This window comes from Helicobacter macacae MIT 99-5501 (genome assembly GCF_000507845.1).
Classification (GTDB): domain Bacteria; phylum Campylobacterota; class Campylobacteria; order Campylobacterales; family Helicobacteraceae; genus Helicobacter_B; species Helicobacter_B macacae.
Map to the genome: position 1 here is coordinate 949,984 of NZ_KI669454.1, position 57,671 is coordinate 1,007,654.

Below are 57,671 nucleotides of genomic sequence, written 5' to 3' on the forward strand. Positions count from 1 at the left end.
AAGCCCTTTTGTGATTTTGCCTGCAAACCTTACATCCGCATTTATATCGCCATATAGGTTTTTATACTTGCCCCCCCCCCCCTAATATTTCTGGCACACCTGAATAGCTTATGCCAACACTTGGGGAGAATTTCTCATATCGTCTTTTGGTAATGATATTTATCACGCCTCCACGCGTGCCATTGCCATACATAACCGCCCCGCCACCGGGCAAGACTTCTATGCGCTCAATATCGCTCGGGGCGATAGTGTTTATAGGTGTAACGCCGTGGCTAGAATCTAGCATATTTAGATTTATGCCATTTAGCAGGACTTGGACATTGACATTGGCAGATGAGCCTTGTCCGCGCAAGTCTAGATTGCTCCCTAGTCCGATAGAATTGCGCGTGATAAATGGGATATAGCTAAAAATCTCTTCGGTGCTCTTAAATCCCTTTTGCTCAATCGTGTCTTTGTCAATGATATAGACATTGCGATTTAGCTCATCTAGCCTTGATTCAAATCCTTTGGCAGTAGCTGAAACTTTGCCCAAATCCTGCGCTTGCAAAGAGGAATAGTCTAAGGAGGCATAGTCTTTTGGATTTTGGGCGGCATTGTAGGCGTTGTCTTTTGCGGTGTTGTGGGGTGTGGATTCTTGTGGTGTTTGAGAACTTGGGCTTTGGCTAGAATCTACGCTAGAATCTGCAATCTGTGCTAGTGCTGCAGTGCTAAAAGCGCAGGTAAAAGCTAGAGCGAGCGTGGCTTTGTGCGGGATTTTGTGCGAGTTTTCGCGCTGAAGTGTTTTTAGTGGTGTTGATTGGAATGTTTGCTTTTGAAGTGGTGTCGCTTGAAATGTGCTAGAAATGGTGTTTGCAGTGTTTGCTTTCATCGTGTGTCCTTTTGGGTTTTGATAGTCTTATAATCCTAAAGATTTTGAGAATCGCTTTAGAAATTATAAAATGCGCGAATTGTAAAAAAAATTTGCTTAAACAAAAATTAACAACAACTCGCATAATTATCAATATTTTTTCAATAATGAGAAAAAATCACAAAAAATCACGCAAAATAGGGCAATGTAAATTCCTAAAAAATTTTGAGAATTTTTTTGAGAATTTTTGGGTGGAGTTTTTAATCGCGGATTTTGCAAATTGTTTGATAAGTAGCTTTTATTTGACAAGCGAAATGATTTTAGGTTTTTTAGAGAAAAGTTATGAGATTTTGTGGCAACAAAAAAAGATAACAAAAAAAAGAGAAAAAAGAGAAAAAGCACTGCTAGCGCACACAGATTGTAAAATATTAGAATCTCTTTCATTAGATTTTTTCTAAATGATAGATTCACATAGTAGATTCAATAGTAGTTTTACTCAAAAATTTTAAGCAAACTTCATCTAAAAAGCACAAAATCCACTAAAAAAAAATCGCATAAAAATCTTAGTCTAGATTTTGTGCGATTAGCTCAAGTGGGTGAGCAAAGCTCGCTTTGACATTGCTTTGAGACATAGCATTTGTGATTTGCATTCGGCACGCAGAGCACTCCGCGCTAATGATTTTCGCACCGCTTTGGGCTATCATCTCTGCTTTTGGCTTGCCAGCTTGTAGTGTGAGGGCATACCTATCTAGCTGCATACTTACCCCGCCAAACCCGCAGCACCTATCAGGCTCGCTCATCTCGCGTATCTCGTAGTTTGCACTAAGTAGCGCGCGTGGCTCTTTATGCACTTTTAGCACTTTTTTGGCGTGGCAAGGGTCGTGATAAGTGAGAGATTTTAGAGAGGAAGCAGGATTTTTGTGCAAAATAGATTCTAGGTTTGTATGCGTTTGTAGCCATTTGCTTGCCATAGACATTTTGGGTGTGAGGTTTGCAAGTCTTTTTTGCCACCTTTCGCGCTCATTTACATTTGGTTCTGCATTTAGCGCGTGAGCCCAATCCACCATAAGCATAGCTGCACAAGTCGCCTCTGGGATAAGGATAGCATCTACTTCATCGATAAACTTCTCAAAAAGCTCAATATTGCGCTTGATGAGATGAAGCACAGTGCCAATATCGCCTGTGAAATATGCAGGTGCACCACAGCACTCTTGGGCAGGCACAAGGACTTTTATCCCCAAATGCCCCAAAATCTTAAGCAGGCTTTCTCCCACCTCTATGTAGTTGTAGTTGGCAAGACAGCCGATAAAAATAGCGACTTTATTGTGTGCTAGATTTTGGGCGGGCTTTTGCTCGTGGCTTTGGGTTAGATTTTGTGTATGATTTTGCGCTAGGTTATCCCCTGCCTTGTGTGCGGGGTTTTGCGCTAGATTTTGCTCTTTTTGCAGATTTTCATTTTTATGATTTGGCAAAATCTCGCCACGATATTTTTGCAAAAAACTTTTTTTGACAAAGGGAAACACCACGCGTTTGCTAAAAAAGATTTTGTTTCCGCCATCGACTTTTTTGAATGCGCACGGAGCGACAAAGTAGGCAAAGCTAAACACAAAATCCATAAGTTTTCTATGCTTTAGCAAGAAAAAATATAGCCTTTTATACCACGCGATTCCATATTTTTGCGCTATGTCTATGCGGATTTTCTCTATGGCGGAGTCTATGGGGAGATGAGATGGGCACAAGTCCACGCAAGTAGTGCATAAAAAGCAAGATTCTAGCATATTTTTAAAATCTTTTTGCAATGGCAGTTCGCCCCTCTTGTATGCACCGATGAGGTCTAAATATCCGCGCGGGGAGGTAACCTCCTCACGCTTTAGCCGATAAATCGTGCAGTAAGGGATACATTTGCCACATTTGACACAGGCGTTTGAAGTTTGAGTAAAGTCTATCATATCGTCTTGCTAAACACTCGCTTTTCTTGGGGTAGGGAGCGCAAGTAGCTATCAAACACCATTGCGATATTGCGGATAAGTAGCCCACCTGTGGGTGTGGGATATAGCCCCTTATCATTTATCTCTAGCACACCTATATCTGCGTATTCTTTTAGTCTTTCTAGTTCGCTAGCAAAATGCACTCTAAAGTTGATATTGTGAGATTTCTCGATACTATCAAAATCTAGCTTTAGGTTGTTCATAAGCCCCATAATGACTTCTTTGCGTAGTATGTCTTCACTTGATAGCTTTATACCTCGCTCAATGGGGATTCTCCCCTCATCTAGCGCATTCTCATAGCTTGCCAAATCTTTGACATTTTGGGCATAGTAGTCTTTCCCCTCGCCTATGGAAGTTAGCCCTATGCCTATTGTTTGGGAAAATCCGCGTGTGGTGTAGCCCTGAAAATTGCGCCGCAATTCGCCATTTTGCTTTGCTATGTATAGCTCATCGCTTTTTTTTGCGAAGTGGTCCATACCTATCATTTCATAGCCATTTTTGCCCAAAAAATCAATGGTGTTTTTTAGAATCTCTAGCTTTTCTTGTGGGCTTGGCAAGTCATTTTCATCGATTTTGCGCATAGTCTTTTTTAGCCACGGGATATGCGCGTAGTTAAATATCGCTAATCTATCAGGGCTAAGAGATACTACCTTTTGAAGTGTGGATAGAAAGCTATCTAGCGTTTGCTTTGGCAAACCATAGATTAAGTCAAAATTCACAGAATTTATCCCGCTCTTTCTAGCAATGTTTATCGCTTCATTTACTAGCTCTACACTTTGAAATCTATGCACTGCTTTTTGCACTGCTTCATCAAAGTCTTGCACCCCAAAACTTAAGCGATTAAACCCACCCTTTTTTAGTGCATTCATTTGTGAGATTTCAAAGTGTCTAGGGTCGATTTCGCAGCTTATCTCTGCATTTGGTGCGAAGTTTGGGAATGTATCTTTTATGAGAGTGATGACTTTGATTAGCTGTGTAGAATCAAAAAATGTCGGCGTTCCACCACCAAAATGTAGCTGGACTACTTCGCGTGAAGTATCCATAAGTGTGGATAAAATCGCTAGCTCTTTTTGCAAGTATGAAATATACCTGTCTTTTTTGTCTTGCTTGCTTGTATAGATGACATTGCACCCACAAAAATAGCACGCACTTTGACAAAATGGCAGATGCACATATAGTGAGAGTGGAAGCCTATCCTCTTGTGTGTCATAGCTGTCATTTCGCTTAAATGATTCCCTCAAATCCTCATAGCCAAAATCCGCTCCAAACTCCACTGCAGTAGGATAGCTTGTGTATCGCGGGGCGGATTTGGAGTATTTGGCAAATTTGGCAAAATCTATGTTTTGTGTCATTACGCTAGATTCTCCTACTTGGATTTCCTGCTAGATTTTTAGTTGTGGCGCAAAGTGGTTTAGAGATTTTTTCGCAAGAAATGCGTTTCAATGTTGAAAAACAAATTTGGGTGTGATTTTTTGATTTCGCTGATGATAGATTTTGTGTTGATATGTGGTGGCAATGAGCCATCATCTAGTCTTTTTGATTCGATTCTATCAATCGCTACCGCCATAACATCATCAAAATCAATAGGTGCGCTTTGTATGACATCTCTCCCAAGCTCTAGTAGGAGTTTTTCTTCATTGATTCCCTCAATAGCAGATAGGACTTTTTTTAGCACAGAGTGCGGAAGTAAGAGGTATTGCTCGCCCTCCTCATCTTGTATCCACCACGCTTCTTTACTATTAAACGCGGTTGGTTGGCTAGCAAAAGAGGTTGGTTGATTTTCGTCTTTTTGCTCGCTATTTTGTCTCTTTTTTTGGACATTTAGCAGGATTTGCGTGCTAGAAATCTTTGAAGCCTTGATGAAATTTTCGCTATCAAAAAAATCTGCCAATGTTATTTTTTTGCTAGTAGCCATAGCATTATTCCTTTTTGAATGTGTAGGCGATTGTTTGCTTCCTGCCATACGCGCGATTGTGCTCCCTCTATGACTTCATCGCTTACTTCATAGCCTCGATACGCAGGCAGGCAGTGCAAAAATATTGCGTTACTATGTGCTTTTTGCATTAACGCTTGGTTAATGCAAAAGCCCTCAAAAGCGTTGATTCTGCTTTGCTTCTCCTCCTCTTGCCCCATAGAAATCCAAGTATCAGTCGTAAGCACACCTGCATCTTTTGCCACAGATTCTAGTGCGTCTTGCACGGCGACTTTATCGGCATTTGAGGGAATAATCTCTACGCGGATTTTGGCATTTGACTTGTTTGCTAGATTTTGGGCTAGGGCGATGATTTTTTCATCTGGGGCGTATTTTTGCGGACATAGCAATCGTAGCTCAAATCCCAAAATGCAAGCTAGCTTTAGCCAAGAGTGAGCCATATTGTTGCCATCGCCTATGTAGCAAACTATCGGGGGGCAAATCCTCTTTGGCAGTGGATTTTGTGATTTTATGAAATCTAGTGCTTCTTGTTGTAGATTTTGCTTGCAAAACTCCTCAAAATGTGGAGCAAAATCCTCCAAATAGATTCCGCACTCTATCATTGTAAGCATATCTGCCATTACTTGCAGTGGGTGAGATAAGTCTGTGAGCGCGTTTATCACAGGCACGCTTGAGTGGAGGGCAAACTCCTCTAGCCCCTCTTGAGAAAATGTGCGAATAGCGATAATATCCACCATAGAGCTTATCACTCTTGCACTATCTTTTATCGGCTCTCCTCGCCCCATTTGCGTGTCTTTGCCCATTAGGATTATGGCTTTGCCACCTAGCTCATACACTCCCGCTTCAAAGCTAACTCTAGTGCGCGTGGAGGGCTTCTCTAAGATAAGTGCTAAAGTAGGTGGATTTTGGGGGGAGTTTTTTATGCCAAGTGCTTGTGGCGTGATAGGCTTTGATAGGGATTTTGCATTTTGGCAGAGAGACTTTAGGGCTAGGCTTAGAGAGAGCATATCATATAGTTGTGATTTGCTAAAATCTTTCAAACTTAAAAAATGGTTTGAAAAATGATTTGGAACATCTCTCATCTGTGTGCCTTTGCTAGTAGTGTTTGTTATGTTTGTGTCATTTTGGATTTTAGATTATCAAAATCCACTCCAAAATAAAAAGTGTAATATACTTCAAAGTGCCTAAAAATATTCTAAAATCTGCAAAAGTTTTGCTTCTTTTTGCGTTTTTAGTCTTTTGCTACGCGGAGTTTGCGAGCGTTGATTTTGGTGTTTGTGCCTTTTTATCGCCATTTTGCCACTTGGCTATTTTGCCACTTCAAAGCATAAAATAATCCCACAAAAATGCGATATATCTACCACGCAAGTAAATGCCACGCAAACAAATGTGTGCGTAAGCAAAAGTCCACAAGCAAATGGACTCGCAAAATAGCTAGAGCCAAAATCAAGCTAAAATATTAAGAATCTTTACAAGGAGAATGCACAATGCAGCCAACAAACACAAATCAGCAAAAACAGCCACACTCTACAAACCCCACCAAAGACAAAAATATTATTTCGCATTGCTTTAGCAGCTTTTTTACACTTATAGGCAGGGGGTTATTAGCCCTCGCGCCTATTATTATTTTGCTATGGCTTTTAAAATTTGCTTATGATTTTATTGCGCATATTATCGGGGCGATTTTTGACACTACCGAGCATAATATGTTTGCAACTATTGCGATTCTTGTGATTTTGCTAGGGATTTTGCTATATAGTGGGCATTTGCTAGAGAAGAAAAAAGACTTTATTTTGCTAAAGATTTCGGAGTTTTTCATCGGCAAAATCCCATTTATAGCTTCTATATACAATGTCATTAAAGATATGGTAAAAATGTTTTCTGGAGGCAATGACAAGCAATATCTAGGCGTGGGCTATATAAAGCTAGGAGAGCAAGAAGTCATAGGATTTATCACCAAAGAAGAGTCAAATGAGAGAGGGGAATTTTTGTGGGTGTTTGTCCCAACCACACCAAATCCTACTTCTGGTTTTCTTTTTTGTGCCCCAAAGGACAAGGTCCGCAGAAGTGATTTATCTGTGGCAGAGGGATTCAAAAAGGTTGTCTCACTAGGGATAAAATAAAAAATAAGCTAGCCACTCCCAAGCTATTCTTATGTAAAATCAAACAGAAATGATAAAGCATAGAATCAAAAAGAGTTTAAGCAGTTTAAGTAAAAAGTCTAAGCAAAAAAGAAGTGGCAAAAGAGATATTTTATGCGATTTTTGCGTGATTCTAGCCATCACATACTAGAATCGACTAGAATCACGGTGCTTTTATGCAGCTATTTAGAAGGAGCTATTTTGCCATACACCCTATGATGAAGTTTGCGCTTAGCACCAAGTCTTCTTCTTTGGTTGTGGGGAGTGATACGCCATTTGGTGCTACTTTTGATGATGGAGTTTCTGCACTCATAGCCATAACGCCATTTCGCGCTTGTGGCTTAGTATTGCCAACTTCTTGGAAACTTATATCCTCAATATTGCAATTTTGCTTCAATGCTTTAGAGTATTGTTTGGCAACACCTTGCGCTTTTTTTAGTAGCTCTGTGCGCATCTCTTGTGTGCTTTTATCGATTTGCTCTGGCGTGATTATGGCTTGTATTGGCAATATAGGAAGCGTAAGCAGTGCATTTCTACCTACTTCTACGCCGACAGCTTTGAGTAGTTTCTCATAAGCAGATTTTTGCTCGCTACCAAAGCTGCACACGATTTCTTGATACGCGCTAAATCCTACTTTGCGTCTATTGCGCTCATAATACACTTCTGGAGAGTATCCATAGCTACCACCTGAGCAAATCTCTTTGTTTGCTTTTATCAGCCTAGAGACAGCATTAAAAGTTTGCACGAGGCTTTCGCTTTGCTCATCATTTAGCTTAGATAGCGCACGCAATGCGTTGCTTCCTTGAATGCGAATCTTTGCTTTGAAAGTATCTGGTTCTGCTTTAGAGCGCACTTCTACTTCTTGATTGATAGAGAGTTTGCGCTCGGTTGCGATTTTGTTGTCATTGAGGGCAAATCCTAGCCATATACCGCATACAAATACGATAGCTACGACAGATACTGCCACAATGAATTTCTTTGAGTCTAACATATTATGCTCCTTATGCTCGCTCATTATCACTAGCTCGTTTTTAGATTAGCTAATGATTTTGTGCCTGCATTGTAGTGAAATAAACCTTAATATTTACTTAACATTTACTAATTATTTACTTAATATTAACTAAGTATTTAATCAATATTTACTATTGTATTTTTTGCACGAAATATCGTATTTTAGGGAATATATCTGCTTTTGCCAAAACAAATTTTTTGAATTTTTAAGAATTTTTGTGGCATTTTATAAAAACTTTTTGCAAAAAAATTTGATGAAATATTCTAAGAGTATAAAATTTTATCATTGCGTGATGATTTTTATAATTTGAGTTTTTGTAAGCAAGTTTTTGCCTAGATTTTGCAAAATCTCATTTTTTTGTATACATACAATAAATATTCCTTAATATTTTTTTACAAAAAAAAACTACACAAAAACCACTCCTTAGAAAAACTTTAAAAAATTATAAAATTTTCATAAAAGTTAGCTGAAAATTTCCTAAAAGTTTGCTATAATCTGCCGATAAAATTTAAGCCAAAAAAGCTTTTAAAAGCCAAATAAAAAGCATAGCAAAAAGGCTAGATAAAAGCTGATAGGGCAACCAAATAAGCTAACAACAAAACAAACTAACAAAAGGAAGGTTTAAAATGCGCATTTTAGTAGTAGAAGATGATGCGGCTCTTAGCAAGTCGCTTAGCGAATCGCTCAACGCCAATGGTTATCAAACAGACATTGCAGAGAGTTTGAAAGATAGTTTGTATTATGTCAGCATTCGCAATTATGACTTGGTGCTTGCTAACTACAAGCTAAAAGACGGCAATGCCATAGAGCTACTTACCGAAGTGAAGTCGCGCTCGCCACGCGTGTCTGTGATTGTTATGGCTAGCAAGGCAAGACCCGAGCAAGAAGTATCTGTGTTTGGCAATGGGGGAGATGATTTTTTGGCAAAGCCATTTGATTTTTCTGTGCTTTTGGCTAGAATCCAAGCTAGACTTAGATTTTTTGGGACAAGTGTCATAGAGATAGAAGACTTAGTGATAAATCCTGATGAAGAGCGCGTTACTTACAAAGGCGAGGAAATCGAAGTAAAAGGCAAGCCATTTGAAGTGCTAACCCACCTTGCAAGACAGCGCGACCAAATCGTATCAAAAGAGCAACTACTTGATGCGATTTGGGAAGAGCCAGAGCTTGTTACGCCAAATGTCATTGAAGTGGCTATCAACCAAATCCGCCAAAAAATGGATAAGGTGCTAAATATCTCTACGATAGAAACAGTGCGCAGGAGAGGTTATCGCTTTTGCTATCCTAAGCGTCCTATCGGCGAGTAGTCTAGCCTAAGGGTTTGCAAGCCACAAAAGGCTTAGAATCCAAAAATCACTACAAATGGTGTTTTGTTTGATTTTGTCTTAGATTTGATTTTTGCAAAATCCAAAAAAGTGCATAAGTGTTTTTGTGGGTTTTGGCACTAAATCACGCTAGTAAAGTCCAAAATGTCAAGCTTTTATGCTGAATGTCAATAAAAGACAAGCGTTTGAGTTTAGTCTATTTGATAGCTTGGCAGATAGATTCTAGGCTAAAAATCATCTTAAAAATCATCAAGGCAAAGCATAATGCTTGCCTTATGCACACATAAAAAGAGCTACAAACAAAATCTTTAAGGAAATAGCTATGAAATCATTAAAATTGTTCTCCCTAGCAATCGCGCTAAGTGCCTTGTATATGAGTGCTTGCAAGGAAGAAAATATGAGAATTTACAACACTTGGAATCTAATAACCCTAAGTGTGGATGGCAACCCCATCGACCCTACAAATAGCGAAAAGCAAGTCTTTATCACAGTGGATGACCAAAAATTCAATGGCTATGCGGGGTGTAATCTGTTTTTTGGGAATCTAAAAATCCAAAAAAACAAAATCCAAAGCTCCTCCACAGGTGCTACAAAAATGCTTTGCGACCCCTCTGCTATGGAGATTGAGCGTGCTATATTGCAGCTATTTTCTGATAGCTCGGTAGACTTTGTCATAAAGGACAAAAATCTAGTCTTAGAAAAAGAGGGCATACAAGCGATTTTTGAAGCAAAAGGACAATAACAAACGCTATTTTCTAAAAACAACAAAAAAACTAAAACACACAAACCAACGCTTACAAGGATACAAAATGGCGAAATCACTAAATGGCTCACAAATGCTTATAGAAGCCCTACGATTAGAGGGTGTGGAAGTCATATTTGGCTATCCCGGTGGGGCTGTGCTAAATATCTATGATGAAATCTACAAGCAAGAGCATTTCCGCCATATTTTGACTAGGCACGAGCAAGCTGCCATACACGCAGCAGACGGATACGCACGCGCTAGTGGCAAAGTAGGCGTGGCTATCATCACTTCAGGACCGGGCTTTACAAACGCCGTTACAGGTATCGCTACGGCTTATATGGACTCTATCCCTCTAGTAGTCATAAGCGGGCAAGTCCCCACAAGCCAAATCGGCACAGATGCGTTCCAAGAAATCGATGCAGTGGGAATCTCTCGCCCTTGCACCAAGCACAACTACCTAGTCCAAGACATAAAAGACTTGCCTAGAATCATAAAAGAAGCGTTTTATATCGCAAGAAGTGGGCGATTTGGACCTGTGCTGATTGACATTCCAAAGGACATTTCAGCCAAATTTGGAGAGTTTGTCTATCCTAAAGAAGTCGCCCTGCGAACTTATAAGCCCACGCTAAAGCCAAATTCTCGCCAAGTAAAAAAACTAATAGAAGCCCTAAGCTATGCAAAAAGACCGCTTGCATACATAGGTGGAGGCGCGGTGCTAGGGCAAGCACACGAGGAGATAAGGCAGATAGTCTCACGGCTAGGGATTCCCTGTGTAGAGACGCTTATGGCTCGCGGTTGCTTAGAATCTAGCAATCCATTTTTGCTAGGAATGGTGGGAATGCACGGGAGCTATGCGGCAAATATGGCAATGTGTGAGTGCGATTTGCTTATCTCACTAGGAGCGAGGTTTGATGATAGGGTTACAGGCAAGGTTAGTGAGTTTGCTAGAAGTGCCAAAATCGCTCATATTGACATAGACCCAAGTTCTATTGGCAAAATCATTGACATAGATTTTCCAATAGTTGGAGACATAAAGCTAGCTTGTAAAGAGATTTTGACTTTGCTAGATTCCACAGATTTGCCACAAAAAAGCACAGAGGATAAAAATACGCTAAGTGCTACAAACTACGATGAGTGGCGAAAGCATTTAGGCAAGTATATGAGTGCAAATCCTATGTTTTTTAATGATTCTGCCATCACGATAAAGCCTCAATGGATTATCCAAGAGCTAGGCAAGAATTTTTATGGTAAAGCGATAGTTTCTACCGATGTGGGACAGCACCAAATGTGGGTGGCGCAGTTTTATCCATTTAGTATGCCAAGAGAGCTGCTTACAAGTGGTGGGCTAGGGACTATGGGTTTTGGCTTGCCTGCGGCTATGGGAGCATATTTCGCACAACCAAAAAAGCATATTTTCAACATTAGTGGCGATGGCAGTATTTTGATGAATATCCAAGAGTTGATGACTTGCGTAGAAAATCAAATCCCTGTGATAAATATCGTGCTAAACAACAACTACTTGGGTATGGTGCGACAATGGCAGACATTTTTTTATGAGGATAGATTTTCTCACACCGATTTGAGCTTGCAGCCAAATTTTGTCGCCCTAGCAGAGTCATTTGGCGCGGTAGGATTTCGCATAGAATCCAAAGAGGATTTTGCCCCCACGCTAAAAAAAGCCATAGAATCCAAAAAAGTCTGCATTATTGATGTGGTGATAGATAGGTTTGAAAATGTCTTGCCTATGGTGCCGACAAATGCCCCACTTGATAGAATGATACTACCTCAAAAGGCATTAGATTCTGCCTCTGTCATAGAAGTGCAAGTAAAAAAAGAAGCAAAAGCCACAAAAATCACACCCCGCGCTTTGTCAAAAAAGAAGTAGATTTTGTAAAAATTTTTTTTAAGAATATGGCTAGGTTTTTGTGTCAAAAATTTGCATTTTTTATATTCGCATTTTACATTCGCTCAAGCACTTCGCTCACTTCGCTTACAGCAAAGCATTTGATAGCGGTTTGAAAGCTCGGTATTTTTGGGACTATCGCTTTTTTTAGCCCATAGCTTTGCATTTCTTTTAGTCGCACTTCAAGGTTGCCTACCTCACGCACATCGCCTGTTAGGCTTACCTCGCCGATGAAAGCACTCTCTATCCCCAAAGGACGATTGCGAAAGCTAGAGATAATCGCAGCCACCACACACAAATCCGCGCTAGTCTCGCTAATCTTTATCCCGCCCACGACATTGACAAACACATCATATCGATTTAGTGGAATCTCTAGCTTGCGCTCTAGCAGGGCTAGGAGCATATTTAGCCGATTGCTATCAAAGCCTGTGGATTGTCGCCGTGGATTGCCATAGCTCTCACTTACCAATGCTTGAATCTCAATCACTAACGCCCTAGAGCCCTCCAAAATCACGCTAACCGCGCTCCCTGCCACACTTTTTTTGCGTGTAAAAAATGCCCTAGAAGCGTCTTTGGCACTTTTTAAGCCATCTGCACTCATCTCAAAGATGCCGATTTCACTAGTCGTGCCAAAGCGATTTTTGAACCCTCTAAGCAGCCTTAGCTCCTTGCTAGAATCCCCCTCAAAATACAACACGCAATCCACCATATGCTCTAGCACGCGAGGCCCCGCTATGCTACCCTCTTTTGTGATATGCCCGATGATAAAAATGCTGATATTGTTTTCTTTGGCAAGTCGCATAAGCTCAAATGTAATCTCACGCACTTGACTTATAGAACCCGGAGCAGAAGCTACATTTGGCGAGTAAATCGTCTGAATAGAATCAATGATGCACAAATCAAATCCAGCGGAATCTTTTGTATGCTTTTGACTTTTTTCACCTTTATGATTTTCATCATTTGGATTTTTTGATTCCACTTGTTTTGCACCATTTTGGAGGGCAAATTTGATAGAATCTAGGTTTATTTCATTTAGCAAAAATAGCTGATTGTGAATCGCGCCAAGTCGTTGCGCTCGAAGTCGTATCTGTCCAGCACTCTCCTCACCACTCACATACAGCACATTGTGTGAGTTTTTGGCGAGATTGCCTGCGACTTTTAGCAAAAGTGTTGATTTTCCAACTCCCGGACTACCACCCACAAGATATAGCCCACCGCGCACGATTCCCCCACCTAGCACGATGTCTAGCTCCTCCTCAAATGAGCTAAAAAAGTGATTTTGCTCGCTACTTATTTGCGTGATAGGAAGTGGAGTTTTTGCGCTATTTAGCCCGCTAGTAGAGATTGCGCTATTTTGTGTTTTGATAAACTCTTTTTGGACTTGGTTTAGCTCTATCAAACTATCCCAGCTACCGCATTCTCCGCATTTTCCAAGCCATTTTGTTGTCTGCCAACCACAATGCTGACATTCAAAAAGGCTAGATTTTTTTGCCATTTTTTTACCTTTTTTAGTTTTTGGATTTTATTTTGGAGGTTAGTTTTTAGAAGTATTGATAGAATTTTAGCAAGAAAAAATGAAGCGAAATCAAAAAAGTGCGGACTTAAAGACTAAAAAAGGTTTTGACAAAAAACCTAAAAAACTCTCAAGCCCTACGCTTTTTATAAAATCTTTTGGAAGTTCTTATAAAGTCCTAGTGATGAGATTCACAAGACTTGTGCGCGAGATAAACTCACGCACAAAACCCGTCATAAGCAAAAGTGCTGCAAAATCTTAAAGTGCAAAATCTTGGATTTTATCAAATTCCAAATATTTATACACTTTAGCGGTATTATCGCCTAGTTTTTGTGGGACGATTTGTAGGTATTCTTGCACGCTTGGTAGTCGCCCTAGCTTAGCACACACAGCACCTAGCTCGGCACTTCCTAGATATACTTGTGCGCCTTTACCCATTCGATTGTCAAAGTTTCTAGTTGAAGTTGAGAATACTACGGCATTGTCTTTTACTCGAGCTTGGTTGCCCATACATAGACTGCAGCCCGGCACTTCTATCCTTGCACCACTTGCGCCAAATAGGCTGAAATATCCCTCATCGCTTAGCTGCTTAGAATCCATTTTTGTAGGTGGCACAAGCCAAGTGCGTGTAACGCTTTGCCCCTCGTTTTTCATTATCTCGCCAAATGCGCGGAAATGCCCGATATTTGTCATACAGCTACCGATAAAGACTTCATCAATATTTTTTGGACGCTTCTCATCAGCTAGTATCTCACTCAAAGTCGCCACATCATCAGGGTCATTTGGGCAGGCTAGAATCGGCTCTTTTATATCTGCTAAGTCAATCTCAATAACCGCAGCATATTCCGCGTCTTTATCCGCTCGCATAAGGACGGGATTGTTTATCCATTCACGCATTTTTTGCGCCCGCCTTTCTAGCGTTTTTGCATTGCCATAGCCGTCTTTTATCATCGCATTGATAAGCGCGATATTTGATTGCAGGTATTCAATTATTGGTTCTTTGTTTAGCGCGATAGTGCAAGCTGCCGCACTTCGCTCCGCACTCGCATCACTAAGCTCAAATGCTTGCTCAACTTTTATATCTTCTAGCCCCTCAATTTCTAGGACCTTGCCACTAAAGATATTCTTTTTGTTTTGTTTTGGCACGGTTAGTAGCCCTTGCTTTATTGCATAGTAGGGAATCGCATTGACCAAATCACGCAAAGTAATACCTGCATTTAGCTTACCCTTAAATCGCACTAGCACAGATTCTGGCATATTTAGTGGCATATTGCCCGTAACGGCAGCAAACGCCACAAGTCCGCTTCCTGCTGGGAAACTAATACCAATAGGAAATCTCGTATGAGAATCTCCACCTGTGCCTACTGTATCAGGCAAGCAAAAGCGGTTTAGCCAAGAGTGTATCACGCCATCTCTAGGTCGCAGTGCCACACCACCGCGTGAAGTCATAAAATCTGGCAAAGTCGCTTGCAAACTGACATCTGCTGGCTTTGGATATGCAGCTGTGTGGCAAAAGCTCTGCATAACAAAATCTGAACTATAACTAAGGCTAGCTAGCTCTTTGACTTCATCGCGTGTCATCGCTCCTGTGGTGTCTTGGCTACCCACAGTTGTGGCGATAGGCTCGCAGTATTCACCCGCTCTCACACCCTCTTTGCCACAGGCTTTGCCTACCATTTTTTGTGCTAGAGTATAGCCTTTTGAGCTTTGCTGTGGCTGGGAGGCTTTGGCAAAGATTTCACTCTCTCCTAGTCCTAGAAATTTACGCGCTTTGTTGGTAAGCCCACGCCCGATGATAAGTGGAATCCTACCACCTGCACGAATCTCATCAAAAATCGTATTTGGGCTTAGGCTAAATTTGCTTACTACTTCGCCGTTTTTTAGGATTTCGCCACTATGGGGTTTTAGCGTGATGATGTCTCCCTCTTTTAGCGCATCGACATTTGCCACCACAGGCAGACAGCCACTATCCTCACAAGTGGCGAAAAATATCGGAGCGATAATCCCACCGATGACAAAGCCACCGCTTTTTTTGTTTGGCACGAAAGGAATCTCATTGCCAAAATGCCATACAATCGAGTTGCAAGCGGATTTGCGACTGCTTCCTGTGCCTACTACATCTCCTACATACACGACACTAGCATTGTTTTCTTTGGCGACTTTTTTTATTGATTCTAGTCTTGCTTCGTAGTTTTCTACGCGCGATTTTAGCATAGCTTTGGCGTGCAGTGGAATATCACTTCGCGTGAAAGCATCGCTAGCAGGGCTTAAGTCATCAGTATTTGTTTCGCCATCGATTTTTAGCACGGCTAGTTTGATTTCCTTTGGCAATTCGGGCTTATGCAAAAACCACTCGGCGTTTGCCCAAGATTCTAGCACTTCTTTGGCAAGTGGCAAAGAAGTGCTTTTCTCTGCGATAGTATCAAACGCATCATAAACTAAAAGCGTGTGCTTAAGAGAATTTGCCGCAGTTTTTGCGATATTTTCATCGCTAGATTCTAAGGCTTTTAGCAAAAACGGGACATTATACCCACCCAGCATTGTGCCTAGTAGTTTTGTGGCTAGCTCTGCATTTATGCTATCGCATTTTTTGCCCTCAATTATCTCTCCTAAAAACTGCGCTTTGATTTTTGCACCCTCATCGACACCGGGGCTTACGCGGTTGGTAAGCAAGTCTAGGGCAAAATCTTTATCTGCCTTGCTAGATGCAGAATCTAGCAAAATCTTAATCACTTCGCTGACTTCATTTGGCTTCAAAGGAAGTGGAGGGATTCCCTCTTTTGCTCGCTCTTGTGTGGCTTGGTTGTAAGTTGTGATAAATTGCATTGTTGCTCCTTTTTCATTATTCTAGTGTGTGTTAGATTATGCGAAATCTAACTTTTAGAATCCATAAGTATAGCAAATCTTATCCTAAGGCGAGTTAAAAAAATCTTTAACTTTTTGGCAAATGTGTAGAATCTATACAAACTAAATTGTGTAGCGATAAGGACAAAAATTTAATAATGTATATAAAATCTGCATAACATTTTTTAATGCACGATTTTTGTAGAAAAGTTTTATTTTTGCGCTTTTTTTTAAAAACAAAAAAGCATACAAATCAAGCAATAAAAATTAGGCAAAGAAAATTTAGACAGAAATTAAGCAGGAAAAATACAATCAAGCAGTCCCTCTATGTAAGCATTTTTATCAAATGCTAGTAAGTCCTCTTTTTTCTCCCCCACACCGATAAACTCTATGGGTAGTCCTAAAATATGCGCAATGCTAAAAATCACGCCACCCTTTGCGCTACCATCTAGCTTGGTAACGATAGCAAAATCTAGCTTAAGGGATTCTCCAAAGATTTTTGCTTGGTTTAGTGCAGAGCTACCTTGCGTGCCATCAAGGATTAGCACGCATTGACATTGTCCCCTTTTCACTCCGTCATTTTCTAGGGCTTTTTTTGATACGCGCAGGATTTTTTCTAGCTCGGCTTTTAGGTTTGCTTGGTTTGGTAGTCGCCCCGCTGTATCAATGATGATATGCTCTATGCCTTTTGCTAGCCCTGATTGAATCGTGCTAAAAGCAAGCGCACTTGGGTCGCTGCCCTCTTTTGTGGCTACTACACCTACTCCTAGTCGCTCTCCCCATAGCTTTAGCTGCTCGTTTGCTGCAGCGCGAAATGTATCTCCTGCACCCAAAAGAGTGGATTTTCCTTGCGCAAGTGAGTGGGCAGCTAGCTTTGCTATGGTGGTGGTTTTGCCCGCACCATTTACGCCGATGATGAGGCTTACTAGAGGGTTTTGGGGAGTAGATTGTTTTATCCTTGTGGCAAAATCATCGTTGCTTTCCTCGTTTTCTGTGCTTTCTTTTTGCTCATTTTTCTTTGCATTTTGGCTTTTTAGAATCACTTCAAATTCTCTTTTTAGCTCCTCTCTAGTGATTTTGCTAGGGAGGTGTGATAGGATTTGTTCAATGATTTCATAGTCTATGTCGCATTCAATTAGCACTTCTTCTAGGGTATTTTTTTGTATAGAGTTGCTAGAATCTTTTGCGACAAGCGAAGCGATATTTTGCGCGGTTTTATGTAGAAATGTAAGCATTGCAATCCTCTTTGGATTTTGATAGGTGGGTAATCATCTGTTTTGTGATAAAAGCTAGCGGGCAAGCGAGGCAATATCGCTTGAAAAAATCTCTTCTGGGATAATCCCCTCATAGTCTTGGTAAAATATCTGTGCTTTATCAAAAAGCACAAAGTAGGGCAGGGCAGGGATTTTTGGGGTTGTTGGCTGAAGTTTTTGAGATTCGCTTAAATTACTTGATTCTTTAGAATCGTTAGAATCATTAGCTTTTGCAGGTTGTGCGTTTTTTTGTGTCGCTTTGGATTCTATGGGATTTATAAAACTATTCATTGATTTTAGCTCATTTTGGACGCGCACAAATTTGTTTTCTATAAGCAGTGTTAAAAGTTCGCTATTTTGGCTAGATTTTGGGTTTAGCAGAGCAAAATCAATCGTATATCTTTTTTGCAATGCTACTAAGTCTTTTTCATCGATTTTGCGTGATAGCACAGCGACAATCATCGCTTTGGATTCTGCATCTAAGTGGTTTAGATGCTCATAATACCTTGCGCAATCCTCACAATCTGCATCTACAAAAACAAGCATAATAATGCGGTTTTGTGTCTTGCCATTTTTTTGGAGGATTAGCTTTTCTTTTAGGGATTTGGGATTTGCAATGGTTTTACTCGTGGGTAAGTTGTCCTTATTTGCAGAAGTGTCATCTGTGGTGCTACTAGGCAAAAGTGGCGTTTCTATGGTAATCTCATAGCTAGAATCTAGCGAAGTGTAGCTAAAACTTTTTTGGCTTATTTCTTTGTCTTTACAGCCTACAAAGAAAGCGCAAAATCCAACATTTAGTATCAAAAAAGTGTTTTTTATGTTTTTATACATTGTTTTTATTTCTCCTAACTTTTGTTTTTTGCTCTCTCTATTTTTTTTGATTTTTTATTTATGTCGTTTTTTGTCGCTTTTTCATTTTCCCGATTATATTGCAAAATCCTTTTACCACAAATTCTTTAAGAATCAAAAATCACTTAAAAATCTTGCCTTGACTTAAAAAACCTAGTGGGCAAATTCTACTGCCCTCACTTCGCGTATCACGCTTACTTTGACTTCGCCGGGATAGTTTAGATTTTTCTCTATTTCTTTGGCTATATCTTTTGCAAGCACTATGCTTTGAGAATCGTTTATCACATCTGCGCGCACTATCACTCGTAGTTCTCTACCCGCATTTATCGCATAAGCCTGCTTTACGCCTAGTTTGTCATTAGCGATTTTTTCTAAGTCTTGCATACGATTTAGGAAGCTCTCTAGCACCTCCCTCCTAGCTCCCGGACGAGCTGCAGAGAGTGTATCTGCTGCGCACACCGCTGCTGCTTCTACACTCTCAAATGGCTCATTTCCGTGGTGGCTCATTATCGCATTTATCACTACGGGGTGTTCTTTGTATCGTCTGCATACTTCCGCGCCCAAAGTTACGTGATTGCCACCACCATTTTCGATAGTGAGTGCTTTGCCTATGTCGTGGAGTAGTCCTGCGCGTCTTGCTAGCTTCTCATCGCCACCAAGCTGTGCGGCGATGATGCCTGCTAGGTTTGCTGTCTGTATAGAATGCCCCAAAGCATTTTGCCCGAAGCTCGCTCGGTAGCGTAGCTTGCCAATAAGCCTTATAATCTCTGGATGCATATAGTCAAGCCCCAAATCAAGCACCACGCTTTTGCCCTCCTCTTGCACTTCAGCGTCCATTTGCGCTTCGATTCGCTCATAGACTTCCTCAATTTTGGCGGGGTGGATTCTGCCGTCTTCTACAAGAGTGTTTATGGTTTTTACTGCAATGGTTCTGCGGTAGAGATTAAAGCTGCTTAATATAATCGTAGCTGGCGTATCATCGATGATGACATCTACGCCACTTTTTAGCTCTAGGGCTTTGATATTGCGCCCCTCCTTGCCTATGATTCTGCCTTTCATCTCATCATCTGGCAGTGTTATGACATTGATAAGTCGCTCGGAGGCAAACTCGCCCGCATAGCGCGTGGTGGCTTGAGCTAGGATAAAGTTTGCGATTTTTGCAGCTTCTTCTTTTGCTTCCTTTTCGTATCGGCGGATAAGATGTGCTTTATCATCTATTAGCTCATCTTCTAGGTTTTTTAGAAGCATTTGCCTTGCTTCCTCTTTGGTAAGGCCTGTGTAGTGGCTAAGAGTTTTATTTAGCTCCTCAATTTTTTCAAGGTATTGTTGCTGGATTTTTAGCTGGCTATCTTTTTGGAGGGATAGATTGTTTAGCTCTAAAGTGATTTTTTCTTTTTCTTTTTTTAAGTCAGCTGTCTCACGCTCTAGCCTATCTTTTAGTCGATTTTCTTTGCACTCAAACTCATAAGCCTTGCGCTTTAGTTCCTCATTCATACTATGGACTTTGCTTTTGTATTCTTGCTCAAGCTGGAGCTCACGCTCCTTTGCCAAAAACTTTTGCTTATCAAGCAGAGCTTGCGCTTCTAGCTCGATAGCACGGGCTTTTGCTTTTGCTTGAGTGAGTAGATGAGTAGAATCCAAGCTAGCGATTTTTCGGCAGATAAAAAATACCACCGCCCCTACTAGCACCCCGAAACCTAAAAAACTTATAAGAATTGTCCAAGACATTATAAAAACCTTTTTTTTGTGATTTTGCAAATTTATAGCTTAAATACATATCTGCCCTAATGTCGAAATCCTCGCACAAAGGGAGTTTGGAAATGTATAGATTTTGGCTTACAAATACTTTACATATTTTTTGTGTTTTGCACATTTTGTGCTTAGGCTGTTGTTTGGGTAGGCTTGCAAATACCCTATCATACATTCCTTTTCCCATACCGATTCGTGCATAAAATTTATCAATCCCAAGTGCTGGGATAAGCGCGAAATCAATGCGATTTGGCACATAAGAGCTAAGGTGTGGCTCAAAAATCCCTAATGTATTTTTTACTAAAGGCAAGCGATATAATAACATTTTAAAGTTAAGTCCCTTTATAGTTGGCAAAAAAATTCGTTTATTTTTGTTTTTTTTAAGTTTTTTAAGGAGTGGGAGGATATTTGCTTCAAAAGGCAGTGGGTAAAAAAGCAGTATATTTTTAAATCGTTTTTGGGACAAAATCTTTTCTAGCAATGAATTTAAGTGGCGATGAGAATATGAAATAGGACGAGAATCTGCACAAAATCTAGAGTAACTAGAATCTGTGCTAGAGTCTTTGCAAAAATGCTCGTTGGATTTTGGACTAGATTTTTTAGCAGATTTGGTGCTAGATTTTATCCTAGATTTTAGGTTGGACTTTATCGCCTCTCTAAAGCTATATTTTGTGCTAAAAGAGCAAGATTCTAGCGTGCAAAATGGCAGATTTTGTGCGGGCAAATTTTTTGCGTAGAGATTTGATTTTTGCACTTTTTGCGCTACCTGCTCTACTTGTATAGCTTGATTTTGCATCGCTTGATTTTGTGCTACTAGATTTTATGAGTTTTTGGCTTCTTTAGATTGCTTAGTAGATTCCTCGATTTTTATCACCTTTAGCCGTTTGATTCTCGCGCCGTCCATTTCTAGCACGACAAATTCTATCCCCTCTTGCTTGATAGTATCGCCCACCATAGGCAGTCGTCCAAGTAGATTAAACACATAGCCACCGATAGTTACTTGCTCTAGCTCTCCTTGAAACTCTATCCCCATAAGCTCCTCCACACTTTCCAAATCAAGCATACCATTGACTTCATACACGCCATCACTTATGCGCTTTGATTCTTGGTTTTTCATATCGTGTTCATCGGTTACATCGCCCATCACTTCCTCTATGATGTCCTCCATTGTCAGCAGTCCTGCTGTGCCGCCGTATTCATCGATGACAAGGGCTATGTGGATTTGCTCTTTGTTCATAGTGGTTAGGATTTGTGAGATTCTAGCTGTCTCTGGGACGATAATCATTTTGCGGATAATGCTCTCTAAGTTTGGCTTAGATTTGGATTCTGCCGAGCTGATAAGCAAATCTCGTATGTGAATCATACCGATGATATTGTCTTTGCCACTTTTGCAGTAGGGATAGCGCGTGTGGTTTGTCTGCTTGATGATTGTGATATTTTCAGCATAGCTAGATTCTGCGTTTAGGCATACCATATCTTTGCGTGGTGTCATTATCTCTTTTGCGATAGTCTCGCTAAAATCCACCGCATTTTTGATGATTTCGCCCTCATAAGAGTCGATGAAGCCACCCTTTAGGCTCTCACCCACGATGATTTTTAGCTCCTCCTCAGAGTGAGCGTTTTCTTCCTCACTTGCAGGTGTGATATGAATCTGTCGTAAGATAAATGCAGCTAGCGCGTCAAAAAGCTTGATGATAGGATAAAACGCCACAGAGAAGTAGTATAGAGGATATGCTACAAAGAGCGCGGATTTTTCGCTTTTGGCTATGGCGATTGATTTGGGCACGATTTCGCCTAGCACTACGTGCAAAAGTGTGATAAGAGTAAAAGCTATGAATACAGCTATGCTGTGGATAAGAAGCGGATTTTCTCCAAAAAAGTGTGTAAAAGGAATCGCCACAAGCCTAGCTAATGCTGGCTCGCCTATCCACCCAAGTGCGAGCGAAGATAGCGTGATACCTAGCTGGGTAGCAGAGAGGTAAGAATCTAGTCGCTTAGTGATGTCTAGTGCTAATTTAGCCCTTTGGCTATTTTTTTGTAGCTCCTCTAGCTTGGAGCGGCGCACTTTGACAATCGCAAACTCTGCGACAACAAAAAAGGCATTTAATAACACAAATATGACTGCCAAAATCAGCATAAAAACCGAATGGGACGGGTCCAAAGTCTCAACTCCTTAAGAAAACCTAGCTAGCATTTAAACGCAATGTAGATAATGCTACAAAAAATGCAAATTAGGTTTTGGTAGCTTCTAGTTTGCTAGCTAGGTTTTTTGGATTTTATGAAATTTTTTGTGAAATCCAAGAATCTAGCAAAGCCCAAATCACTAAATCAAGCCTAAAACGCCCAAAACCCCAAAATAAAGTCAGGACAAATCAAGCTATCTTAAAAAACCTTATAAAAAACAAATTCAGTGGATTATAGCACTAAATACTTAAAATCTAGTTAGCAAATATGTGATTCTAAATTTTTAAGCAAGTTTTGAGAGTTTTGATATGTAAAGATTAGTGTTTGAATTTGTGATATTTTTGGTATTTGTATAGAATGAAGTTTGTATGAGTGGGTAAAAAAAGCGCAGAATCTATTTTAAGCGTTTTTAGATTTTGCAATCACTAGGTTTTAGATTTCCTAAAACCTAGTGATTTTCGCAATCTCTAAGTGCCATCTGTTTTTATAAAACTAGATTTTGCAAAACATTAGGCACTAGAATGATTTTATCTAAAAACAATTAAAAGCTATAAGTGTAGCGGACATTTAGACTCCAAGTGCTTCGCACTGAATAGTTTAATGATTCCGATGCTCCACTTGTTGGGTCTTTTATGCTTAAATCCGCGATTGTAGCAGGTAGAAATGGCACTCTTGCTACTGCTTCTACTCCGTGATGCTTGGCTAGATTTGCCCGCAAGCCTACATTTAGGGCGACATCAAATGTCGCAGCAGGTGTGCTTACATCTACATTTGCTCCAGCCTGTTTGGCTGTATCTGCGGATTGCTTTATGGCATTTCTTTGATTTTTTATATCTGGTCCTGTGAGCGAATTTGCTCCAAGCCCTATACCCAAAAATCCACCGATGTCCATATTTTCAGTGCTTAGGAAGTTGCCTAGAAAATCCACATTTACGCCGTAGTTGAATAGATTTGCAAAATTAGTGTCAGTTCCACCAGTGCCGTTTGAAATATTAACTTCGCCACGCGTGTGATTGAAATTCGCATACGCACGGACACCTAGTTGAGGCGTGAAAAAGTATTTATACCCCGCTACTACACCATAACCAAAACCATTTCCTTTGGTTGTGCTTTTTCCATTCCTAGCTGCTTCTTGGCTATCTGTTACAGAGTATTCAAGATTAAATCTACCGAAAGTTGCCTCGCCTGCTTCTACACCCACAAATGCGCCACTAGATTCTGCATTTGCAAAGCTAGCTAAGCCTATAAGTAGTGGAGTGCCTAAAGCTAATCGCTTTACGCCTTTAACGAGAGAGAGAGAGAGAGTTGCTCAAAGATGAGCGAAGTTTATCGCGTGAAGCGAATTCCGTTGTCTTACCATTGTCTTGCATTGTTGTCTCCTTTGAACTTAAAATTTTAATGCAAGCTGGCATTATATATGATTTTATTTAATGTCTTAACAAAAAAAAAAAAACGCAAATTCCCTCCAAAAATCCCTACAAATCCCCCCAATCTAAGAATCTACCCATCGATAAATATTACCTTAAACACGATAAATACAAATCCCCCAAGCACAGCAGAAGCGGGCACGGTTATTACCCAAGAAGCGATGATTCTGTTTATCTCACTGCGTTTGACTAGCTCGTGCTTGTAGAATTTCTTTAGCTCTTTTTTCTCTTTGCTTGTTAGCTCAAAGTTTGGATTTTTTGTCTTTAGGCTTTCTAGCATTTGGGCTTTTTGCTTGACATTCGCTTTGGCAAAAGTCTTTAGAAATTCTTCGGCTACCTTTTGGTCTTTGCCTTTGTGTGCTTTGATGATTTGCTCGCACATTTCAAAGTATCTTCCCTTGATATATTCGCGCAAAAATCCCACCCCGATAACTGCGCCAATAGCGATATGTGTAGAGCTCACAGGCAGTCCTAGCGCACTTGCTAGTAGCACTGTGATAGCCGCACTCATAGCGATACAAAAAGCACGCATTCTATCTAGCTCGGTTATCTCACTGCCCACTGTTCTTATTAGGCGAGGACCATAGAGTGCCAGCCCTAGTGAAATCCCAAGTCCACCGATAAGCATAATCCAAAATGGCACGCTAGCCTTGCTATTTATATCGCCACCGCTTAGTGCTTCATTTATCGCAGCGAGCGGACCTATGGCGTTTGCCACATCGTTTGCGCCGTGCGCGAAGCTAAGTAGTGCTGCAGAAAAAATCAATGGAATCGTAAAGAGCGTGTTTATGGATTCTTTGGTGTTTTGGAGAGTAGAGGCTTTTTGGCGGATAAAAGGCGTGGTTACAAAATACACCACGATAGCCACAAATAGTGAGATAAGCCCCGCTTGCAGTGGGCTAAAAGAGTATAGCTTAGAGAATCCTTTCAGCAAAAGATACGCACCAAATGCCCAGCTCATCGCAAACACTAGCAAGGGCACGATTTTTTTTGCTGCTTCTTTTTTGTCCTCTTTGTAAGTGATAGTTCGCTTTATAAATACCAAAAATATTACCGCTATGATTCCGCCCATAACAGGTGAGATAACCCAGCTAAGTGCTATTCCTCCTAGCACCCACCAATTTGCCGTAGCCACGCCACCAGCGACTACCCCCGCTCCTAGCACACCACCTACGATAGCGTGCGTAGTAGACACAGGAGCACGCAAAATCGTAGCCAAATGCACCCAAATAGCCCCCGATAGAAGCGCAGCTAGCATAACAAACAAAAAGATTTCAGCATTTGCGATTTTTTCAGGAGCGATGATATCGGATTTTATCGTGCTTACGACATCTCCACCTGCTAGAATCGCGCCACTTGCCTCACAAATCGCAGCGATGATAATCGCACCTGTAAGCGTGATAGCCTTAGAGCCGACAGCAGGTCCTACATTGTTTGCTACATCGTTTGCGCCGATATTCATCGCCATATACGCACCCACAAGCGCAGCAAACGCAAGCAAAAGTGGCTGTGTAGAATACCCCAAAAGCGATATAATTACCACGCTAAGCATAAAAAAGCACACAATGCCGATTTTTACGCGCTCTACTTGATTGTCCTTGCTACTTATGCCTTCTTGAATCTTTTTGACATCTCTTATATCCATTGTGCGCTCCCCGCAAGTCTTATGTAGATTTTGAAGAAAACTTTTTCAACACATTTTTTAGAAAATCCGCTAGAGATTTATATGTGGATTTTAGTGATTTTTGATAATCCCTAGCAAAATCCTTACATAAAATCTAAAAGCAAAAATCTAAAAAGTGCGCATTCTCCGTTTTTCTCCGTTACTGAAAATGTAGTAAAAAAATATCTATTTTTTGTTAAGAATGCAGAAACAAAAAAAAAAAAAAACGGACATTTTTTATGCGTGGCTTGGATTTTGGTTAGAAAAACGCTTGATTTATATGAATTATTTGCTATAATTTGCGCTTTGTTTTATCAAATCTTACTTTAGATTGAAGGAGTAGCAATGGCAACGGTTATACGACTCACACGAATGGGGCGCAAAAAAAAGCCTTTTTATCGCGTTGTAGTAACGGACTCTCGCAAGAGACGCGATGGAGGCTGGATAGAATCTATCGGGTATTATAATCCGCTTGTAGAGCCCGCACTCATCAAAATCGACACCGAGCGATTATCGTATTGGAAAAGCGTGGGGGCAAAGATGAGCGAGCGAGTAGAAAAACTAGCAAGCGCGAAATAAAGCCAAGCTAGCGTGGATTTCGGTGAAATCAGCGAAATTCGGCTAGATTTAGCAAAATTCAGTGTTTTTGGGATTTTTGGAGGTGGTTTTATTTCTAAATAAGCGTGTTTTATAGCGCAATATAAATTTTAGGGGGATTTTGGATTTTCTTGTATTTTTGGTGGAGGGTAAAATAGGGGATAAGTCGCGGATTTGGTTTTTAAGGGGATTTTATAGAGTTTGAAAGTTTGGAAAAAATAGCGAATATTTTTAAATGCTAAATTATTTCAAATAATCAAAAATACTACATTATCAAAGAGTAAAAAATGATAGAGAAATTTCTAGAAAGCTATGTCAAAAAAATCGTGGCATATCCTGAGCAAGTCGCAGTAGAGAGTCGCTTGCTAAAAGATGAAAATATGAAGTTGCTTGATGTTTTTGTCGGGGTGCAAGATATGGGGCGTGTGATAGGCAAGGAGGGCAAGATGATAGCCGCTCTTAAGACTTTCGTCTCTGGGGGCAAAGCAAAAGATGGGCTGACTTATAAAATCACTGTCCACCCAAATAATGAGTAACCAAAATAAAAACCACACTAGAGAATCCTCCTCTTTAAGCGAGAAAGACAAGCATTTTTTAGAATCCTCACATTCTAAAAAGTCCAAAAAAGAAGCAAAAAGTATAGATTCTGCAGAATCTAAAAATGTCGCAAAATCCGCAAAAAGTATAGATTCTACAAATATAGATTTTGCAGAATTTGTAGAAGTTGGCAAGATAGGGAAGTTAAGCGGACTAAAAGGCAGGCTTTGCTTTTGGCTTAGCGGGGATTTTGAGGAGTTTTTATCTCGTGGGATAGAAGTGCAAGTAAGGCTTGCAAACGAGCTAGAATCCCTAAAATCCAAAAGGGAATCAAAAATACAATTCCCAAAAATTACCAAAGATTTTGGGAGTATGTATTTAAATGTGGCAGAATCTAAGGAATTTGCCACTACTATATTTACCCATACTCCGCTCACTCTCATAGTAAGCTCTTTTATCAAAAAAAACGATAAATATTTCATCGAGTTTGAGGGAATCACTTCTGCAGATAGTGCCAAGCAACTTGTAAATGCCAAAATCTATGCGACAAAAGCACAGAGTAGAGAGCATTGCAAGCTAAAAAAAGATGAGTATTTCTACTTTGATATTATCGGGCTAGAGATTATCGAAGAGGGCGAAAATCTAGGCATTGTGCGAGATATTGAGCGCATTGGCAATGTTGATTATTTCATAGTGGAAGTGGCTGATAATCTTGTGTCAAATATCGCTATGAAATCCGCACAGCACAAACTCGACAAATCAAAAAATATCACAAAATCTACAAACCCAACCCCAAAATCCACAAAAAAACAAAAAAAACCAAAAACATTCCTTGTGCCTTATATTGATAGATTTGTCCTAGAGGTTTGCTTGCAAACGGGTAGGATTTTTACCAAAAACGCCAAATCTATCCTAGAGCAAAGCTAGGAAATCAGTGCAAAATCTAGTAAAATCTACAACACAAGCAAGCAAAAATAGCGCAACAAAGCCGTAACAAAGGGTAAAAATGCACTTTAGTTTTTTGACACTTTTTCCCCAACTCGTTGAGGGATACTTCAGCGATTCTATCCTTAAAAATGCGCGAGAAAATGGACTAATCAGCATTGAAGCGATACAAATCCGCGATTTTGCTACAAACGCTTATAAGAGCGTAGATATGCCCCAAATCGGCGGTGGGGCAGGGCAAGTGATAAGCTATGAGGTGCTTAGCCGTGCTATCTCATCACTGCAAAAAACAACAAACCAAGACGCTAGACAAAATCAAGCACAGATTCCACAGCAAGATTTTGCGTTAGATTCTACGCAGGATTTTGCACAAGAGTGCATACAGTCTACCAATCAAGCCACCGATAAAAATACTTCAAAAAGCAAAAACACCAGCAAAAATGCTAGCAAAAATACTGACATAAATATTTGCAAAACAGCGCGTCCGCATATTGTTTTTCTAACTCCTTGTGCCAAGCCATTTACCCAAAATGACGCAAAAAGGCTAGCAAAAAAACCTCATATCGCCTTTGTTTGTGGTCGTTATGAGGGTATCGATGAGAGGGCGATAGAGGTATTTGCCGATGAGGTGTTTTGCATAGGGGATTTTATCCTCACAGGTGGCGAGCTAGCCGCGCTATGTATGTGTGATAGTATCGCTAGAAATATTAGCGGTGTGCTTGGCAATAGCGAGTCTTTGCAGGGGGAGAGCTTTGAAAACTATCTGCTTGAAGCCCCTGTATTTGCGCGACATATCAAGGGCGAGAAGATTTTGGATAGCCCTCTTACAGATTTTTCTACTGCAGATTTTGGGTTTTCTTGCCAAACAAGCACGAAAAATGATAAAAATTTTGTAAATTTTATCGCCCCTTCAGTGTATTCAAAGGGAAATCATAGTAAAATCAGCACTTTGAAAAATGATTTGGCAGTGTGTAAGACACGCTATTTTCGTCCAAATCTCTTTGAAAAATGGAAAATCCACAATCCAAATAACCCCAAAAAGAAAGGATAGACAATGAAAAATCGATATATTGAGAACTTTGAAAAATCTCAAATCGGGGATAAAAAAGTCCCACAATTTAAGGCAGGCGATACCATTAAGCTAGGCATTCGTATCGTAGAGGGGGATAAAACAAGAATCCAAAATTTTGAGGGCGTGTGTATCTGCATCCGTGGCAATGGTGTGGATAGCACTTTTACCGTTCGCAAAATCGGTGCAAACAATGTCGGTGTAGAAAAAACTTTCCCACTTTATAGCGATAGCTTGGAAAGCATACAAGTGCTACGAGTTGGACGCGTGCGCAGAGCAAGGCTGTATTATCTGCGTGATAGAAAAGGTAAAGCAGCTAGAATCAAAGAAGACCGATAGTAGCTGAAGTGTTACTTAAGAGTGATGATTTGCATAGATTCTGTCGAATCTATGCAAGTTGATTGCAAAACTTTGTATATCAAGTTAATGAATTAGTCCAAGAAATCAAGTCCAAATTCTTATCCACAAATACTTGGTAAAGCCTATATGCGAATACGAATCTACTATGAGGATACCGATTGTGGCGGTATCTTGTATCATACAAACTATATAAAATACTGCGAGCGTGCTAGAAGTGAGCTATTTTTCTCGCGAGGGCTATTGCCTTCTCAAGCAAGTGCGGGGTTTGTAGTGAGTGCTATGGAGGCGAAGTTTTTAGGCTTTGCTAGGCTAGGGGATATGCTAGAAGTGCGCTCAAAACTTACAAAACTCGGCAAAGTCCAAATAGTCCTACTCCAAGATATTTATAAACTATCTCATTTAAGCGTGCTAGATTCTAGTGCGAATATTCTAGAATCAGCGCAAAAATCCACTCAAAAAAAGCAACCTGATAATTCTAGTGAAGAAAAAATATTTAGTGCGCAAGTGCGACTAGGCTATGTAGATGTAGTAAGCCAAAAACCCGTAGCGATTCCAAAGCATTTAGAGCAGGTATTTTTAGAGCTAGGTAATGATATACATTGAAGCGTAAAAAAATGTGAAAGTGTGAGAAGCATTAAGCAGGAGCGAGTATGAAAGGCAAGCCAGAGATTAGCTACCCTTGTGTGTGGGAATATCGCATAATCGGCGAAAATGCCGAAAAAATCAGCGAAATCGTAGGCGAGATAATGCAAACTCCCTATCGCTTAGAATCCAAAAACCGCTCATCAAAAGGGCGATTTGTATCTATGCACTTAAGCACGAGTGTGGATAGCGAGGAGTATCGCAACGAGATTTTTTCCCTCCTTAGCTCCCACCCCGAAATTAAAATGGTTATTTAGCTACAAAAACAAAAAATCAAATGCTTTTTTGCAATTAGCTATTGAGTGCAAAAGCCTATTTTTATCCAAAGTTTTTTATGATTTTTCTACAATTCCACATAAAATTTACCAAAATCCACAAGAACTATCTACCCCTTAGCATTTCCCAAGTCTGCGACTTTTCCCCACATTAGCCGATATTTGCGCTTCATAAATTCTAGTTCTTCTCTAGCGTGGCTTAGCTCTTCGCGCATCACTTCTATCGTTTTTTTGTCATCGTCATAGACTTCCTGCATAGAGATTAGTGCGTCTTTTAGGAAGCTATTTTCACTTTTAAAGGCGGCTATGGTTTCATCTTTTGCACTAATGACTTTGTCGTGCAAGCCCATAATAGTGTGAATCGTGCGCTCTACAAACACAGGGTCATAAGAGCTACCATTTGCTTCTGCGGAAGTAAGCCCTGTTTGCACGCGCTGCACTAGGGCATTTGAGCTACTCTCTGCTTCGATTAGTCTGCGTCCGTCCTCCTCCTTGCTTGTGATTAGTCCATTTTCTATCATTTCTAAAACTCTCTGTTCTTCTAAGCCAGAGAGTTTTAGAAATTCGCTAAATTCTATCCAAGCCTTTGCAGATGCGGGGGTTGTAGAAGTGCTTGTGGGTGCGTTGGATTCCATTATATTCCTTTGCATTTGTGCTTTTCTAAGCCAATGTATGCAAAAATTATTCCTTAAAGATTCTCTCCAAAAACTCAAATCAAACTAGATAAACTTAAAATATTGCAAAAGACACTACAAAAATTCTTATCAAAGTTTCTTATATTTTTTAGCAAAAAATCAAAAAGTGCGAGGCGCAAGAAAAAAACTAAAAAAGCTAAAAACACAAAAACTTATCTATTTTGAGCTAAGCAAAACCTCTATTGAAGCAGAATCTTGTGCGACTTTTTCTTGCTTTTCTAGTCTGTCTTGTCGAAGTTTTTGCGCTAGATTTTCATCATTTAGGCTAAGGATTTGCGTGGCTAGATATGCTGCGTTTATCGCACCTGCCTTGCCTACTGCCATAGTTGCCACAGGCATAGATGATGGCATTTGCAGGGTTGAGAGGAGGGCATCAAGCCCATCTAGGATTCCACCTTTTAGTGGCACACCGATTACGGGCTTTGTGGTTTGAGAGATTATCGCGCCTGCTAGATGAGCTGCCATACCAGCCGCACCGATAAACACTTGCGCCCCACGAGATTCTGCGTCTTTTATGTAGTCGTGCGTGCGCTGTGGGCTTCTGTGTGCCGAAGAGATAAGCACTTCATAGCGCACACCAAAGCTATCTAGCACTTTTAGACATTCGCTCATTACCTCATAGTCGCTTTTGCTCCCCATTATGACGCTTACAAATTTCATTTTCTCTCCATTAAATATTTTTGCAGAGTTATTGGCAGTTTATGCACTCTAGTCCCCTATCCATAACATCATCTTTGATTTCAGGGCTTTTTGTGCGGAGGTAGTAAGTGGATTTTAGCCCTAGCTTCCACGCAAGCATATATATATCGTTTAGAAGTTTTCCTTTTGTGTCTCCAGATGGTAGAAAGATATTTAGACTTTGCCCTTGGTCTATCCATTTTTGGCGCACACTCGCAGCTTTGACAAGAAGTGTTTGGTCTAGGCTATATGCGGAGGGGTAGTAGTTTATCGTATCAATAGATAGATTTGGCACGACTACGGGGATAACGCCACTTAGATTTTCCTCAAACCACCTTTTTTGATACACAGGCTCGATAGTCTGTGTCGTGCCTACCAAAATCGAAATCGAGCTAGTCGGCGCAATCGCCATAAGATAGCCATTTCGCATACCTTGTGATTTGACTTTGTTTCGCAACTCTTGCCAATTATACTCTGTATCAAAAAGTGTCTTATCAGTGAGATTTAGCGCATTTTTGTTTGCCACATCGATAGGGAAAATACCCTTACTCCAATTACTCCCCTCAAATTGCGGATAGCTTCCGCGCTCTTTAGCGAGATTGGAGCTAGAGAGAATCGCATTGAAACTTATCATTTCCATTATATTATCAATCGTGTTTAGATGCTCTTGGCTTCCCCACTCTATTTGCTTTGTGGCGAGCATTTCAGCTTCGCCCATCACGCCAAGCCCTATGGCGCGATTTTGCATATTTGTGTATTTTACTTTACGATTTGGGTAGAAATTTAAATCAATCACATTATCAAGCATTCTAATAGCCACAGGTAGCACGCGCTCAATGTCCTCTTTCGTGTGGATTTTGCTTAGATTCACGCTTGCTAGGTTGCATACAGCGGTGTTGCCACCCTCTTGGATTTTGGTAGTGATATAGATTTTTTTGCCTTTGATAGAGTCTAGCGAAGTTAGTTTGTTTGCTTTCTTTTTTACTCCCTCATCGGTTGTTATTTCATCATTTTCTTCAAAGTATTGTTTCTTGCCATCTTCAAATTCTACTTCGACTTTGTAGTGGCTAGGCGCAGTGTTTTGGAAAATCTCTGTGCAGAGATTTGAGCTTCGTATGATTCCCGCGTGTGCGTTTGGATTGGCTCTGTTTGCATTGTCTTTGAAGCACAAAAACGGCATTCCTGTTTCAAAGTAGTTTATAAGAATCTTTTTCCATAGCTCTTTTGCTTTCATTCGTTTTTTTAGAATGTCTGGATTGTTTTCTAGCTCAATGTATTTTGCCTCAAACTCTTCTCCATACAGTTCGGTTAGCTCTGGGCACTGATATGGGTCAAAAAGTGTCCACAGCTCATCTTTTTCCACACGCTTCATAAACAAATCACAAATCCAAAGCGCAGGGAACAAATCGTGCGCCCTGCGTCTTTCTTCCCCACTATTTTTGCGTAGCTCGATGAACTCCTCTACATCATTGTGCCACACTTCTAGGTAAGTAGCGATTGCGCCCTTGCGCGTGCCAAGCTGGTCTACTGCGATAGCGACATCATTTGTGATTTTTAGGAATGGCACAACGCCACCACCTACATTTTTGTGCCCATCGATAAAGCTACCAAGTCCACGCACTTTGGAGTAATCCCACCCGATTCCGCCACCATACTTGCTAAGCAACGCCATTTCTTTATAGGCATCAAAAATCCCCTCAATATTATCAGGCGTGCTACCGATATAGCAAGAGCTAAGCTGATGACGCGGTGTGCGGGCATTTGCAAGCGTAGGTGTAGCGCAAATCACCTCAAATTTGGAAATCATATCGTAGAATTTTATTGCCCACTCGTTTTTGTCTTTTTCATTTTGTGCTAGAAACATTGCTATTGACATAAACATATGTTGTGGTAATTCAATAGGTTTATTTTCTTTGGATTTGATTAGATACCTATCATAGAGGGTTTTTATCCCAAGATAGTTAAACTGCAAGTCCCTCTTTGGCTCGATTTTAGAATTTAGCAACTCTAAGTCAAATTTTTCTTTTAGTCCGCTTATGATTTTGCCTTGAGATTCTGCGTTTTCAAAGTAGTCTTTTAAGTGTTTGTATCCTGTGAAGCCATTTACTCTATGATACAAGTCATACAAAAACAACCTTGCTGCGACAAATGTCCAATTTGGCGTGTCTATATCGATTTTGTCTACTGCGGTTTTGATAAGTGTTTGTTGGATTTCGTATGTGTTGATACCATTGCGGAAATGTAGCTTTGCGTCCATTTCCAAATCGCTCTGACTTACTCCGCTTAGTCCCTCCACCGCGCTTGAAGTATATTTTTTGATTTTATTGACATCAAGGAGTTCGATTCTGCCGTTTCGCTTAGTAACTGTAAAATCTGATTTTGACATTTTTTATCCTTATTTAGAGTATTTTTGCAAATTCGTTAAAGGCGATTCTAGGTGCTTTGTGCTTAGGAGGTGCGATTCTATACCCGAAGCAAACAAGCAATGCTACTTGCTCGCTAAAAGTATCAATCCCCAAAAACTCCTCTAGCTCGCTTCTGTCAAATCCCTCAATCGCGCAAGAATCCACTCCCAAAAACGCAGCGCAATTCATCATTGAGCTAGCTATCAAGTAGGCTTGTTTGGCACTCCACTGATATATCGAGCTAGAATCCACATAGCCATTTTGCGCTAGAAATCCCGCGTATCGTTCATCTTTGTAAGCCTTTAGTTTTGCTCTCACTTCTTCAGGCTTACTGCCTCCTACCTTTCGCTCAAACATTCGTGTAGCGTAGTTTGTAGTGTGGCTCATATCAGCCACTTTGCTTAGATAAATCACTACTTCACTGCAATCTGTGATTTGAGCTTGATTCCAGCAAAGTGGTTTTAGGGATTCTCTCACACTGCTATCTCTCACCACAAGCAAGCGTGTAGGCTCTAGTCCAAATGAGCTAGGCGTTAGCCTACCTGATTCGATGATGATGTCTAAGTGATTTTGTGGGATTTTTTTTGTGCTATCAAACACTTTGCACGCGTGGCGAAATCTCATCGCTTCCAAAAACGCGTTTTGTTCTAGCACTTGCGGGTTTGGCTCTAGTAGCGATTTTGCAGTGATATGCTTCGTAGAAAGGCTCATCGTATCTCCTTAATTGATGATTTGGTTTATACAAAAAAAAAAAAAACAGAATCAAAACAGATGGCAACACAAAAAAGCGCAAATAAATACAAAATAGTGCGACAAACAAACCAAAAACTGCCCTCATAAATCCAAGTAGAGTTTTTACAAGCAAGGTTTATTTGGTAGTTTAGCAAAGGCAAAAAAGTAGCTTAAAAAACATTTATTTTAAAAATCCTTTTATCTTAAAATGCTTTTTTATACTACTTTCACAAGTCAAGTAAAAAATCTACTCCTTAATTGTGGGATTATCACAACACAAGATTGCTAAGACAAAAGCTATAAAGCACATAATATAGCTAAGATTTTGTGCTACGCATATTTGCTTTGTGCTACTTGGCTTTAGCATTTGCCCTTTTTCTTGCATTGGGCTCTAAAATCTTTTTGCGGATTCGCAAATTTAGTGGCGTGATTTCTAAAATCTCATCTTCTTCTATCCACTCTAATGCTCTCTCTAGCGTTAAATCGCGTGGTGGCACGAGCTTGATTGCCTCATCTGCGCCACTAGAGCGCATATTTGTGAGGTGCTTTGCCTTTATGGGATTGACATCTAAGTCATTATCACGGCTATGCTCCCCTATCACCATTCCCACATAGACTTTTGCCTGTGGCGCGATGAAAAGAGTTCCTCGCTCCTGAATGTTAAAAAGCGAAAATCCTGTCGCCTCTCCCGCTTCCATAGAGATGAGCGCACCATTTTTGCGCGATTCCACACTTCCGCTAAATGCGCGAAACTCTAAAAAGCTGTGATTCATCACACCCTCACCCTTTGTATCTGTCAAAAACTCGCTACGATAGCCAATAAGCCCCCGTGCAGGGATTTCAAACTCTAGCCTTGTAAATCCATCGCCCATTGGATTCATCGCTTTCATCTCTGCCTTTCTGCGCCCAAGTCGCTCGATAATCGTCCCGCTAAAGTCTTGAGGCGTGTCGATTACTAGGTGTTCAAAGGGCTCACACTTCACGCCATCAATATCTTTGACAATCACTTCAGGGCGGGAAATACTAAACTCAAAGCCCTCTCTACGCAGATTCTCCGCCAAAATAGTGATTTGTAGCTCCCCGCGCCCACTCACGCGGAATTTCCCCTCGCCCATTTCCTCACAGCGCATTGCGATATTTGTCTGCATTTCTTTTAAAAGCCTATCTTTAATCTTATTTGCCGTGATATGTTTGCCCTCTGTCCCAGCTAGTGGGCTATCATTTACCGCGAAATACACGCTCATCGTGGGCTCTTCTAAGTGCATAGGGTCAAGTGGCATTGGATTATCCTTATCCACAATCGAATCGCCCACATCAACGGCATTGAATCCCGCAATCGCCACGATGTCCCCAGCTCCAGCGGTTTCGATTTCGGTTCTAGCTAGTCCCATAAAGCCGATGAGCTTTGTGATTTTGCCAACTTCTTTTGTGCCGTCCCCTTTGGCGAGCATTACGGATTCGCCCTTTTTGACAACGCCATTAAACACCCGCGCAATGCCGATTTTGCCCACATAGTTATCATAATCAAGCGTGAAAATCTGCATTTGCAAGGGGTTTTCACTGCTTCCACTAGGCGCACTCACGCATTCCAAAATCGCCTCAAACAACGGCTCTAAATTCTTTTTTTCATCTTCTAGATTCTTGATAGCATAGCCATCGCGTGCAGCCGCATAAATCACGGGGAAGTCTAATTGCTCATCACTCGCTCCCATAGCCACAAACAAATCAAACACTTCATCGACCACCCTATCAGGCTCGGCAGCGGGTTTGTCGATTTTATTCACCACGACAATGGGGCGGATTCCAAAGCCTAGTGCCTTTTTTACGACAAATTTGGTCTGTGGCATTACGCCCTCTTGCGCATCGACAAGCAAAAGCACGCCATCTACCATTTTTAGCACGCGCTCCACTTCCCCGCCAAAATCCGCGTGTCCGGGCGTGTCGATAATGTTGATTTTTGTGTCTTTGTAGGTTATGGCGGTGTTTTTGGATAGGATTGTGATTCCGCGCTCTTTTTCTAAGTCGTTGCTATCCATTACGCGCTCATCGATTTTTTCGCGCTCACTGAATGTGCCTGATTGGCTTAGTAGTCCATCAACCAAAGTTGTTTTGCCGTGGTCGACGTGTGCGATAACGGCGATATTGCGAATCTTTTGGGTATTTTGCATATAGGCTACTCTCTTTAGATATTGAAGTGAAATGAAGTAAAAACGCAATTATAGTTTTTTAATCCTTTAGCTAAGCTATGATAGAACTTAATTTTTGCTAAAAATTGTGCTACAAAAAGAATCAAAAGCGCATATAAAAGCCTAAATTTAGGGCTTTGCTAGGTTGTTAATTATTTTCTTGTCTTTTTTTTGCACGATTTAGTTTGTGCGATTTTAGATTTTGGGCTTGGCTGTGGCTTAGTGCTAAGCATTTGTTTGCGATAAGACTATTGCAAAACCTTATCGCAGATTTTGCGTATATTTTGGATTGTGCTTTTGTTGCGCTTTAGCATTTTTTCATCGTTTTGATTGCTATCCCACACAAGCAAATGCGCGTGTGGATAAAAGGGACTTTTAGGACTCTCTAGCCTCCCCCACCGCCAATCAAACCTTATCGGCAATAGCACAAGCGTGGGAATCCCAAGTGCTAGCCCAAGATGTGCTAGCGCACTATCGATGCTTACAATCATATCAATATCACTTAGGGCTTCATAAGTATCTTGCCAATCAAGCAGATTTTCCCCACGATTTTGCATAAAGCTAGGGATTATGAAATCCTCCTTTTTGCCATTTATCACTTCGCGCACTTGAAAAGAGATGATTTCGTGCGGACTATCCCTAAAGGCACACTCCAAAATCTCTAATGGAATATCTCGCTTAAACCTTTCAAAATTCCCACTGCTATTGGTATGCCAAAAGAGTGCTATTTTTTTCGCGCTAGATTTCGCGCTAGAATCTTTGCGTGATATAGGCACGATAGGTTTTGGCAGGCTTTGCCACTCTTGCAAGCTCATATCCATAAGAAAAGGAAGCGAGCATATCGGCACGGCATAGTCAAACTCATATCCACTAAGCCTTGCACTTTCTTTTTGATATGCTGTGAGTTTTGGATTTACCTCGCTATTTTTGTGGTTTTTATCTCTAGGGAGGCTACCGATGATATGTAGATTTTCAAAGTCTTTGTTGCCATTATTTTTTAGCATTTCTAAGCTAGTGTCAAATAGCCGAAAAAGCAGGCTTTGTGGAAAGAAAAGCACCTTTTTAGCCATAGCACACAGTTTAGCAAGTGCGGGACTAAACATTATCGTATCGCCATAGCCCTGCTCGGCATAGACAAAGACTACTTTACCATATAGCGCGTTTTTGTCCCGCGCCAAATCCTGCCTACAAGCCTCATAGTGTGATAGGCTAAGTGCCCACTTGCCTTTAGCTGTCTCATTTAGCAAGGCTAGTCTGTGCTCATAGAGTGCTAGTCCCTCTTTGTAGATTTCCTCGCTTTCTAGTAGTTGCAAAAGCATTTTACCGCAGCTAAAAAGTGCGCTAGCATTTTTCCTCAAGCTGATTGATTTTTGAAACGCATCGTAAGCTTGCTGATAAGCCCCACTGTGCCATAGCGTATCGGCATAGAAGCTCCAAAAGTCGCTATTTGCTTGATTGAACCTCTCTAGCTCGGAGTAGAGATTTAAGGATTCTTTGTCGCGATATAAGCAGTAGAGATAAAAGGCTATACCCGGTAATATCATACAATTTATATAGCCTTGCAGGTGTTTGATTTGCTTGTCGTTTTGCCCGATAGTGCGCGGGAGGGGGGTTAGTCGCTCTTGTAATGGCTGGCACATATCAGGTAGGCTATCATTTGGCGAGGTATAAGGGATTTGCTCATTTGTGGATTTTAGATTTGCAAGTATGCCCTCTAGAGTGCGCAAAATCTCATAAAAAATCTCTAAGCACTTTTGCTCGCTACTTTTTTCATATAGTCGCCATAGACTTTCTATCGCCCTTATGGCACTTGGGTTTAGATTTCCATTTGCGTCAAACATATCTTGCAAGTCTTGCTCGCTTAGACACCATTTGCTATGCAAAATCGCCTTGTAGATTTTCTCTGCTTTTTCTAGCTCGCCTAGTGCGGTGTGTAGCTCGGCTAGGGCGCAGAGGATTTCTTTTGCTATATTCGTGTTTAGGCTTGGGATAGGGTTTGTAGCAGGACTTTCATCAATGTTTTTTGGTGGATTTTGCGCAGGGTTTTGGGAGGGGGTTTTAGGGAGATTTTGCGCGGGATTTTTTGATGGGTTTTGTGCTAGAGTATCATCGCCCCCCCCCCCCCCAATATTTTCATCTATGTGAGATTTAATCCACGCGCAATCTACAAATCCAAAATCCGCAAAGCTAGAATCCATAGCATTAGATTTGGCACTACATTGCCTGTTTTGCAGGGCAAAATCCAAAAACGGCTTAGCAAGATTTTGCAAAATCTCTTTTGACTCTTCTATATTGCCGTTGCTTGCATAAGCTTTTGCCAAAGTCAAATCATAAAACGCCATTTTGTCTTGGATAATCCAATCGCACAAAATATTTTGCGTGCTTTTGTCTTGCTCGTTTTGCGTGCTTTTATCTTGTGGGATTTTATCTTGTGAATCCTTATGTGCTTTTTGCGCGATTTTGGCAAAGATGACTGCTTGCTTTGTGATTTTGCCGATTGCTTGCGTAGCTTTAGCCACTTCAAGCGCACTGATAGCAATCGCACTTGAGGTAAACTCCCCTAGCTCTTTTGCTCCCGCGACTATGAAGTCCTCGCCAAAATCACAACCAAAATCCTCGCCACAATTTTTACCACAATTCCCACTAGAATCCTCGCTAGAATCCTTATCAAAGCTCTTGCCAAAATCACTCGCGCTAGATTCTTGCAAATCTAGCAAGTCTGCAAGCCTCATCACTTGAGCAAAATCCCTACTTGCAAACGCGTCTAAAATGCTATCTTTTATCCCACACAAATTTCGCCCCGCAAGCCTTTCTTGCAAGCCTTTATTGCCTAATAAATCTTTACCACCCATTTTCACTCCTTTCATTTTTTTTTGAGATTTTTTTTGCTTTATTTAGTGCCGTATTTTTCTACCATTTTTATGGGATTGTAGCTTTTTTTTGCCCTCCTTAGCCCCTCTATGCCCAAGTCCTCCTCTCTATTTATGAGTTCTAGTGTGCTAAACTCATTTGCTAAAAGCTCTCTATTGATGATTTGATACGCGCCTGCTATGAGTGGGTTTGCCTTTTCGATATGCACCACTGCCATTTTTTGGCTCATCACTTCCCCAAAGCTAAAAGCTATGATTTCGCTTTCTAGTCGCACCGCTCCACCTTTTAGCCCTAGATTTTCATACTCTTTTAGCGTGTTTGTGATTCCTACAAACTCAATTTCTAGTGCTTGATTTTTGTTTGGATTTGCCTCCAGCCACTCTTTGCCACGCGATAAAATCTCATCTGCATTGCTAGAGCTTATGTTCTCATAGCTCCATTTGCCCTCATTATTTTGCAAAAACTGATTTAGATGATTTTTTTTCTTGTGAAATTTTCGCCCCTCAAGTTTGATAAGCTCTTGCACGCTATACACATAGTCAAAGCGCGCAACTCGTGGCTCAAACTCTACTTGGCTAAACACGGATTTTATAGAATCAATATTTTTAGATTCTATCGACTCAAAGCGCGGGGGTAGATTTTTATCACGCAAATATTTATCCAAAGCACGCAGGGCACTCTCTTTGCCTCCACTGCCAAATGGATAAAAAAAGTAGGGCTTCTCGCCCTCATAGCGCGTCTGCACCACCACGCAATCACTCTCAATCGCATAAGTGATTTCCCTTGCGTGCTTCCAAAGGTATAGATTCCCAAAGACAATGTCTGAAATCTCATAATCCTCGCTTTGCAAATAGGGTTGCAAAACCTGCCTAGATTCTAGTGTGATAGGGATAAACTCCATATATTCTCCTTAAAGATTTTACTTTTTTGCGCCTTTTGGCTTTTTTCATTTTGGCTTAGAAGCATTTTATTTTTGCATTGATTTTGTGGCTTTTGCGCGACTTATGGCAGATACGCGTTTAGATAAGCGAGCTAGTCCATTTTGGGATAGCTGCCAAGCCATTTGACTTGCCCACTCCATTTTTCCAAAATCTCTGCGACTTTTTCATCATCTCTATGCCCATCAAAGTCGATATAAAAGCCCGAGCTAAAATCCCCCTTTTTGCTTTGGTTTGTCGCGTTTGAGGAGCGCACGGGGCGAGAGTCGATTTTGGTTAGATTGATTTTGGCATCTTCAAAATCTTTTAGAAACTTAAGCAGTGTGCCAGATTTTTCAAACCCCTTTAGCGTGGCAAAAATAGAGGTTTTGTCATTGCCACTGCGCTCATTGCTAAAATCACTTATGATGACAAAGCGCGTCTTGTTGCCACTATGATTTTGGACATTGCTAAACATTATAGGAATCTCATAGATTTTTGCAGCAATCTGTGAGCATATCGCCGCGCTTTGCTTATCCGCTTTGGCGAGCTGTGCGGCTTTTGCGGTGGATTCTGTGGGGATTTGCTCTAAGTGAAGTAGATTGTGAGCGTTTATGAAGCTATCGCACTGCCCAAAAGCTATGTCTTTGGAGTAGATTCTCTTTATTTGGCTTAGATTTTCACAAAGAGAGGCAAAGCTATGATGAATAGGTAGGATAATCTCTGCGATGATTTTTAGGCTAGAGTTTGCTAGATTGTCGATTGTCTCGCCCACTATGCCATTTGTGTTGTTTTCTATCGGCACTACGCCGTATTTGGCTTGGGAGGATTGGAGGGTTTTAAATATTGAGCTAATGTTGTTTATCGGCAGGTATTGGCTTAGTGCGCCAAATCGCTTGGCTGCGGCTTGATGAGTGTAGCTTCCTAGCGGTCCTAGATAAGCGACTTTTTCGGGCAATTCCAGATTGCGCGAGATAGCGAAAATCTCGTGATAAATCGCTTCTATCGCGCTAGTGTTTAGGTGGGCTAGCTTGTGTGTGCTAAGTCGCTTGATGATTTCTCTCTCTCGCTCGGGGCGATATATGCTTGCTTTGTTTTGGATTTTAGTTTTGCCGATTTGGGTTACGATGTGTAGCCTTGATTCTAGTAGGTTTAGGATTTTTTCATCTATGGTGTCGATTTGGCTTCGCAAGGCTTGCAAGTCTTTGTCTTGCATTCCTTTTTTTTGCGTGCTATTTTTTTGTGGATTTTTGTTTTGTTTGTCGTGCTTGCTAGCGTTATTGTTTTTGCGTGGCATTTTTTTTATCCTTTGTGTTGTTTTGTGCGTTATTTGATTTTGGCTAGCTCATTTTGGAGGTAGATACTAGCTTTTATTGCGTGGCAAGTTTGCAAAAATCCATTTAGCTCATCTTTGCTTGCTTGATAGTTTTTGCGATATTTTAGCCACTGCTTTAGCACCTCATAGCCACCGATTTTGTATTGCCATATCTCTTTTGTTATGCCTTTGATTGATAGTTGTTTGTTTAGGGCGATTGTGTCGTTTTCATATCGTTTGGTTACTTGAGTAGAGTCTATGGGCATATCGCTTGAAAACTCTCCTACAAAATCAATACTAGCAAAATCCATATTTGGCAAAATCTCTTGGGCGGGCAATCTCATCAAATGCAAGTCTATGAGCTTTTGCCCAAGATTTGCAAAGGTTTCAAATTTTGATTTGCTTACTTCAAAATCCACTCGTGGAAAGCCGATTTTTAGGTATTCTAAATACTTCGTGCGATAATGTGGGTTAAATAAATTCGCGTAAATAAAAGCCAAAATCTGCTCTGGGCTTTTGTCTTTTAGCACTTTATGCTTATGTGCAAATTCACTAAACTCTTTTGTAAAATTGGGGATTTTAACTATTTTGCTTACTTTTCCCTCTTTGTCGCCCACTATTTCATCATAGCGATAAAGTAGCGCAATATAAGTTCTACCTCCAATAAAATGTCCCTCTATCATTTTATCGCTAATAAAACTTACATTCTGGGAATCTAGCCCTTTTTCAAAGCCAATTCCTATATTTTTACCTTGCAAGAAGTGTTGCATTATTTCTTTGCGACTATCGCCACGCGGGATAATTTTGTTGATTTTATCTAGTGGGTAAAAAATAAATTGTGTATCAAAAGGACGATAAGCGATTTTGATAATATCTTGCTCTTTTGGATTTTCAAAGTTTTCTCTTTGTTTGTTGATTGTCCAATCTTGTGTTTCTTTGAAGTGATATTTTTGCAAAATCGATTCACGCTCTAGTTTTTGCATATCATTAAGCATTTCTTTGATTTTTATTGCACTAGGCTGTATAAGTAGATTATCTTTCCTTGAGTTTGTTCCACAATTACAAACTTCAAAAATCGCCCTAGATTCGCCCAAAGCCTTATCGCTAGCCAAAGCCCAAAAATTTTTATATTCCACATTATCAAATGTTTTTGGCACAAACCAAAAGTAGGGCGATTCAAGGGTTAAAGTTTGCCATTTGATAGTATTTAATCCATTTTGTGCTATATCATTTAGCAAGGCAAATTTATTGTTTCTGCGCAATATTTCATTGTTTTTTGTGGAGAAATAATGCACTTTGGCATACCCACCCCCTTTGTCCCCCTCCGCAGGGGAGGGGGAAAGTGAATAGTCGCCACGAGCAGGGGAGGGGCAATCTAACGATTGCTTTGTTTTGCTCGCAATGACGGTGGCTTCGTCATTGCGAGAATCTGCGCTAGCAGATTCGTGGCAATCTATTTCTTTTTTGTGGATTACTAAAGAAACTTCGGCTTCACCTTGTTTTGCCACGCTCGCTTTGCTCGCTCGCAATGACGAATCATCACTATGTCGCACAAAAATACTTATGCAAACACCCACGCGAATGTCAAAGACATTTTCGTCCTCTCTACTATCGCCGTGTAAGTTTAGGATATAGATTTCATCAAATGATTTGGCTAGAGATTCTCTCATTTTGCGATGAGTGCGCCCGTCTAGATAGGAATTATTAGTGATAAAGCCTAGCAAACCTTTGTTTGAAGTGTCAAAAAGACTGCTAGGCTTTCTTTGCTCCAAAAGTTTCCATTGTGCAAATCGAATGAACTTTATATAATCATCATCTAAAGGCTGTATATTTGTCTCATTTAGCCCCTGCTTATAAGTGTCTAGGAGTTTTAAAATCTCTTCGCCTTTGTTTGAGGACTTGACATTATAGGGAGGATTGCCCAAAATCACAAGTAGATTTTTATTATGCTTTATGTCTCGGGCTTTTTTCCACTCATCATCTAGGCTTAGCAGAGGCATAGACATCGTGAAATTTGCATTCTTGCTTAAATCCAAAGTGTTGTTTAGATATATGCAAAAATCCGCATCGCTAAAGTCGCTAAAACCTGCGTTTTTTAGAATCTGCCCTAGCTTTAGCCTAGCGACAATATAGGCAACAAATGAAATCTCAAAGCCATAAATATCACGCAAAAACTTATGCTTAATCGTATCATTTCTAAATGCTTCTCTCTCTTTTGATATGATTTTCTCAAACACACTTGCCAAAAAGCTCCCCGTCCCTGTGGCAAAATCTAGCACTTTGACTTCACTATCTAAAAACCCCTGCTTCTTGCCAAATCTGCTGATAAGTAGCTCATCAAGTGCGCTAACTATCATCTCTACCACAGGCGCAGGCGTGTAGAAAACCCCCCCTTGCTTGCGTTTTTGTGTACTTCGTAGCTCATCGTATTCTTTCAAAAAATCCTCATAAAGATAAATAGCGATTTTTTCTATTTCTAGGTTTAGAAACTTTGACATACTTGCTTTATCAAGCAGGGCTAGGGTTTTTTTGACATTATCTAGCACATAAAGCACGCGCTTTGGAATCGCGTGATTGGGCAAAGAAAAATAGATAAACTCGTGCAATGTCTTAAAATGAGATGGCAAAAGAGTGATGAGCGAGTGCGCATCGATTTTGTCTATCTCTATGTTTTCGCTCTCTACAAATGAGACAAATAGCCCATACACAATGCTTTGAGAGATAATATCGCAAAAATCTAACTCGCTAAAATCTACTTTTTGGACAGATTTGAAAGTATCATAAGTTTTATCCCAAAACTCACAAAATAGAGCAGAGGTGCTATCGCTATGTGCGCTACTTCCCTCATCATAAGCATTTTTTAGCGATATGCTTAGATAAAAACTTTGTGAGCTAAGCACTTTGACAAGCTCAGCTTTGGACTTGATTTGTGTGCTAGTATCAGCAAAAAACGCACTAATGAGGGTAAAAAACTCATCTTTTGATTCTTGGGTAAAAAGGTGTTTGTTTAGATTCTCATCAAAAAGCGTAGTATCATAAATCACTTTTCCAAAAGATAGCAAAATAAACCTACGATAGTTTGTGAGAATGATATTTGGCGAAATCTCTAAATATCGCTTGATTTGCTCGCTTTGCGTGTCTAAGTCTTTGTCTATGTCTTTGCACTCGATAAATCCCACAAGGCTATTGTAGCTTAGCTCATCGGCTTTATCGATTTTTTTATACACATCAAAATCTGGCTTTGCATTGTTTGCAAATTCAGCTTTTGCAAACTCGGTGGCTTGATTTTGCTCTCTATTTGTTTTTTTATCTCCCACTTCATCGTTTTTTGGTTGTTTTGATTCTTGGATTTTTGCTTCTTTGCCTTTTGCCTCTTGGATAATAGTATAGCTAGGGCTTGGCTTTAGGGCTTTAAGCAGATTTTCTAAAGGTGTGCGAAAGCTAAGCTCTTTTGTAGCGCGTGTCTCATAGAGGGCTTTTATCTCTTGATAGTAGGTTTCTAAAATCTCGTGCTGTGCTTGGCTCATTTGTAGGCTTTACTTGGTGGATTTTGTGCTTTTTGGCAGTGTTTTGGTAGATTTTTTGGATTTTTTTATATGGGTAGAGTCTTGGCTAGAATCCTCACTTGAGAGATTGCCAAAATTTGAGAGATTCTCAAAATCCAAAGTGTGCTCTAAGTTAGATTTTGTTTTTGCGCTAGAATTTACACTAGATTTTGCACTTTTTGCAAAATCTTTTAGACATTCTAGCTCGTTTGCCACTAGCTCACTAAATGTTTCTCGCTTCTTTAGCAACACAATTTGTGTTGTGCTGTCTTTTTGGTAGATTCCCACTTCAGCGGGCTTGGTTCGTGTGTTGTAGTTGCTAGCCATTGAGTAGCCATAAGCCCCCGCATTGCCAAACCCTAATATATCGCCCTGCTTTAGCTCTCCTAGCTCCACTTCGCGCAAAAATGTATCGCTACTCTCACACACAGGTCCTACGATGTCTGCTTTTGTGCGTTGTTTGTCATTTGATTTGTTGCTTGATTTATCGCTTGCCTTGCCATAGACTTGCACTTTATGCACGGCGTCATATAGGGCAGGGCGCATCAAATCATTCATACCACTATCGACTATGACAAATCGCTTATTTGCTGTGTGCTTCTCATATAGCACTTTTGTAAGTAGCACACCTGCATTGCCTACTATGCGCCGTCCGGGCTCACATATAATCGTAAAATCACTTCCTTTAAGCGCGCTAAGTATGGCTTGAGCGTAGTCATACAAAGCGATTTCCTCCTCTTCCTCATACCTTATTCCTAGTCCCCCGCCAATGTCAAAAAAGCGGATTTCTATTCCAAGTGCTAGCAGAGATTTTGCAAGGTTTGCGATTTTTTGCGCACTTTGAGCGATAGGGGCTAGCTCGCAAATCTGTGAGCCTATGTGAAAATGTATCCCCACAGGGTCTAAAAACGGCGAATTGTGCGCATAGAGATAAGCCTGCTTAGCACTCTCTATATCAAGCCCAAATTTATTTTCACTAAGTCCTGTGGAAATGTATGGGTGGGTTTTGGCATCAATATTTGGATTTACGCGGATAGAGATTCTAACTTTTTTGGGTGATGAGGGGCTAGAATCTGTTTGGAGCGGACTTTGGTGTGGATTTTGTTGTAAATGCTGCTGTGGATTTTGCGAGCTAGATAGCTTTTTTGCGATTTGCTCAATAGTCTTTAGCTCCGCGCTAGATTCTACATTTAGAAACAAAATATCTAGCTTTAGTGCCTCCTCTATCTCCTCTGCGCGTTTGCCCACACCTGAAAAGATGATTTTATACTTTGGGATTCCAGCTAGAAGTGCGCGCTTGACTTCGCCGATAGATACGCAGTCTGCGCCACTACCAAGTCGCGCTAGGGTAGAGAGAATCCCTAGATTTGAGTTTGCTTTGAGCGCATAGCAAATGAGTGATTTGCGTCCACCAAAGGCTTCTTTGAATGAGAGGAAATTGCGCTCTATGCGTGATAAATCATACACATAAAGCGGTGTGTCATATTCATTAGCAAGTGCCAAAAAAGTATCTTGTAAAGAAGTGTCTTGTGATAAGTTATCAAACATAAAAATCCTTAGCAAAATCTATGAAAATATCCAAAAAGAGTTTATGCAAAAGTTTGCACAAAAAAGCGCAATTTAACGAAAAATTGGCTAGAATTCTAGCCAAAATTCTAGCAAAAACAAGTTTAATGTTTTGCAAAAGCAAGTGCAATCTTTGAAAAAAATGGAAAAGCAATGTTTGAGTTAGTCGCTTCTTTGAGTCTCTTTGTCTTTGTCATCGTTTCAGCTCTAATCATCGTAGCCAAAGTGTCCAAAAAAACGCCTGTGGTGATAAGGTCAGGCGATGATTTTGCTTATGAGGAAGTCATAACCTATGAAACCATAATGGTTACCATAGAGTCTGAGGACAGCACTTTTATTGACTTGCAAGACGCTGTGAAAGAGATGTTTTCCTACTATGATGTGCTAAACCTTAGCAAAACTCAAAAGCGACTTTTTCTTTTCGCACTTAGCAAGCACCCCAATGTCAAATCTCCCCTTGTCCTCTCCGCACTAAATGAAATGAGCAAGCGAAATCCAGATATGGCAAAGGACTTGGACTTGAGCGTGAGGCGAGGGCTAGATAGACGCTAGCTAGATTTTCACACGCAAAGCCACTTCTTTAGCCCACTTCAAAATCCGCATAAAATCTAAAATCCACACAAATTCCCCAAATGCAATCACTACCCAAAGCACCCAAAATCGCCATAATCGGCAGACCAAATGTAGGCAAATCTTGCCTTTTCAATCGCTTAGCAAAGCAAAAAATCGCCATTACTTCAGACATTAGCGGGACTACTAGGGATACCAACTACACGCATATCTATCTACTACCAAGCAAGCAAAACAGCAATGAAGCCACGCAAAGCCCAAAATCCGCACTTCTCATCGACACAGGCGGTATCGAGCAAAAAAGCAAAGATGAGCTGTTTTTGCAAGTGGGAGCAAAAGCAAAGCAAGCAAGCAAGCAAGCGGACTTGGTGCTGTATGTAGTCGATGGGCAAAATCCACCAAATGATGAGGATAGAGAGATTCTCTATGAGATTTTGCGACTAAAAGACAAAAAAAGCCCTTGCTTTTTGGTGGTAAATAAAATCGATAGCGATGCGCAAAATGAGGGAGCTTATGCGTTTTATGAGTTTGGAGTCCAAGAGGTGTTTTTCATCTCTGTGGCGCACAATCGCGGAATCACCACCTTGCAAAACGCAATGTTTAGCGCACTTTTTGCAAACACAAATGAAGCAATCACAAATGATGATGAAGACATACTTGCAGGACTGCAAAAAGATTTAGAAAATCAGCTAGAAAGGGACTTGCAAAATCAGCTAGAAAAAGAATCTAGCAAAGAGAGTGAATCTAGCCAAAAAAATAGCCAAATAAGAATCGGCATCATCGGGCGCGTAAATGTCGGCAAATCAAGTCTGCTAAACACACTCACCCAAAAAGAGCGAGCAATAGTAAGCAAAAAAGCAGGGACGACTATCGACCCTGTCGATGAGAGCATAGAGCACAAAGGCAAACTTCTCACTTTCATAGACACCGCAGGAATCCGCAAAAGAGGCAAAATACAGCAGCTAGAAAAATTTGCACTTGATAGGACAAACAAGATTTTAGCCCAAAGCGACATAGCACTGCTTGTGCTTGATGCGAGTGAAAGGCTTTGCGAGCTAGATGAGCGCATATTTTCACTTACCCAAAAGCACGCTCTAGGTGTCATCGTGCTATGGAATAAATGGGACATAAAATACGCTGATTTCAAAACCATAAACGCAGAATTTGAGCGGAAATTTCGCTTCTTAGAATACGCTCCAAAGCTCGCTATCAGTGCCAAAAACAAACGCCACATAAATGAGCTAAAAGACAAAATCATAGAGATTTATCAAAACTTTAGCCTAAGGATTCCCACTGCCAAGCTAAATGAGACAATCGCCAAAGCTATCCAAAATCACGCAATCCCAAGCGATAGAGGCAAGCTAGTCAAAATCTATTATGCTACCCAATATGAGAGTGCCCCTCCCCAAATCGCACTCATATCAAACCGCCCAAACAGCATTCACTTCAGCTACAAGCGATACTTGATAAACTGCTTAAGAGAGGAGTTTAGCCTTAGTGGCGTGCCACTTATTCTTAGCTTTAGAGACAAAAACGCCAAGCCACCAAAAGATGATAAAGAGGAATAATGGTGTCATACTTTTTATTTACTAATCCGTTTATGATAGTTAGTGCTACTTAGGATTTCTGTTTGATATTGCTATATGCTACAAGTTACTTTTCTTTTCTTTATTCATACTGCCTTGTTTGTTCTCTTACAGAGTTTTCCATTTATTCATTAGATTTTTATTGTCACGCTTTTCCACATTTTTTATCATTTGTTTTTTTTATTTTTTTTTTTTATATTCTGGGTGGCGTTATGGGGGGCAAAGCCCCCTATCCTTAGCTTTTTAGCACGAACTAACTCATTTGCGATAGCCTAAAAGCTAGCGTAAATGAGTTAGTTCGTGTTATGCTTTTTTACCGCGTAAAAAAGCTACCCATAGCCACTTTCCCTCTCAAAAACCCTAAAAAATTTAAATGCAAAAACCCTAAATTTTTTAAAATGTTTAAAAAATTTTCTCAAAAACTTCTCTAAATTTAAAAGCATTTTTTACATTTTTTAAAACCCTAAAAACACTACAAATACTTTAATTTTCTTTCACTTTAATTCTATTCCTCATATTCATACATTCCGTATTCATCATCTTCTTTTCTTTCCTCCTCTTTTGTATTGCTTTCATCTGTGTAGATTCTCTCATTTTCCTCCATTTCTGGGTTTTTAGAGTATTTTTTCAATGTATTATCTAGCGATTTAGCATTTTCTCTTGGCTTTTGCTTTACTTCTACTTTTCATTAAAGAATCTAGCAAGTGTTTCATTTTTCTTAGACATAGGAATAAAAATATCTTGGACTAATTTAATGAAAATTATTGTGGATTTTCTCGCAATGACTTGGTTGTAGGCTACTGCGATTTTGCTAATGCAAAATCACCCCATCCCCAAATTCCATCGCACTAAGAGAGAGGGGATTAACTAATGGCAAACACGCTCACTTTAAGGAAAAGTGCTTTTAAAGAGGGGTAAGAGCACCCTCCGCCACAATTTTACGATTTGTAGATAGGGGGTTTAAAAAAGCTAAACACCACCACTTTTGGAAAAGTGGATTTAACGGAAAGGATTTAAGAAAAGCAAACTTCGCAGTTTGTAATATTGTCTAGAACATTTTTGTCATACTGAAGTTTCGCAAGAAACCGAAGTATCTCAAAAATAGCACGACTAAAAAACTTTTGGATACTTTGTTTGATACGATAAAAATCCCTAAAAACTCCATTTTCTCTGCAAACCCTAACTTCTTAAAATTTTCCCAAGATTTTTTATGCAAATTTTTGCACAACTATCAAGATTTTCTTAAAAATTTTTAGATTTTTTGGAACTCCTTTTGCTTCCTTAGTGCTGATTTTCTATGCAAATTTTTAGCGAATTTTGCAAAAGATTTACCAAATAAGGAAGCGCAAGTGTTAGAGCAAGTAAATCATCTCCAATCAGTCAAAAAAGCCCCTTTTGAAGCGGATATTCTCCCAAGTCAAAAGTCTCAAAAGCTATCCCAAAATGGCGCAGAATCTGGTGCGCTAGATTTTAAAAACGCACTTCAAAAATCTATCCAAAGCACCAAATCCAAAGATGCCCCTCAAGGCAATGCTAAACCAAAATCCACTAAACAAAACGAACTAAATGACACAAAAGCTACCTTGCCAAATGCCCTATCAAGCACCTTATCAAACAAAGCAAACCCACTAGCGCACAAAAACAAAACTTCTAGCGATGATGAATACTTGCTCCAAAATGCACTACACAAGTCCCAAATATCCCCAAAGGACACGCTAAACACACTAGAAAAAAACCAACATACCAAAAAGCCTAGCCTAGATTCATCAAAAACCCACACACAAGATTTTGCACAAGATTCTATCACAAGTGATATGTTCCAAAATGCACTGCTAAAAGATAAAATAACCCCTAAAAACGCTCTAGGCTCTAGCGAAAAATCAAGCGTAGAAAGCACCAAAAAGCACGCAAACGCGCTAAACTCCATAGCCCAAAATTCCACCAAAGCTATCCACAGTTTAGAATCTAGCGAGTCTTTAGATGAAGCGTTGCAAGAGCCTACCCAAGCCCTGCAAGACGCACTAGAAAAAAGGGATACTCAAACGCCCAAAAAAGACCTAAACCAAATGGCGCGAAACAAGAATCAAGAAGAGACTTTCCTATCCAAAATCACACAAAACAAAGTCCAAAACAAAACCAATGAATATGTGGCAAATAGCGCAGATGAAGCGGGGGAAGCAGGGGAGGCAGGACGAGATGAGCTAAAATCCCTAGCTACACCACCTAGTGTGCAAAATATCCCCACAGCTAGCACGCAAAATAGCACAAAAACAAATCCACAAAATCTAGCAAAATCGCTTGAATCTAGCGCGTCAAACTCTGCCCAAACGCCTGCAAACCCGACTTTGCAAACTGTGGCTAGCAAGGCAAAAGAGCTAGGACTAAATCCTAGCAACATTAGCTACCAAGAATCCCAAGAAGCAACACCTAGCGCAAAAGTAGATGAAGCAAATGCAACAAAAAAAGTAAGCAAAGTAGCTACTCAAGCAAGCCAAGCTAGCGGAGTAAAAACCTACTTTGATGATGATGAAGCGTTGCGCCCTGTGTTTGACATACTAGAATCTTTTGATGCAAAAAATGCAGCAAGACGCAGAGCTAGCAACGCAAGTGCTTCTATAAAGTATGTCCAAAATGGCGAGGACAAAATCGCTGTGATTGAGCGAGGAAAAAGCCTGCCAAAAGCTATTACAGCTTCACGCATAAAAAACGAACGACAAGAAAAAATCTTTGAGCAAATCCAAAAAGATTTGCTCGCAGGCAAAGAGCTAAATCTAAGCCAAATTGAACGCGAGCTAAGCAAACTTGAAAACGGACTTTTTGATGATAAAACTGAAGCAATAAACCCGCTAAAGCAAACCCCAAAGGGCATAAAGCCTAGTATCGCCCAAAGCACCCAAGCAAGTGCTAGCATAGCCACAAGTGCTGGACTTAGTGTGGCAAGTGCTCTTTCAAAAGATTCTAAGGACTCTTCCAAAGATTCTAAAGGATTTGCTAGTAAGGGCACAAAAGAAGCAAAAGAATCAAGCAAAGCAGGCACGCAATCCACACTTGCCAAAGAGCCAAGCGAACCGCTTAGTAGCACTCAACAAAGACAAGAATCCATACTTGAGCGCAATCTTGCAACACCACAATTTGTCCAAAACGATGAGCAAGAGGCTTTCAATGAAACTCTACTAGCCCAAAAAGCACAAAAGCAAGAATCAAGCGAGGCAAAAGCGGAATCTAAAAGCGAAGCAAAAACGCTCACAAGCAATGCTACTAGCACAAACTCACTGCGAAGCGAAGCACGCACAAACAATATAAACGCAAGAGAAGCCCTTAGCTCTTTTGTCAATCAATTTGAACAAGAGGTTAAGAAATTTAAGCCACCGATGAGGCAAATCTCTATGGAGCTATCTCCAAAAGAGCTAGGAAATATCGAGCTTACAATCACCCAAAGAGGAAATAGCCTGCATATAAGTGTGGTATCAAATCCACAAGCCTTGCAGCTCTTTGCCCAAAATCACGGTGAGCTACGACAAAATCTGCTAAATGCAGGATTTGAGGGAGTGGATTTGAGTTTTTCTAGCTCTAATGGACAAAGCGGGCAAAGCGGAGGACAAAACCAAGATAGCGAGCAAAACCAAAAAGGCGAAGCAAATTCGCTAGATTCCCTAGCGCAAAAGTCCCAAAATAGCGCAGAGGGAGAAATACTCGCTATGGAAATCACACTTCCAAGATACGCCTAAAAAGCACAATCTTTAAGGAGTAAAAATGGCAATCGACTTAGCTCAAATGACAGGTGCGACAAAAGCCCTAGAGGAAAAGCGCGCAAAAGAAAGCGCACCCAAAATCGCCAATGGTTTGGATAAAGATGCGTTTATGAAGCTGTTTTTGGAGCAACTAAAAAATCAAGACCCCACCGCGCCAATGGAAACAGACAAAATCATCACTCAAACCGCCCAACTAACCCAAGTAGAAATGCAAGAGGAAAACAAAAAGGCGATGAAAGAAATGGTGGAATCTATGAAAGTTATGCAAGAAACAAACAAAGAGTTTAAAGAGTTTCAAGCAAGCCTAAAAGAAACTATGGAAAGGCTAGGCGCGGGGATAGATTCTAGCAAAGAAGCAACTGAACAAATGAGCCAATCTAGTGCGTTTCAAAGTATCTCAATGGTAGGCAAAATCGCTGAAACCGATGTAAGTGGCGTAAACTACAAAGGAGATGGCAAAATCCACTTTAGCCTATTCTTTGATAGGGCGATAGACACGGCTAAAGGCATACCTGTGGTGCAAATATTTAATGAGGCAAAAGAGCTAGTGCGAACCCTCTCACTAAAAGATAGAGGTGGAGAGAGCGGGTATTTGGATTTTACTTGGGATGGGCTAAACGAAAAAGGCGAGCAGCTACCCGCTGGCTCATACTCTATCGCCGCAGAATACAATCTAGACCCCAAGACAAATCAATACCTAACCACGCGCGTAGGTAGAGGTGAAATCCAAAGTGTGCTATTTGACAAAGGCAAACCACTCATTCGTATGGGTGAGCTGATTTTACCACTAAGTGCAGCACTAGAATTTTACGAAAAAGAGCTTGTAGCGCAGTGATTTTGCAAGACTTACAAGACTTGATTTTGCAAAATCTAAATAGCAAAAGCTAACTTAAGGAAAGACAATGAATGATACGATTCTAAACTCATATAGTGGTATGAAAACCCACCAATTTGGGCTTGATTCTGTTTCAAACAACATTGCAAATGTCAATACAAATGGATTCAAAGAAAATATCCCCGAGTTCAAAACGCTTTTTGCAATGAATATGGACCACCTAAATGCCAACACCATAACCAACAACGACCGCTCCTATGGCGCAACAAGTGCTAGTAATGCCATTTCTACCAAAGATGGCAACTACCACGCAAGCGATGGGCAATTTGATGTGGCATATATGGGCAAAGGCTGGTTTGTAGTCGCACCAAAGCAAGACGGTAGCTTTGAGGTAAGCGAAGATGGCTATGAAGCCGAGCAAACCACGCTATTTACGCGCAATGGCGGATTTTTGCGCGATGCGGACGGCTATCTAGTAAATTCAAGCGGACAATATGTATATGGAATCAATTTAGACAAAGTAAGTGAGGATATTTTTAATTCCTCAAACGATATGGACGCGGATATGCTAAAGCTAAGCGCGAACAAAATGCAGCCTCTTAGAATCCCACAAGAGCTACATTTTCAGCCCATAAACACCTCAAAAGTCGATATTTCTGTCAATCTCAACCCCAAGTCCAACTTCAAATCCGCGCCTGAATTTTTATTGCCAAATGGCGAGATAGACACGCAGCGCGTATTAGCCCAAGATGTTGCTAGCTTCAGCGATGAGGATTCAATAGCTTATGACCCAAGAGGGTTTAGAGATATTATCATCACTACTAGACCAAAGCCTGATTCTGCCCAAGCAGAAAACGCTAGCGAGGGACAAACGCTACGATTTGTCTATGGCACGGGTGGCGCAGAAGCAAATGAATTTCACACCATAGGCGAGCTAGCACAGCTTTTTGCAAAATCCGGGTTAGAGTTTGTGCCAACTCTAGGCTCAAGAAATAATCTAGCCTTTGCGGTAAAAAACGCCACAGGAGAGGAAATAGAAGTAACCATTGGTGGGGCATTGGCAAGTCGTATGGGAATCGCTAGCGCACAAATCCCACTTGCACAAGATGAGCAAATACTATCAAAAGACGCCAAAATCGCCACTTACTCTACTTCGGTGGATATTTTTGATGATAGTGGCAAAAAGTTTTTGCTAAAAAGTGATTATTATCTAATCGATTCTGGCGACATAAATGCGGGCAAAACCACAAATCAGCGGTGGTTTGTCAAAAGCGCGATATATGACTATAATGGCGAACTAATGGTAAGCCCAAATGTTATCGAGCAAGAATTGGTTTTTGATGATGAGGGCAAACCACAATCAGCCCAAATGGAGCTGGACTTTAAAGATAGCAAGGTGGCTTACTCTATCACAGGTAGTGAGAGATATAGCACACGAAATCTACCCTATGAAGAATCCCGCTTGCTTGAAATCAGCCAAGACGGCAAGGCAGAGGGACTACTAAAAGAAGTGCGAATCGATGATAACGGAATCATTTTTTTAGCTTTTAGCAATGGTATCACAGAGCCTATGGGACGCATAGGTATCGTAGCTTTTATCAATGACCAAGGGCTAAAAAAGCTAGGCGATAATGTTTATATGATGAGCACAAACACGCTAAATGGACAAGCCCGCACCCTAAGTGGAAATCCCATACTTGGCTGGGGCGAAAATGGGAATCTAAAATTTGGGCAAGTCAAGCACAAATATCTAGAAACAAGCAATGTCGATGTGGGCAACTCCCTAACCAATCTTATATTGTTCCAACGCGGATATTCAATGAATGCCAAAGCGTTTACCACAGGCGATGACCTAATCAAAGAAGCAATAGGGCTTAAAAAATAGCGCGATAGTGTTTTATGGATTTTATAGTTTTCGTGTATTTTGTGGATAAAGCGCAAAGCGCACTATTTTTCACTAGCTGTTTTTTGCTGTTTTGCTCTCTATTTTTCTTGCTTTTTTGCTTGCCATTTTTTATTTATCACTTGCGATAAAACACTATTGCCACAAATAAAAGCAATATTTTGCTATTTGCTAGATTTTGCTGTTTTTAATGTTTTTTAATGTGAGAAATAATACAATATTGCTTATCATCGCAAGCAAAGGAAAAAAATGTCTAAGCGGATTGGATTTTGGCAAAGTGATTTTTTTGAAATTAAGCGGGCTAGATTTTGGGATTTTTGGCAAACTAGATTTTTGCAAACTAGATTCTATCAGGCTGGTTTTTTGCTAGTAGTGTATATCGCGCTTTTTAGTGGCTGTGCGACTGATATAAAAAGCCTAGAAAAATTTGCACATACCTACTACTACCAAGACGCAAAGCAAGCAAGCGAGTTCGCGCTAAAAAAGAGTGATGATAAAGATTTGCTATGGCTTACGCAAGCAGGAGTTAGTGCCTTTAGCGCGAGTGATGACAGCACGCTAGATTTGCTTGAAAAAAGTGAAAATCTATTTAGCAAGTATGAGGGAGAGGGACTGCTAGCAACGGGTGGAGCGCAAGTGGGTGCTACTATGGTAAATGACAATGCAATGGCATACAAGGGAAATATCTATGAGGGTGTGTTTTTGAACTACTACAAAGCATTGGCACAAATGGAAGCGGGAGAGGAAAACGCCACAAGAGTGGAGCTAAATCGCGCAAATGATAGACAAAGACGCGCAAAAGACTACTACGCTAAGCAAATAAACGAAGCGATGAATGAGGAAAATGAGCGATATGCCAAAAGCTCTGCGCGTGGCGTGGTAGATAGAGATAGCTCACAAAGACAGGCAAGCAGACAGCTAGAATCTAAGTATTCCAATCTGCGACAATTTCGCGCTTTTGATGGGTTTATAAACCCTGCGGTGAGTTATGTTTCTGGGCTATATTTTGCCCTCATAGGCGATAGCAAAGGCATAGACTACCTAAAAGAATCTTATGGCATAACCAAACTAGAAACTATCGCTAATGACTTAGACTACCTCACAAGCCCGCACTTCAGGGCAAATACGAAATCTAGCAGGGATTTTATCGCTTCTCTTAGACATAGTGGCGATAAAAAAAGTAGCGACAATAATGATGAAAATACAGATGAGGACAATGCCCAAAATCAAATGCTTCAAAATCAAATATTTGCAGATGAGCTAGAAAAGCTAGAATCTAGTGAGTTTTATACTTGGATAGTGCTAGAGGAGGGCAGACAACCCTACAAAAGTGAGTTTAAAATCTCACTACCTATCGTAACTACTGATGGGATATATCACTTCGGTGTAGCCTTGCCACAGCTAGAGGAGGGGATAAGTTTTGCTAGCCATTACACGCTAGAATCCGCCCCAAACTCGCTAAGGAAAGAATCTAGCGAGTTTTATGAGCTAGCTGATACAGACAAAATCATCGCCACAGAATTTGAAAAGCGACTAAATGCCATAATCGCACGCGCTTTTGTATCCTCAAGCCTAAAAGTCGCCACACAGCTTGGGCTTAGCACAGGACTTGGGCAGGTAAATTCTGGGCTTGGACTACTAGGCTCGATATTTGGCAGTGCTTACTCCGCACTAAGCACAAACGCAGATTTACGCATAACAAGCGTGCTACCAAAGAGAATCCTACTTGCCAAAGTAAAAAATATCCCTCCAAATCCCACCCAAAATCAACTAAACACAAAAGCTAGCCAAAAGCAAGAATCAAAAGAGCAAGCAAAGAAAGTAGCAAAAGGAGATTTTGACTACACTATCTATGCGGATAAATCCAAAATCTCTAGCATAAATTTCGCGCTAGAATCCTGCTATGAAGTCTCAAAAGAATCCGCACAAAAATCACAAGAATCAAAAAAAATAAAAAAGCGTAAAAAAGGGAGTAAAACTCTCTCACTATGTCCCTATACGCACAATATCATCTACCTGCGCCACACAAAGGCAAAAACTTATCATAAAATCCTCTTTTCGCGCTAGAATTACACAAAAAGAGTAAAAACCTAAAACGCGTAAAAACCAAAAGTGAGGAATGCAATGAAATACGCAAAGCTAATAAAAGACTTCATAACAAACCTTATAAATAGCGCGACAAACTACCTCAAAGCAAATAATCTTATAGATACCCCTGCAAAAAAACTAGCGTTGCTTCTGCTAGGACTTGGTGGCGTGCTGATAGTCGCGCTTTTGGGATTTTTGCTCTATGCAAGCTACACTCTAAAATCTA

At 40.5% G+C, this 57,671-nt stretch carries 44 protein-coding genes and 1 pseudogene (1 of these 45 running past the window's edge); 19 read left to right on the top strand and 26 right to left on the bottom strand.

Annotated features, from left to right (window positions below; genetic code table 11):
• Positions 1-61 precede the first annotated feature (61 nt).
• The 5 genes from HMPREF2086_RS04175 to argF all read right to left on the bottom strand — a co-directional run bounded on the left by HMPREF2086_RS04175 (position 62) and on the right by argF (position 5,850).
• On the bottom strand, positions 62-868 hold the full coding sequence (locus tag HMPREF2086_RS04175; RefSeq protein WP_023927521.1) for a TonB-dependent receptor: 807 nt from the start codon (positions 866-868) through the stop codon (positions 62-64).
• A 542-nt stretch (positions 869-1,410) separates the two neighbouring features.
• Complete coding sequence (locus HMPREF2086_RS04185; RefSeq protein ID WP_023927523.1) at positions 1,411-2,796, bottom strand: (Fe-S)-binding protein; 1,386 nt, start codon at positions 2,794-2,796, stop codon at positions 1,411-1,413.
• Positions 2,793-4,187, bottom strand: a complete 1,395-nt coding sequence (hemN, locus tag HMPREF2086_RS04190; RefSeq protein ID WP_023927524.1) for an oxygen-independent coproporphyrinogen III oxidase — start codon at positions 4,185-4,187, stop codon at positions 2,793-2,795. Before hemN ends, HMPREF2086_RS04185 begins: the two co-directional genes overlap by 4 nt.
• A gap of 59 nt (positions 4,188-4,246) precedes the next feature.
• Positions 4,247-4,750 (bottom strand): DUF2603 domain-containing protein, encoded by a 504-nt coding sequence (locus tag HMPREF2086_RS04195; protein ID WP_023927525.1) that lies wholly within the window; start codon positions 4,748-4,750, stop codon positions 4,247-4,249.
• Positions 4,729-5,850, bottom strand: coding sequence for an ornithine carbamoyltransferase (gene argF / locus HMPREF2086_RS04200; RefSeq protein WP_023927526.1), 1,122 nt, complete (start codon positions 5,848-5,850; stop codon positions 4,729-4,731). The genes HMPREF2086_RS04195 and argF overlap by 22 nt, the downstream gene beginning before the upstream one ends.
• 405 nt (positions 5,851-6,255) lie before the next feature.
• Here argF and HMPREF2086_RS04205 point away from each other — a divergent pair, with 405 nt between their 5' ends.
• Positions 6,256-6,891: a DUF502 domain-containing protein gene (locus HMPREF2086_RS04205; RefSeq protein ID WP_023927527.1), complete on the top strand. Its 636-nt coding sequence runs from the start codon at positions 6,256-6,258 to the stop codon at positions 6,889-6,891.
• A 214-nt stretch (positions 6,892-7,105) separates the two neighbouring features.
• Here HMPREF2086_RS04205 and HMPREF2086_RS04210 read toward each other — a convergent pair whose 3' ends face one another.
• A complete protein-coding gene (locus HMPREF2086_RS04210) occupies positions 7,106-7,900 on the bottom strand; it encodes an SIMPL domain-containing protein (RefSeq protein WP_034560342.1) in 795 nt (264 codons plus the stop codon).
• Positions 7,901-8,547: 647 nt separating this feature from the next.
• Here HMPREF2086_RS04210 and hsrA point away from each other — a divergent pair.
• The 3 genes from hsrA to HMPREF2086_RS04225 all read left to right on the top strand — a co-directional run bounded on the left by hsrA (position 8,548) and on the right by HMPREF2086_RS04225 (position 11,876).
• Positions 8,548-9,228 (top strand): homeostatic response regulator transcription factor HsrA, encoded by a 681-nt coding sequence (gene hsrA / locus HMPREF2086_RS04215; protein WP_023927529.1) that lies wholly within the window; start codon positions 8,548-8,550, stop codon positions 9,226-9,228.
• 340 nt (positions 9,229-9,568) lie between these two features.
• A complete protein-coding gene (locus HMPREF2086_RS10730; RefSeq protein WP_023927530.1) occupies positions 9,569-9,988 on the top strand; it encodes an META domain-containing protein in 420 nt (139 codons plus the stop codon).
• Positions 9,989-10,055: 67 nt separating this feature from the next.
• Positions 10,056-11,876 (top strand): acetolactate synthase large subunit, encoded by a 1,821-nt coding sequence (locus HMPREF2086_RS04225; RefSeq protein WP_023927531.1) that lies wholly within the window; start codon positions 10,056-10,058, stop codon positions 11,874-11,876.
• A gap of 73 nt (positions 11,877-11,949) precedes the next feature.
• Here the strand turns inward: HMPREF2086_RS04225 and radA are convergent, their stop codons facing one another.
• Positions 11,950-13,389: a DNA repair protein RadA gene (radA, locus tag HMPREF2086_RS04230; RefSeq protein ID WP_023927532.1), complete on the bottom strand. Its 1,440-nt coding sequence runs from the start codon at positions 13,387-13,389 to the stop codon at positions 11,950-11,952.
• A gap of 79 nt (positions 13,390-13,468) precedes the next feature.
• Between radA and HMPREF2086_RS04235 the strand changes: the two genes are divergently transcribed.
• On the top strand, positions 13,469-13,669 hold the full coding sequence (locus HMPREF2086_RS04235; RefSeq protein WP_034560344.1) for a hypothetical protein: 201 nt from the start codon (positions 13,469-13,471) through the stop codon (positions 13,667-13,669).
• Here the strand turns inward: HMPREF2086_RS04235 and acnB are convergent.
• From acnB to HMPREF2086_RS04280, 8 genes are all read right to left on the bottom strand, one after another.
• A complete protein-coding gene (gene acnB / locus HMPREF2086_RS04240) occupies positions 13,666-16,233 on the bottom strand; it encodes a bifunctional aconitate hydratase 2/2-methylisocitrate dehydratase (RefSeq protein ID WP_023927533.1) in 2,568 nt (855 codons plus the stop codon). The two genes, HMPREF2086_RS04235 and acnB, sit on opposite strands and share 4 nt — an antisense overlap.
• A gap of 311 nt (positions 16,234-16,544) precedes the next feature.
• Positions 16,545-17,486 (bottom strand): signal recognition particle-docking protein FtsY, encoded by a 942-nt coding sequence (gene ftsY / locus HMPREF2086_RS04245; RefSeq protein ID WP_023927534.1) that lies wholly within the window; start codon positions 17,484-17,486, stop codon positions 16,545-16,547.
• A 54-nt stretch (positions 17,487-17,540) separates the two neighbouring features.
• The gene (locus HMPREF2086_RS04250; protein WP_023927535.1) at positions 17,541-18,335 is read right to left on the bottom strand and encodes a hypothetical protein; all 795 of its coding nucleotides are present in this window, start codon (positions 18,333-18,335) and stop codon (positions 17,541-17,543) included.
• A gap of 171 nt (positions 18,336-18,506) precedes the next feature.
• Positions 18,507-20,081, bottom strand: coding sequence for a ribonuclease Y (gene rny / locus HMPREF2086_RS04255; RefSeq protein WP_034560347.1), 1,575 nt, complete (start codon positions 20,079-20,081; stop codon positions 18,507-18,509).
• Positions 19,996-20,898: a 5-formyltetrahydrofolate cyclo-ligase gene (locus HMPREF2086_RS10735; protein ID WP_023927537.1), complete on the bottom strand. Its 903-nt coding sequence runs from the start codon at positions 20,896-20,898 to the stop codon at positions 19,996-19,998. The genes rny and HMPREF2086_RS10735 overlap by 86 nt, the downstream gene beginning before the upstream one ends.
• Before the next feature lie 24 nt (positions 20,899-20,922).
• Positions 20,923-22,263, bottom strand: coding sequence for a hemolysin family protein (locus HMPREF2086_RS04265; protein WP_023927538.1), 1,341 nt, complete (start codon positions 22,261-22,263; stop codon positions 20,923-20,925).
• Positions 22,264-22,827: 564 nt separating this feature from the next.
• Entirely contained in the window at positions 22,828-23,487 is a 660-nt protein-coding gene (locus tag HMPREF2086_RS04275; protein WP_023927539.1) for an outer membrane beta-barrel protein, read from the bottom strand.
• A gap of 299 nt (positions 23,488-23,786) precedes the next feature.
• Positions 23,787-25,358 carry an inorganic phosphate transporter gene (locus tag HMPREF2086_RS04280; RefSeq protein WP_023927540.1) on the bottom strand — a complete coding sequence of 524 codons (1,572 nt, stop codon included), beginning with the start codon at positions 25,356-25,358 and terminating at the stop codon, positions 23,787-23,789.
• A 363-nt stretch (positions 25,359-25,721) separates the two neighbouring features.
• Between HMPREF2086_RS04280 and rpsP the strand changes: the two genes are divergently transcribed.
• The 7 genes from rpsP to HMPREF2086_RS04315 all read left to right on the top strand — a co-directional run bounded on the left by rpsP (position 25,722) and on the right by HMPREF2086_RS04315 (position 29,783).
• Positions 25,722-25,955, top strand: coding sequence for a 30S ribosomal protein S16 (gene rpsP / locus HMPREF2086_RS04285; RefSeq protein ID WP_023927541.1), 234 nt, complete (start codon positions 25,722-25,724; stop codon positions 25,953-25,955).
• 305 nt (positions 25,956-26,260) lie between these two features.
• Positions 26,261-26,509: a KH domain-containing protein gene (locus HMPREF2086_RS04290; RefSeq protein ID WP_023927542.1), complete on the top strand. Its 249-nt coding sequence runs from the start codon at positions 26,261-26,263 to the stop codon at positions 26,507-26,509.
• The gene (gene rimM, locus HMPREF2086_RS04295; RefSeq protein ID WP_023927543.1) at positions 26,502-27,437 is read left to right on the top strand and encodes a ribosome maturation factor RimM; all 936 of its coding nucleotides are present in this window, start codon (positions 26,502-26,504) and stop codon (positions 27,435-27,437) included. The genes HMPREF2086_RS04290 and rimM overlap by 8 nt, the downstream gene beginning before the upstream one ends.
• 79 nt (positions 27,438-27,516) lie before the next feature.
• Positions 27,517-28,506, top strand: coding sequence for a tRNA (guanosine(37)-N1)-methyltransferase TrmD (trmD, locus tag HMPREF2086_RS04300; RefSeq protein WP_023927544.1), 990 nt, complete (start codon positions 27,517-27,519; stop codon positions 28,504-28,506).
• A gap of 3 nt (positions 28,507-28,509) precedes the next feature.
• Positions 28,510-28,863, top strand: coding sequence for a 50S ribosomal protein L19 (gene rplS, locus HMPREF2086_RS04305; protein ID WP_023927545.1), 354 nt, complete (start codon positions 28,510-28,512; stop codon positions 28,861-28,863).
• A 147-nt stretch (positions 28,864-29,010) separates the two neighbouring features.
• Positions 29,011-29,487, top strand: coding sequence for a YbgC/FadM family acyl-CoA thioesterase (locus tag HMPREF2086_RS04310; RefSeq protein WP_023927546.1), 477 nt, complete (start codon positions 29,011-29,013; stop codon positions 29,485-29,487).
• Positions 29,488-29,534: 47 nt separating this feature from the next.
• Positions 29,535-29,783 (top strand): HP0495 family protein, encoded by a 249-nt coding sequence (locus tag HMPREF2086_RS04315; protein WP_023927547.1) that lies wholly within the window; start codon positions 29,535-29,537, stop codon positions 29,781-29,783.
• Between the two features lie 128 nt (positions 29,784-29,911).
• Here HMPREF2086_RS04315 and HMPREF2086_RS04320 read toward each other — a convergent pair whose 3' ends face one another.
• From HMPREF2086_RS04320 to lysA, 10 genes are all read right to left on the bottom strand, one after another.
• Positions 29,912-30,436 (bottom strand): DUF3972 domain-containing protein, encoded by a 525-nt coding sequence (locus tag HMPREF2086_RS04320; protein WP_023927548.1) that lies wholly within the window; start codon positions 30,434-30,436, stop codon positions 29,912-29,914.
• Between the two features lie 216 nt (positions 30,437-30,652).
• Complete coding sequence (gene purE, locus HMPREF2086_RS04325; protein ID WP_023927549.1) at positions 30,653-31,156, bottom strand: 5-(carboxyamino)imidazole ribonucleotide mutase; 504 nt, start codon at positions 31,154-31,156, stop codon at positions 30,653-30,655.
• A 28-nt stretch (positions 31,157-31,184) separates the two neighbouring features.
• On the bottom strand, positions 31,185-33,560 hold the full coding sequence (locus tag HMPREF2086_RS04330; protein WP_023927550.1) for a ribonucleoside-diphosphate reductase subunit alpha: 2,376 nt from the start codon (positions 33,558-33,560) through the stop codon (positions 31,185-31,187).
• A gap of 13 nt (positions 33,561-33,573) precedes the next feature.
• Positions 33,574-34,290, bottom strand: coding sequence for an NAD(P)H-dependent oxidoreductase (locus HMPREF2086_RS04335; protein ID WP_023927551.1), 717 nt, complete (start codon positions 34,288-34,290; stop codon positions 33,574-33,576).
• 371 nt (positions 34,291-34,661) lie between these two features.
• A complete protein-coding gene (gene typA / locus HMPREF2086_RS04340; protein WP_023927552.1) occupies positions 34,662-36,479 on the bottom strand; it encodes a translational GTPase TypA in 1,818 nt (605 codons plus the stop codon).
• 266 nt (positions 36,480-36,745) lie between these two features.
• Entirely contained in the window at positions 36,746-39,349 is a 2,604-nt protein-coding gene (locus HMPREF2086_RS04345; protein WP_023927553.1) for a glycosyltransferase family protein, read from the bottom strand.
• Positions 39,350-39,387: 38 nt separating this feature from the next.
• Positions 39,388-40,269: a DUF2156 domain-containing protein gene (locus HMPREF2086_RS04350; protein WP_023927554.1), complete on the bottom strand. Its 882-nt coding sequence runs from the start codon at positions 40,267-40,269 to the stop codon at positions 39,388-39,390.
• 131 nt (positions 40,270-40,400) lie between these two features.
• Positions 40,401-41,501 (bottom strand): prephenate dehydratase, encoded by a 1,101-nt coding sequence (pheA, locus tag HMPREF2086_RS04355; protein WP_034561023.1) that lies wholly within the window; start codon positions 41,499-41,501, stop codon positions 40,401-40,403.
• Between the two features lie 110 nt (positions 41,502-41,611).
• Positions 41,612-45,127 carry a type ISP restriction/modification enzyme gene (locus HMPREF2086_RS10740; protein WP_023927556.1) on the bottom strand — a complete coding sequence of 1,172 codons (3,516 nt, stop codon included), beginning with the start codon at positions 45,125-45,127 and terminating at the stop codon, positions 41,612-41,614.
• Between the two features lie 9 nt (positions 45,128-45,136).
• Positions 45,137-46,693: a diaminopimelate decarboxylase gene (gene lysA / locus HMPREF2086_RS04370; protein ID WP_023927557.1), complete on the bottom strand. Its 1,557-nt coding sequence runs from the start codon at positions 46,691-46,693 to the stop codon at positions 45,137-45,139.
• Between the two features lie 171 nt (positions 46,694-46,864).
• On the opposite strand from lysA, the gene HMPREF2086_RS04380 reads away from it, so the two are divergent.
• Both HMPREF2086_RS04380 and der read left to right on the top strand, forming a co-directional pair.
• Positions 46,865-47,263 (top strand): hypothetical protein, encoded by a 399-nt coding sequence (locus HMPREF2086_RS04380; protein ID WP_023927558.1) that lies wholly within the window; start codon positions 46,865-46,867, stop codon positions 47,261-47,263.
• Between the two features lie 80 nt (positions 47,264-47,343).
• On the top strand, positions 47,344-48,849 hold the full coding sequence (der, locus tag HMPREF2086_RS04385; protein WP_023927559.1) for a ribosome biogenesis GTPase Der: 1,506 nt from the start codon (positions 47,344-47,346) through the stop codon (positions 48,847-48,849).
• Between the two features lie 523 nt (positions 48,850-49,372).
• On the opposite strand, the gene HMPREF2086_RS12345 is transcribed toward der, so the two are convergent.
• A complete protein-coding gene (locus HMPREF2086_RS12345) occupies positions 49,373-49,498 on the bottom strand; it encodes a hypothetical protein (RefSeq protein WP_267902073.1) in 126 nt (41 codons plus the stop codon).
• Positions 49,499-50,216: 718 nt separating this feature from the next.
• On the opposite strand from HMPREF2086_RS12345, the gene fliK reads away from it, so the two are divergent.
• The 5 genes and pseudogenes from fliK to HMPREF2086_RS04420 form a co-directional block, all read left to right on the top strand.
• Entirely contained in the window at positions 50,217-52,595 is a 2,379-nt protein-coding gene (gene fliK, locus HMPREF2086_RS04390) for a flagellar hook-length control protein FliK (protein WP_023927560.1), read from the top strand.
• 25 nt (positions 52,596-52,620) lie between these two features.
• Positions 52,621-53,439, top strand: a pseudogene (gene flgD, locus HMPREF2086_RS04395) (flagellar hook assembly protein FlgD); the annotation flags it as partial.
• Positions 53,440-53,521: 82 nt separating this feature from the next.
• Positions 53,522-55,339: a flagellar hook-basal body complex protein gene (locus HMPREF2086_RS04400; protein ID WP_023927562.1), complete on the top strand. Its 1,818-nt coding sequence runs from the start codon at positions 53,522-53,524 to the stop codon at positions 55,337-55,339.
• A 267-nt stretch (positions 55,340-55,606) separates the two neighbouring features.
• Positions 55,607-57,424 carry a COG3014 family protein gene (locus tag HMPREF2086_RS04415; protein ID WP_023927563.1) on the top strand — a complete coding sequence of 606 codons (1,818 nt, stop codon included), beginning with the start codon at positions 55,607-55,609 and terminating at the stop codon, positions 57,422-57,424.
• A gap of 57 nt (positions 57,425-57,481) precedes the next feature.
• On the top strand, positions 57,482-57,671 hold the start of the coding sequence (locus HMPREF2086_RS04420; protein WP_023927564.1) for a hypothetical protein. 1,070 nt of this gene lie beyond the right edge of the window; the window shows 190 of its 1,260 coding nt (coding positions 1-190); the start codon lies at positions 57,482-57,484; the stop codon falls past the right edge of the window.

Coding starts and splice junctions, on each gene's coding strand:
- HMPREF2086_RS04175 (WP_023927521.1), bottom strand. CDS start 868: ATGAAAGCAAACACTGCAAACACCATTTCTAGCACATTTCAAGCGACA.
- HMPREF2086_RS04185 (WP_023927523.1), bottom strand. CDS start 2,796: ATGATAGACTTTACTCAAACTTCAAACGCCTGTGTCAAATGTGGCAAA.
- hemN (WP_023927524.1), bottom strand. CDS start 4,187: ATGACACAAAACATAGATTTTGCCAAATTTGCCAAATACTCCAAATCC.
- HMPREF2086_RS04195 (WP_023927525.1), bottom strand. CDS start 4,750: ATGGCTACTAGCAAAAAAATAACATTGGCAGATTTTTTTGATAGCGAA.
- argF (WP_023927526.1), bottom strand. CDS start 5,850: ATGAGAGATGTTCCAAATCATTTTTCAAACCATTTTTTAAGTTTGAAA.
- HMPREF2086_RS04205 (WP_023927527.1), top strand. CDS start 6,256: ATGCAGCCAACAAACACAAATCAGCAAAAACAGCCACACTCTACAAAC.
- HMPREF2086_RS04210 (WP_034560342.1), bottom strand. CDS start 7,900: ATGTTAGACTCAAAGAAATTCATTGTGGCAGTATCTGTCGTAGCTATC.
- hsrA (WP_023927529.1), top strand. CDS start 8,548: ATGCGCATTTTAGTAGTAGAAGATGATGCGGCTCTTAGCAAGTCGCTT.
- HMPREF2086_RS10730 (WP_023927530.1), top strand. CDS start 9,569: ATGAAATCATTAAAATTGTTCTCCCTAGCAATCGCGCTAAGTGCCTTG.
- HMPREF2086_RS04225 (WP_023927531.1), top strand. CDS start 10,056: ATGGCGAAATCACTAAATGGCTCACAAATGCTTATAGAAGCCCTACGA.
- radA (WP_023927532.1), bottom strand. CDS start 13,389: ATGGCAAAAAAATCTAGCCTTTTTGAATGTCAGCATTGTGGTTGGCAG.
- HMPREF2086_RS04235 (WP_034560344.1), top strand. CDS start 13,469: ATGAAGCGAAATCAAAAAAGTGCGGACTTAAAGACTAAAAAAGGTTTT.
- acnB (WP_023927533.1), bottom strand. CDS start 16,233: ATGCAATTTATCACAACTTACAACCAAGCCACACAAGAGCGAGCAAAA.
- ftsY (WP_023927534.1), bottom strand. CDS start 17,486: ATGCTTACATTTCTACATAAAACCGCGCAAAATATCGCTTCGCTTGTC.
- HMPREF2086_RS04250 (WP_023927535.1), bottom strand. CDS start 18,335: ATGTATAAAAACATAAAAAACACTTTTTTGATACTAAATGTTGGATTT.
- rny (WP_034560347.1), bottom strand. CDS start 20,081: ATGTCTTGGACAATTCTTATAAGTTTTTTAGGTTTCGGGGTGCTAGTA.
- HMPREF2086_RS10735 (WP_023927537.1), bottom strand. CDS start 20,898: ATGCAAAATCAAGCTATACAAGTAGAGCAGGTAGCGCAAAAAGTGCAA.
- HMPREF2086_RS04280 (WP_023927540.1), bottom strand. CDS start 25,358: ATGGATATAAGAGATGTCAAAAAGATTCAAGAAGGCATAAGTAGCAAG.
- rpsP (WP_023927541.1), top strand. CDS start 25,722: ATGGCAACGGTTATACGACTCACACGAATGGGGCGCAAAAAAAAGCCT.
- HMPREF2086_RS04290 (WP_023927542.1), top strand. CDS start 26,261: ATGATAGAGAAATTTCTAGAAAGCTATGTCAAAAAAATCGTGGCATAT.
- rimM (WP_023927543.1), top strand. CDS start 26,502: ATGAGTAACCAAAATAAAAACCACACTAGAGAATCCTCCTCTTTAAGC.
- trmD (WP_023927544.1), top strand. CDS start 27,517: ATGCACTTTAGTTTTTTGACACTTTTTCCCCAACTCGTTGAGGGATAC.
- rplS (WP_023927545.1), top strand. CDS start 28,510: ATGAAAAATCGATATATTGAGAACTTTGAAAAATCTCAAATCGGGGAT.
- HMPREF2086_RS04310 (WP_023927546.1), top strand. CDS start 29,011: ATGCGAATACGAATCTACTATGAGGATACCGATTGTGGCGGTATCTTG.
- HMPREF2086_RS04315 (WP_023927547.1), top strand. CDS start 29,535: ATGAAAGGCAAGCCAGAGATTAGCTACCCTTGTGTGTGGGAATATCGC.
- HMPREF2086_RS04320 (WP_023927548.1), bottom strand. CDS start 30,436: ATGGAATCCAACGCACCCACAAGCACTTCTACAACCCCCGCATCTGCA.
- purE (WP_023927549.1), bottom strand. CDS start 31,156: ATGAAATTTGTAAGCGTCATAATGGGGAGCAAAAGCGACTATGAGGTA.
- HMPREF2086_RS04330 (WP_023927550.1), bottom strand. CDS start 33,560: ATGTCAAAATCAGATTTTACAGTTACTAAGCGAAACGGCAGAATCGAA.
- HMPREF2086_RS04335 (WP_023927551.1), bottom strand. CDS start 34,290: ATGAGCCTTTCTACGAAGCATATCACTGCAAAATCGCTACTAGAGCCA.
- typA (WP_023927552.1), bottom strand. CDS start 36,479: ATGCAAAATACCCAAAAGATTCGCAATATCGCCGTTATCGCACACGTC.
- HMPREF2086_RS04345 (WP_023927553.1), bottom strand. CDS start 39,349: ATGGGTGGTAAAGATTTATTAGGCAATAAAGGCTTGCAAGAAAGGCTT.
- HMPREF2086_RS04350 (WP_023927554.1), bottom strand. CDS start 40,269: ATGGAGTTTATCCCTATCACACTAGAATCTAGGCAGGTTTTGCAACCC.
- pheA (WP_034561023.1), bottom strand. CDS start 41,501: ATGCAAGACAAAGACTTGCAAGCCTTGCGAAGCCAAATCGACACCATA.
- HMPREF2086_RS10740 (WP_023927556.1), bottom strand. CDS start 45,127: ATGAGCCAAGCACAGCACGAGATTTTAGAAACCTACTATCAAGAGATA.
- lysA (WP_023927557.1), bottom strand. CDS start 46,693: ATGTTTGATAACTTATCACAAGACACTTCTTTACAAGATACTTTTTTG.
- HMPREF2086_RS04380 (WP_023927558.1), top strand. CDS start 46,865: ATGTTTGAGTTAGTCGCTTCTTTGAGTCTCTTTGTCTTTGTCATCGTT.
- der (WP_023927559.1), top strand. CDS start 47,344: ATGCAATCACTACCCAAAGCACCCAAAATCGCCATAATCGGCAGACCA.
- HMPREF2086_RS04400 (WP_023927562.1), top strand. CDS start 53,522: ATGAATGATACGATTCTAAACTCATATAGTGGTATGAAAACCCACCAA.
- HMPREF2086_RS04415 (WP_023927563.1), top strand. CDS start 55,607: ATGTCTAAGCGGATTGGATTTTGGCAAAGTGATTTTTTTGAAATTAAG.